Consider the following 55,347-nt stretch of genomic DNA (forward strand, 5'->3'; position numbering starts at 1 on the left):
CGCGAGTCCGACTGCGAGTCGAATGCGCGGAGGCAACCCCTCATCCGGCGCTTCGCGCCACCTTCTCCAACAAGGGGCGAGGGTGCAGCGTCAGTGCCGCGCCGCGTTCAAATCAACGTCGCCGACTTCTCCGCCAGCCTGAACCGCAGCGTGAACTGCGCGCCGCCGCGCGGAAGATTCTCCACCGCAACCGTCGCCGCGTGATCATCCGCCACCGCGCGCACGATCGAGAGCCCGAGGCCGGCGCCGTCGCTGCGCTGGCGGTCGGCGCGCCAGAAGCGCTGGAAGATCAATTCGCGCTCGGATTCCGCAATTCCCGGTCCGCGGTCGCGCACGTGAACCGCACCGTCCTCGCTCACCTCGACATCGACCGACGTGTCCTTTGCCGTGAACTTGATGGCGTTTTCTGCAAGGTTGAAGATCGCGCGCTGGAGCATCACGGAATTGCCGTGGATCAGCACCGGCGCCTCCGTACCCTTCAGCGCGATATCCTTGTGCTGCGCGATCGCGAGCGGCGCGATCGAACCGACCACCTCGGCGCAGACCGCGCGCAAATCCGCGGTCTCGCCGGGATCGAGCACCAGCGTGTCGAGTTCGGCGATCTCCAGCAATTGCGCGACGATGCGGCTCATGCCCTCGATATCGGCATGCAACGCCTGGCGTGCAGCGCCGTCGCCGAGCGTCTCGATCCGCGTGCGCAGGATCGCGAGCGGCGTGCGCAGTTGGTGCGCGGCGTCGGCGGTGAACTGCCGCTGCACCCGAAAGCCGTCCTCGAGGCGGTCGAGCGCCTGGTTGACGGCGGTGACGAGCGGCATGATCTCGCGCGGGATCTGCTCCGTCGGCAGGCGGATGTCGGTGCGCGCCGGGCCGATATTGCTCGCCTCCTCGGAGGCCTTCCACAGCGGCGCGACGGCGCGGCGAAAGATGATGATGTCGATGGCGAGCAGGACCAGCAGGATCGGAATCGTGATCCACCCGACCCGCCGGAAGAAGTTCGAGACAATGTCATCGATGATGACGTCGCGGTGCGCGAGGTCCTCCGCGACGCGAATGCGCATCACCTTGCCGTCGATGATGCGAGTGACGCCGGCGCCGGAAATCGTTTCGGAGAGCGGCGGAGGCGCGGCCGTGGCAGTGCCGGTCTTGCGCCGCGACGAGAACAGCAGATTCCCCTCGGCATCGCGAATGTCGTACTGGTAGCGGCCATAGGCTTCCGAATAAAGGCCCTTGAGACTGTCCGGCAGGTTGAACGTCAACAGCCCGTCGGGCTGGGCGACGATGCGCTCGGCCAACACCTCGGCCTGCGCGCGCATGGCATCGCGATGCAACTGGTCGATCTCGGAATTGAGCAGCCAGAACAGCACCAGCGGCAGGAAGATCGCGACCACCGCGACCGCCACGATGTGCAGGAACACGATGCGCCAGATTAGCGATTTGAACGTTGGCGACCTCGCATGGATTCCGGCGCGGAATCCGGCGTGAGATCCGATCCGGGCCACGCTATTTCTCCTCGGCCATAAGATAGCCGACGCCACGGATGGTGTGGATCACGACCTTGGCGCCGTGCTCGGCGAGCTGCTTGCGCAACCGCGAGACGTAGACCTCGACCGCATTGGAGGCGACTTCGCCGTCGAGACCGAAGATGTGGTCCTCGACGTTCTTCTTCGGCACCACCCTGCCCTGCCGGCGCAGCAGGATCTCAAGCACCGAGGTCTCGCGCGCGGAGATGATGCGCGGCTGGTCGTCGACGAAGATCTGACGGCTTTCGGTGTCATAGACGAGGTTGGCGAGGCGCAGCGAGCGGCCGAGCAACTGGCCCGGACGGCGCAGGATCGCCTCCAGCCGCGCCACCAGTTCCTCCATCGCGAACGGTTTGGCGAGATAGTCGTCGGCGCCGCTGCGCAGGCCGCTGACGCGGTCCTGCAAACCGCCGCGCGCGGTCAGCACCAGCACCGGCAAGGGCTCCATCTGCCGGCGCAGCTCGCGCAGCACCGACAGGCCATCGCCGTCGGGTAGTCCGAGGTCCAGGATCATCGCGGCATAGCTGACACTGCTCACGGCTTCGCGCGCCTCGGCGGCGCTGCCGACGATGTCGCTCTCATAGCCGGCCGCCGACAGCCCGCCGGCAACGAGCCGTGACAGCTCGGCATTGTCCTCGACGATCAGAAGGCGCATCGCATTTTCCCGCGGGATGTTCCGGTACACCGCACGGCTCGCGCCGCATGTTGGCTGTCTTCCACCATCCGGGACATCTCGGCCAGCGAAAAAGCACTTCCCGGCGGGGCGCCGCTCCCTTCCGTCAGGTTCCTGTAAGCCAATCAGGGCACCTGCGGATGAGGTCGCGGATGGCGCGGACGTTTGCCCCCTTGGGCCCCGTCGCCGGCGCCGCATCGATCCTGCCAAGGAACGAACACCCCGGCGAACCGTTTAACTCAGCTGCAACATTTCTCATTTGATGGGGCGTCGTGCAGACCACCTAGGTAATGCACATGCGCCTTGCACGACGAACACGTTCCAGCTCCCTTCTATCCGATTGCCTGGCCGCCATCACGCGACATCCGGGCGCCGCCGCGTTTGCTGCCGCAGGTACCTTCATCGCGGCTAGCGCAATCATAAACCGGCGGCTCGCGAACAAAGCGCAACGCGATAATCCTCCGCAGGGTCGGTTCATCGATATCGATGGCGTTCGCCTGCACTATTTGGAACGCGGCAGGGGCAAGCCGCTGGTTTTGTTTCACGGCAATGGCAGCCTGGTCCAGGATTTCGACGCGAGTGGATTGATCGATCTCGCAGCCGAAAACTACAGGGTCATCGTGTTCGATCGTCCCGGATTTGGGCATAGCTCGCGGCCGAGGCACGTCGTCTGGACCCCGGATGCCCAGGCGGACCTGTTCAAGAAGGCGCTCGATCAGCTCGGCGTCTCTCAAGCGATTGTCCTTGGCCATTCGTGGGGCGCGTCGGTTGCGGTTGCGCTGGCGACAAGACATCCTTCGGTCGTGCAGGCTCTCGTGCTGGCCTCGGGCTATTATTTCCCGACGCCCCGCTCGGACAGCGCCGCGTCAGTGCTGTCCGCCCTACCGGTGCTCGGGGACCTCATCAGCTCCACGATTTCGCCGCTAGCCGGTCGGATGATGTGGCCCGCGACGTTGCGCAAGTTGTTTGGGCCCCGGCCGGTCCCGAACAAGTTCACGGGCTTTCCGAAAGAAATGGCGCTCCGCCCATCACAGATGCGGGCCACAGCCGCTGAAGCGACGATGTTGATCCCCGCCGCATTCTCAGGTTCGAAGACTTATGCAGAACTCAAGATGCCCACGATCATTATCGCGGGCCAGGGCGATCGTATGATCGATATCAAGCAGTCGGTCAGGCTGCATGGCGAGATCAAGCAGAGCAAATTGCGCCGGATCGACGGCGCGGGACACATGATTCATCATTCCGCAACCGCGGACGTGATGGCGGCGATCGACGAAGCTGCTGCCGAGGCCGTGTTGATTCATGGAAGGGAAGACTCAGGCGTTTCGCGAAGCAACGCGTAATCGCTCACCAACAACGCCGCTGATGGCCGCCGGCGAACCTCATGGGTCGTTCGCGGAGGATCGCTTCTGAGCCAACTCGGGCGCGGGACCAGGCTTCAACCCGCCCTTTCGATAGAACCGAGACCTTTTCGCCCGGGTATGGTATCTGTCGATCACCGGTCGGCAGGGGGACCGATTTGGCCGGATATGCAGGAAAGCAAAGCGCAATGTGTGCTAGCCAGGTGACGATGCCGTTGTGGCACGAAAGGCACCTCCGGGCTGCCACTCGCGCGGCCGGTGTCGCTCTATGGTCGTGGAACGTTGATACCGACGCCATCACCATGGATGAACCCGCGTACGACCTTTGGGAGGTGCCCAAGGGCGAGCAGAAAATTACGTTCGAGATACTGTCCAAAAACATCCACCCCGCCGATCTCGAGAGGGTGAGATCGGCATTTGCCGCTACTCGCGCAGTCGTCGGCTCCTACGAAATAGATTTTCGTATTCTAACCGGAAGCGATATCCGTTGGATCTCCGCTCGGGGCCAAGGCGACGACGCCGACATCGCGGATCGAACCATGTTCGGTATTTTCCTGGATGTAACCCAACGCAAGCAAGCTGAGGAAGCCAACGAGCTGCTGGCGGGCGAGATGAGTCACCGGCTGAAAAACCTTCTCACCATCGCAACGGCGCTGACTCAAATGAGCTCACGCTCGGCAACATCAAAAGAAGATATGGCCCATGAGCTGACCAGCCGCCTGATCGCTCTTGGACGTGCTCAGGACCTTGTTCGCCCGGTACCAGGACGAAATCGAGAGGGGACGCTTCTTGGAGACCTCATCTCTGTTCTGCTTGCTCCGTACGATGAAAAGGGAGCCAGCGTTCGTATTCGCGTCTCGGTCCCCAAGATGAACGTGGGAGAGACTTCCAGCACAGCGCTCGCCTTGGTAATGCATGAACTGGCAACCAACTCTGCGAAATACGGTGCGCTGTCGCTTTCAAGTGGTACCCTGGACGTGTCGTGCAACGCCCACGAGGACGAGGTCGTGGTCAAGTGGACGGAACGGGGCGGTCCTCCCGTTGTCGCTCCAACAAAGCTCGAAGGCTTTGGAAGCAAGTTGGTGCACCGAAGTATGGCCGCCCAGCTTGGCGGGGCTATAACTTTTGACTGGTCGGATGAGGGTGTGGTGGTCATCCTGCGCATGAGCAAAGACCGTCTTGCGAATTGATGTTCAGCTGATTTCCCGCGCACAGTCCTGTCATCCGTCTGCGATTGGCCCCATGTCCCGTTGACGAGGCTACGACCCGGCAGCTAAATTGGGCGCGTCGGAAAAGGCAGACTTGGTCTGGTAAGCCCAAGTCCTTTCGGTGACGAAAGCTCTGGTCTTTGACCTCATGGCTGAGATCCCCACGACGAACACGGTCGCTGTTCAGGCGATCACACGTTCGTCCGTGAGGTCCTCAGCTCTGGGAAACGCTCCGGTCGAACATCGACAGTCGATCATCGACAACGGAGCATTTTATGCAGTCCCCCGACACCATCCCCTATGACGTCATCATCGCCGGCGCCGGTCCCGTCGGCCTCTTTCTCGCTTGCGAGCTGCGGCTTGCCGGCTGTTCGGTGCTGGTGCTGGAGAAGGCGCAAGACCAGCACTCGCCGCTGAAGAGCCTCCCGTTTGGCTTGCGCGGCCTGTCGGTGCCGACCATCGAGAGCTTCGATCGCCGTGGCTTGCTGGATAGCTTGAAAGCTCGCGCGACGAGCCGCGACACTCCGGCGGCTGCGCACTGGATGCAGCAGCAGCGTCGCCCCGGCGGTCATTTTGCCGGCATCCAATTCTTCCATGATCAGATCGACGCTGCGCAATGGCCGTACCGCCTGCCCGGCCCGATCACCAACATGGCCGCCGACATGGCAAGCATCGAAGCCATCCTTACGACCCGCGCCAGGACGCTGGGTGTCGAGATCCGGCGCGGCTGCGGTGTCGAGGCGTTCGTGCAGTCGATCGATGGCGTCGCCGTCGAGGTGAGCGGCGAAACGGTTCACGGCCGCTGGCTCGTCGGCTGCGACGGCGGGCGCAGCAGCGTGCGAAAAGCGGCCGGTATCGGCTTCACCGGGACCGATCCGGAGTTCACCGGCTATTCTGTTCAGGTCGAGCTGGCCGATCCAATCTTGCTCACGCCGGGTCGCCACTACACGCCTTCGGGCATGTACACATATGCGGCGCCGGGGACGGTCGCGATGGTCGATTTCGACGGCGGCGCCGCCCACCGCAGCGAGCCGGAACGCGACCATGTCGAGGCGGTGTTGCGCAGGGTCTCCGGCATCGACGTGACCGTGACGACCCTGCTCCTCGCCACCACCTGGACCGACCGCGCTTATCAGGCAACCGACTATCGCATGGGCCGAATATTGCTGGCGGGCGACGCCGCACATGTCCATTCGCCTCTGGGCGGCCAGGGCCTGAACCTCGGCCTTGGCGATGCCATGAACCTCGGATGGAAGCTCGCGGCGACCATTCGTGGCGATGCGCCGTCCGGCCTGCTCGACAGCTATTCGACCGAGCGACATCCGGTAGGAGCACAAATCCTCGACTGGTCGCGCGCACAGGTCGGGCTGATGCGCCCCAGCAAGAGTTCGCGCGCGCTCGAAGCCATCGTTCGCGATCTCATCGGCACGCGCGACGGCACCACCTACTTCGCCGAGCGCGTGTGGGGCGTTTCGCTCCGTTACGATCTCGGCGGTCGGCATCCTCTGGTGGGCCGAAGCGCGCCGGACTTCAAGTTCGCCGACGGGACAAGACTGAACGAGCACCTCCGAACGGGACAAGGGCTGCTGCTGGATTTTGGCGCACGGCCATCGCTCCAAGCGCTTGCGAGCCGCTGGCGCGGCCGGATCACCTATGTCGCAAACGACGCCGAGGATGGACTGGGCGTGGCTGCTTTGCTCGTGCGCCCCGACGGCGTGGTGAGCTGGGCCAGCGAAGAGGCTCCTGACAATGATGAAGTGTCTCAAGCTGCAGCGCGATGGTTTGGTGAGCCCGATACGGGCTAGACACGTTCGCGTTGTCGATGCCGGCGTTACTTCGTCTCAGGGCGTTTACTCAAGGCCCGATCAGCCTGCGCGGAGGAGAGTCATGTCCGTTCACCCTTTAAGACCGGACATGGCCAATTCGCCCCAGCTAGTCCGCTAGGGGCCAAGAGGCGACCTTTCTAGAACTGCCGGCGAGAGCTAAATCCTATTGTCTGTTTCCCTGCTCAACAAAATCGCCCCACTCCTCCCTGAGAACCGCACGATAGCTTCCGGGAGGAAGCACTTCCTCTATGACTTCCGCATTCCGGGAGGCGTTTGGATCTAAGAACAACCCGACCAAGGGCATGCACGCCTTCATGGCGTAGCGCGCGGCGTCGTCGGATGTCCGAACCCCCGCCGCTTGAGCATCAGGTGCGTGCGACCGAACACAAGCTCGGAAGCGAGAAACGGACGGCAGCTCTCCATGACGCGTCTGAGCGGATAGCTGAGGCGATAATGTCAGAAGCGAGATCAAAATAGCTGCTCTCAATGGACGCTCCAAGACATTGAAATGGACTAACGTTGAACTTCGCTGTTGGGACCGAAATAAGGGCGGCCAAGTCTGCAATGGGTCACAATGCGAAGAACTCAACGTGAGCAAATCTGGTCCGCCATGCCTCGGTGAGCGGACCTCGTGGAACGCCGCCGCCACTTCGCTGATGGGCCAATTCCGGACGTCACGTCATCGTTGGTTTTCCTGCTCGGCGATTTCCCGCCCCATCGAGGAAAATTCCTCCTCATGCGCAGCAATGGCCTCGTCAACAGTTGCGAACCATCGACTGCGTTCTACCGGCTCGACTTCGATAAAAAGCTCGACAAATTGGCGATCGAACTCGAGGCGGGCGTTGACCGTGACCGGCAACACATAAAAGTCAGCACTTTGGACGCAAAAAAGATGTGAGGAAACGTCCTCAAAGCATCTGAAGTGGACCGCTCTTTCGGCGCCACTTCGCTTCCAGATAGAGAGCTCTCGATACATCCGCATCCACCGACTAGCCAACAATGATCGCGCAATAGGTTTTCCCATCGTGCTGCCCAGCTCTGGCGTATAGCACAAGGCGTCAAGTCGGCTCTGGGTCAATCGTGCCGGTTTGGCGCTCGGTTGCAAACTTCCGGTTCGCTCCTGTGAACCGACGTTTGGCTACGCCGCGCCAACGGAAGCGATGGGCCAAAGGCTGCCCTCGGCACCTAATATGACCTTGGTCAGCTCACCTCTCGGAAGCGGACCTGCCTGCGCGCGGGGCAGAGGTCAGCCACGAGCCGACATCATTTCGTACGAAAAGGCCGTCACCTGAGGCGGCCTCAGTCCTTCCAGATGCGTTCGCCGCATTCGCATTCGAACAGGTGGATGAGGTTCCCGGTTTCCACGTTCAGGATCGCGCGAACTAGCACCAGCTGCTTGTCGCAGACACGACATCTCCGGTCCGAACTACTTTCGATTACTGCGATCTTCTCTGCGCGGAGCAGATCCATATTAAAGTCCCCCCTCAAAGCAGGCGCGATACTACTCGATGGGCTCCGCAATTTGATCATACAGAGGTATACTTGCCGGTGCTTCGCCACCACCAAGGGGGGCCGATGTTCTCGGTCAAAAGCTGCCTTGGGTAGCTCGAATTCCGCGCATCAGCTTGCCTCCCAAAAAGCAGACCTCCCGGCACGCAGAGCTAAGGTCAGCTACGGGTCACAAGCGGTCCTGCACTGGCTGCTCGCGGCAGGTCAGCTATGGGGCCAAGAGGCGACATGGCGGACGGATCATCAGGTGCGCGGTCCGACTGCCCCGAACGCTACTCGCTCGAAATCGATGCCAAACGTGCTCTATCCATATGAGAAGCCCTCCAGCTTATGAATGTGGCCATCCCGAAGCCAGAGCAGAAATCCCATCCCATGCTCAAGCCCGACAATAGTCGCTCCGACATCGCCCAGTGGCGAGGCAACATCTTTGATTGGCGAACGATGTCAGACGTCGAGCGTGGTATAGAACCCGGTTCCCGTGTTCTCGCGGGCAGTGACGCGCACTTTCCCCTGCTGGGCAGCGAGCGCATCAGCGACTTCAGGTACCTGAAGCGCAATAGCGTTGAGCACGGCCTGCTCTAGGCACGACAAAACTTCCATGGGTCGCAACTCGTGGAGGCGAGCACGCACTGTGGTGCCACTGCGATCAAAGTCGATTTCGGGGTGCTCGGCGAACGTTTCTTCCGCTCGGGAGATGGCTCCAGCCTCGTTCGCCGCGTGAAGGACCGCCACGAAGAGCTTTTCGCCGTCGCGCTCCCAGACGACTTCGTACATCTTCATGCCGGCCTGAAACTTGAAAATCATGAGGCCCTCACAGGCAGACTATATCAAGGCCAATAGTCAATCACACTAACGTCACGCAGTCTGCTCAGGGTCACAAGCGGCCTTTCGGCATTCCGGTTGTGAGGTCTGAGATGCGGCCAGAAGCGGTCGTAAGACTTCCGAAACCTGCAAGGCTCATTGCGCGAAAACGATCGAATCGACCAAGTAATGCGCGAGTACCACCGGCCATAGCGCACCTGACCGCCGCAGCATTAGCATGAGGAAAATGCCAATTGTTGTGGCGAGAAGAATATTGCCGAGCCCGGCCCACCAATGATACGCGCCGAACAGAACTGACGTGGTGAGCAGGACGAAGATGCCGTTACCAAGATAAGGCTGAATTGCTCGCCGGATGTATTGGCGAAATATGATTTCTTCGCTGGCGGCGACCAGCGCCAAGCCAAAAACAAGATCGAATGCGTTTAGCCATCCGGTCGGGTGTGGATATGTGCCGAGAACCGTTGCCGGGAATGCTGCATTGATGAGATGTCGCGGCCACTGGCCAAAACTGCCCAACAAGCAAATTCCAACAATCCATAAGACAATCTCAAAAAGGGAGATTTGCCGTTTGCTTATTCGAAAGGCCGCGACACGAGCAGAAGGTAACGCCGCCAAAGCGGCGAGAGCAGCAATCCGACCCGCATAGTCCCAGAGAAGCCAGCTTGCGGCTTGCTGCTGATGCAATCGCATTACCTGAGACGCAACTAGCGCCATAAGAGTTAGGAGAAACGACCAAATTAACGGACGAGCAATGGAGCGATTGTTCTCGCACTTTTTAGAAACGCCGGAGGAGTGTTCTTCCATGCTCGCCCGTAAACTACCTGTCGCTTGAACCTAGGACAGTTGGAACGGAGCGTCCATGTCGGTCTCGTTGCTGTCCGCCTCTGATGACCGCTTAGGATCGCAATCGGTCTTCGACCGGCTGCGCGCCGCAGGTCAGCTAAGGGCCAGAACCCGACTCTCTCCCGCTATAGTAGGGGTTACCGACGGAGAGAGCACGAGCGTGCGCGAAATCATTCGACGAGCGATCGAAATTGGTGAACGAGACAGCACGATTGGATTCGATGAATTAAATCAATTGTGTGCTGGTGCAATACTGGAACCCGAAGACATCGAAAGCATTCTCAGCGCTCTGAGCGAAGCAGGAATCTGGATTGAAGAAGATCGAACGTAGCGCGGGCCTAGCGATATAGGTCTGCAATATGAGTCTAGGATCGGGCCCATGGCCATAGACAAACTATCTTCTCGCCTCTGGCGCGGTCAGATCAGGGATGTTCTGAACCAGCAATGGGATCCGATTGGCGAGTGCCCGGCCGACGAATACGATGCCTATGTTGGTGCTGTGGCTGCCATGCTGCGCGACCACGCGACCGATGAGGCGCTTATGAAGTATTTCGAATGGGCCGAGGCTGTGCACATGGGTCTCGATCGGTTTGAGCACGAGCGCGCCAGCAGGGTCGTAGCATCGTTAAGAGCACTTGGTGTGCCGTAGCTGGTCCCGCCGAATTTCCGCTGTGGGTCAGAGGCTGCCCTCGGATGCCAGCGTAACCGCAGTCAGCTCACCTCCCGGGAAGGGACGTCGTGTCGCTCTGAACTAAGGTCAGCGAAGGGCCAGAAGGCGAGGTTGGATCGGACCTTGAGTTCAGAAGACGCACCTAATTTGAAAAGTCGCATCCCGGACCCCCGCCGGGGTATCTCTCGGGCGAGTCGTCGGGTGCAACCTTATCGCCCTTGATGAAGCCGACAACAATGATACCCAACAAGCCCATACCCGAGAGAACCGCAAACCCTTGGAACAGTGTCATGGGTCCCGTTAGAATTTGATCGGCGGCTGAACATCAGCAAGCGCCTCTTTCAGAGGAGGCCAGTTTAGAGCCATCGTGACGGTGCTCGCGATGCCACGTTGAGTAAAGCTGATCTCAAAAATTTCGCCCGTTTCAGCCTCAATCTCGAAAGTGATTTTGGCATCCGTCTCAGTGGGAGGCGTACCAATCATACGGCGACCTAAGACCATTAGCGGCAGTTTTATTTTACGTGGCATCAACGGTCCTATAGGTCAAGCGCCTTGGTTGCATAGATAAAACACATCAACCTTTAATTTTTTAGGGAGCGGGTGCTCTTAGGGAAGCGGGTTAACTTCTGCAATGGGTCACAAGCCGCCGATCACGCTCAAGGTGGCAGACTTCCGCTTTGCGTTGGCAAGCCGACGTTTATGAAGACACACCCTAGTCCGAGTGCGGACAGTGCACCCGGAAAGCGGCCCTGAGTTCCGCCAGCTGATCGTGTGCTGCACCCAGCTCTGCGTCGGACAGATCCGGCAGCACGTCCATGTAGGCGATCGGCCGATCGAACTGGCTCGCCGTGAAGTCGTACCTCTTGCCTCCAATCCGATTGTAGAAATGGTCGCCGGCCGGCAGCGGCGTCTTCAGCAGCTCGCCGCCGAACAGTTCGTGAATCAGTAGCGCGGTCACGTTGCATTGCCCGGCGGCTGGATTGTCTGCCGTCCATTGACTGGCCGTTGCCAACGACCAGGCCTTGCGCAGCGCGCTTTGAACCTCATCGGGATCGAAGCTCATCGTCAACCCAGGCCAGCCGCCGAGGCGCTAATTTCGGATTTTGCGATAATACCTTTATGCCACTGTTTTGCCCGACGAGTCAAACGGTCTCGCTGAAGCACTCGCTTGGTGCGCCTCCCGCTTTCGCTCCCAAAATGCGAAGTTCCCATCGACCGCGTGATGCTCGGGCCTTCCTGCCAATTAGCTCCATCGCATCAAGCGCTTGGCTGCACGCGCAGCGCCTTGTCCTCTCACCCCTCGTCTACTGTGCATGGGGTTGTTTTTCAGATTTTTTGTTGGACGCCCCACCCGTACCCCGGCGACAACGCCGCTCCGCAGCCTCGTCCCAAAGAAAAAGCCCGGCCTCGCGAACGAGACCGGGCCTGTCGTCTTGCGGCTTATTCGAAGATCAACCGCGAGTGCGCGAGCGGATCATGAAGCTGTCGTAGGTGTATTCGGCAACCTGCCACCACAGATACTCGTCGGAGCGGTAGGCCTGCATGGCGTCGATCGACTTCTTGAAGTCGGGGTTCTTGGCCGAGATCTCGCCCCACAATTCGTTGGTCGCCTTGAGACAGGCTTCCAGAACTTCGTTGGTGAACGGTCGAAGCTGCGTTCCGCCGGCGACGAGACGCTTCAGGGCGCCGGGGTTCACCATGTCGTAGCGCGCGGCCATCCAGGTGTTGGTGTTGACGGTCGCGTTGGTGAGGATCGCCTGATAGTTCTTCGGCAGTTCGTTCCACTTGTCGATGTTGGCGAAGGCGTGAACGGTCGGACCACCTTCCCAGAAACCCGGGTAGTAATAGTACTTGGCGACCTTGGCGAAGCCGAGCTTCTCGTCATCGTAGGGACCGACCCACTCGGCCGCGTCGATGGTGCCTTTCTCCAGCGACGGATAGATGTCGCCGCCGGCGAGCTGCTGCGGCACCACACCGACCTTCTGGAGCACCTGGCCGGCAATGCCGCCGATGCGCATCTTGAGGCCCGAGAGGTCGGCAACGGTCTTGATCTCCTTGCGGAACCAGCCGCCCATCTGGGTGCCGGTGTTGCCGCAGGGGAAGCCCATCACGTTCGACTTCTTGAAGAACTCGTTGGCGAGCTCGTTGCCGCCGCCCTGGTACAGCCAGGAATTCTGCTGGCGTGCGTTCAGACCGAAAGGCACCGACGCGAAGATCGCGAAGGTCGGGTCTTTGCCGACGTAATAATACGACACCGTGTGGCACATCTCGACGGTGCCCTTCTGCGTCGCATCGAGCGCCTGCAGGCCCGGAACGATTTCACCCGCCTGGAAGACCTGGATCTGAAACTTGTTGTCGGTCATCTCGGCGACGTACTTCGCCATCTGCTCGGCACCGCCATAGATGGTGTCGAGCGACTTCGGGAAGCTCGATGTCAGGCGCCACTTGATCTCGGGCGAGGACTGCGCGATCGCCGGCGAGGCCACCGCGGCGGTCGCCGCCGCGCCGGCTGCCGACACTTTCAGAAAATCACGACGCTTCATCTTCAGTCTCTCCTTGTTGGGGCGTTTCCCCTAACTTCCTCTTTGCTGCCGCTCATTCCGGCGACGCGTTCTTGGGCCGCGTCGAACCGAAGGGGCTTGACTGCCGTGGGCCTTTAACACGGAAGCCCCGCTTTCGAAACGCGACATTGGCATGACAGGGCTCTACGAAAGTCGCATGTCCCCAGAGTATTGGTTTGAAGGGGTTGGCTTGAAGGTATTGCCTTGGATCCGCTCAGGCCGCGGCGACGACGCCCTTGAGCTGGTCCCGCACCTGTCCCGCAATGGCGCGGTAGATCGCCGCATGGGGACCGTCCGGCTCGCTGTCCACAACGGGCGTGCCCGCATCCGAGGTGGCGCGAATCGCCATGTGCAGGGGGACCTCGCCCAGGAACGGTACCCCGAGCTTCTCAGCCTCGTGGCGCGCGCCGCCATGGCCGAAAATGTCGGATTTCGTGCCGCATTGCGGGCACTGGAAATAGCTCATGTTCTCGACGATGCCGAGCACGGGCACGTTGACCTTCTTGAACATCGCAAGCCCCCGCCTTGCGTCGATCAGCGACAGGTCCTGCGGGGTCGAGACGATCACGGCGCCTTTCAAAGGGACGTTCTGCGCCAGCGTGAGCTGGGCATCGCCGGTCCCTGGCGGCATGTCGACGACGAGGACGTCGAGCTGCCCCCATGCGACGTCGCGCAGCATCTGCGTCACCGCCGACATCACCATTGGCCCGCGCCAGATCATCGCCGTCTCTTCCTCCACCAGGAAGCCGATCGACATGATCGCCAGGCCGAAGCGCCTGAGCGGAATCATCTTGCGCTCGCCATCCAGCTCCGGCTTCTCATGCAGGCCCGTCAGCCGCGGCACCGAGGGGCCGTAGATGTCGGCATCGAGCAGCCCGACCTTGAGGCCCAGATCGCGCAGGCCCAGCGCAAGATTGAGAGCAGTGGTGGACTTGCCGACGCCGCCCTTGCCCGAGGCAACCGCGATCACGGCCGCGACGCCCGGAATCTCGGACTGCCGCGCCATCGGCGATTGGGCGCCGCCCTGCGGCGGCGGCTTGTGGGCATGGACCGGCTGCACGCCTGGCGTACCGCGGCTGGGAGTTGGCGGCGGTGGCGGCGCCGCGCCGGCCTTGCGCTCGGCGGTCAGCGCCACCATGACGGTGGTGACGCCGGGAATGGCCCGCACCGCGGCCTCGGCCTCGGCCCGGACGGATTCCCAGGCGCGCGCCTCGGCGGCATCGACATTGATCGAGAAGAACACCTTGCCGTCGGCCGCGCTGATCGCGCTCAGCACATTGGCATTGGTGAGCGCGACCCCGCGCGGCGACTTGATCCTGGCGAGGCTGTCGAGAACCTGTTGCTGCGTCACGCTCAAAGCGCATCTCCTAGAATTCAAGATGCCCCATTAGAGCGGAAACGCCCAAAAGGCTACTGCCTGCCGATATCGTCAGCCATCTCGGCGGGCGCGGCGCCCTGCTCCAGGGCCGCTTCGTAGTTCAGCTCGATCATGACCCCGTTCGGGTCGTGGACGAAGATCTGCCAGAGTTCGCCGCCGGGCACCTGGCGGGAGTCGAACTTCATCCCCTTTGAGGCCAGCCGCTGTTTCATGCCGTCAAAGCCGCGGCTGGCGAAGGCGACGTGGTGGACAACGCCGGAATCCGGCTTTTGTGGCTCGGCAGTCGGAGAAATATCGACCAGGTGCACCACCGGTTTACCCTCGCTGTACATCCAGGCGCCGGGGAAGGCGAAATTCGGCCGGGGGCCTTTTTCCAGGCCCAGCACGTCCTCGTAGAAGCGGGCGGTCTCGGCCAGATTCCGGGTCCGGATGTTGAAATGATCGAGCACGCCCACGCTTACGCCGCCCATGCCTTCGCTCCATTTTTTTGAAGTCCTTAAGTCCGCCATCCTAACACAGGCAGGGGCCAAACGAAGCCGTTGCCCTCCGGCCTCAAGGGTTTATGGTGCGGCCGATCTGCCGCAATGGCGGAACCGGACGGCCCTCGCCCGGCAAGAACCGTAAAACCCAAACTACGGACAAGGTACCACAGATGGCTAAAGTCGCTTTCCTCGGTCTCGGCGTGATGGGCTTCCCCATGGCCGGACACCTCGTGAAAAAAGGGGGCCATGAGGTCACCGTCTATAATCGCACCGCGGCCAAGGCGAAGGAGTGGGCGGACAAGTTCGGCGGCAAGACCGCGGCGACCCCGAAGGCCGCGGCCGAGGGCCAGGATTTCGTGATGTGCTGCGTCGGCAACGACAACGATCTGCGCGCGGTCACGATCGGTGCCGACGGCGCGTTTGCCGGCATGAAGAAGGGTGCGACCTTCGTCGACCACACCACCGCTTCCGCCGAGGTCGCGCGTGAGCTTGATGCTGCCGCGACCAAGGCCGGCTTCAAGTTCATCGACGCACCCGTGTCCGGCGGCCAGGCCGGCGCCGAGAACGGCGTGCTGACGGTGATGTGCGGCGGCACGCAGGACGCCTATGCGGGTGCCGAGCCGATCATCACGGGCGCCTATGCGCGGATGTGCAAATTGCTGGGGCCCGCCGGCTCCGGCCAGCTGACCAAAATGGTCAACCAGATCTGCATCGCCGGCCTCGTCCAGGGCCTCTCCGAGGGTATTCACTTCGCCAAGAAGAGTGGCCTCGACGTCGCCGCCGTGATCGAAACCATCTCAAAGGGCGCCGCGCAGTCCTGGCAGATGGAGAACCGCTACAAGACCATGAACGAGGACAAGTACGATTTCGGCTTCGCGGTCGAATGGATGCGCAAGGATCTCTCGATCTCACTGGCTGAAGCCCGCCGCAACGGCGCCAACCTGCCCGTGACCGCGCTGGTCGACCAGTTCTACGCCGAGGTCGAGAAGATGGGCGGCAAGCGCTGGGATACGTCGAGCCTGCTCGCGCGCCTTAATCGCTGACACCTGACGAAGTGATCCTGTCTTGCTGATCGCACTCGCCGCAATCTTCGTCCTCGCCTATGCGGCGATCGCGCTTGAGCATCCGATCGGGGTGAACAAGAGCGCGTCTGCTCTACTCGGCGCGGGCGTGCTCTGGACAATCTACGCGCTCGCGACCGGCGACCACACGCTGGTCGGCCGTCAGCTTGACGAGTCCGTCGCCGCCACCGCGCAGATCGTGTTCTTCCTGGTTGGCGCGATGACCATCGTCGAGGTCATCGACGCCCATGACGGTTTCGAGGTCATCACCTCCCGCATCAGCACGACCAGCCAGGTCCGTCTGATATGGCTGATTGGCTTCGTGACCTTCTTCCTCAGCGCAATCCTCGACAATCTGACCACCACCATCGTCATGGTCTCGCTGATCCAGCGGTTGATCGCCAAGCGCGACGACCGCTTGCTGTTCGCCTCACTCATCGTCATCGCCGCAAATGCCGGTGGTGCATGGACCGTGATCGGCGACGTCACCACGACCATGCTGTGGATCGGCGGACAGATTTCGCCCCTAAAAATCATGGGCGGGGTGTTCCTGCCCTCGCTGCTGAACCTGCTGGTGCCGCTCGCATTCATCAGCTTTTCGCTCAAGGGCAAGACCATCGCACCGCCGCCGAAAGAGGACGGATTGCAGGGCGTCGATCCGTTCGAGCGGAACGTGATGTTCTATCTCGGACTCGGCGTGCTGATTGCGGTGCCCGCCTTCAAGACGGTCACGCACCTGCCGCCGTTCATGGGCGTCCTGCTCGGGCTTGGCATCGTGTGGTTGGTCGGCGAGATCGTTCATCGCAATAAGGATGAGCATGTCCGCGGTCCGCTCACGCTTGCGAATGCGCTGACGCGGATCGACATGGGCTCGATCGTGTTCTTCCTCGGAATCTTGCTCGCGGTTGCCTGCCTCGAACATGCCGGCCTGCTCTCCATGCTGGCCAAATGGCTGGACACCGCGATCGGCCGACAGGACATCATCGTGATCGTGCTCGGGCTGCTCAGCGCCGTCATCGACAACGTGCCGCTGGTCGCCGCGACGATGGGTATGTACGACCTCGCGCATTATCCACCCGACAGCTTCATCTGGGAATTCATCGCCTATTGCGCCGGCACCGGCGGCTCGATTCTGATCATCGGCTCGGCCGCAGGCGTCGCCGCCATGGGGCTCGAGCGCATCGAGTTCCTCTGGTACGCCCGTCGCATCGCCCTCCCGGCGCTCGCCGGCTATCTGGCGGGAGCAGTGGTGTACATCGCACAGCACGCGGCGCTGCATTGAGCGGCTCACACCGGATCCAAAATTAACGCCGGGTTAACGTAATTCTTTAGCTCCTTAAGTCACCTCTTAAGGATTTCTTGCCAGAGATAGACAATGCAGAAGGCCCGTCCCGCGCGGGCAGGAATTGTTGTTGTGCGATGAGTAAACCCGCTGAAAAGCCCGAGGTTGTGCAGCTTCCGGCCGAGCCGGTGAGCGTGCCGTCGGCGAGCCATCGCCGGGCTGCGGCACAGCGGGTGCGCGAGGCGCGCGACAAGTTAACGTCTACCAGTGGAACCCGGCCGGCTTTCGACGCCGAGATGCTGCGCCATTACGCCCAGACCCGGCTGTCGGCCTCCTATGTCGTGATGCTGCTTGTGGTCGCGACGGGCGTGCTGTTTGGGCTGTGGATGCAGCCGATCCCGGCCGCGGCCTGGACCGCCGGCATGCTTTGCATCCATGCCGCGATGATCCGCAGCTGCCACCGCTTCCTGGCCGAGCCCGCCTCGCCCGCGGGAACGCGCGCATGGCAGACACGCTTCGTCGTCCTCGACCTGCTCTATGGCCTTTGCTGGATGGCGATCCTGATCCATCCCGTGCTCGACATGATCACGGAATCGCTGATGATGTTCCTGATGCTGCTGGTGATCGCAGTATCGAGCATGCTGGCCGCCAATCTGCCGATCGCCGCCCTCGCCGCCACCGCACCGGTCGCGGTCGCGATGGCGCTGAGCTTCGTGATGACCGGCTCGCTGGACAATTACATCCTGGCCGCGCTCGCCCTCGCCGCTGAAGGCTATTTCGTGCTGCTGGCCCACCGTCTGCACTCTTCGACCTTCGCCACGCTCGAGGCGCGCGCCGAGAAGGACGCGCTGATCGGCGAGCTCGAACAGGCCAAGGCGATCTCGGACGAGGCGCGCCACCGCGCCGAATCCGCCAATGTCGCCAAGTCGCGCTTTCTGGCGCAGATGAGCCATGAACTCCGGACGCCGCTCAATGCGATCCTCGGCTTCTCGGAGGTGATGAAGAGCGAGATTTTCGGCGCGCATGCCGTGCCGGTCTACAAGGAGTACTCGGCCGACATCCACAATTCCGGCGTCCACCTGCTCAACCTCATCAACGAGATCCTCGATCTGTCGCGGATCGAGGCTGGCCGCTACGAGCTCAACGAGGAAGCGGTCTCGCTGGTCGGCATCGTCGCCGACTGCCATCATCTGATGAAGCTGCGCGCCTCGAGCCGTGGCATTACCATCCACGAAGTGTTCGAGCAGGCAATGCCGCGGCTCTGGGCCGACGAGCGGGCGATCCGCCAGGTCGTGCTCAATCTGCTCTCCAACTCGATCAAGTTCACTCCGCAGGGCGGCGAGATCTGGCTCAAGGCCGGCTGGACGGCTTCAGGCGGACAATATCTCTCGGTGAAGGATACCGGCTCCGGAATCCCCGAGGACGAGATCCCGGTCGTGCTGGCATCGTTCGGCCAAGGCTCCAACTCGATCAAGTCGGCCGAACAGGGCGCCGGTCTCGGCCTGCCGATCGCCAAGAATCTGGTCGACCTGCACGGCGGTACGTTCACGCTGAAATCGAAGCTGCGCATCGGCACCGAAGTGATCGTCACCTTCCCGCCCGAGCGCGTGATGAGCGCGCTGGCGCCGATATCGGATGATTCTCCGCCGCTCCAACCCGAGAGTTCCGCGGTCGCGGACGAGAAGCGCCGGCCCCGCCGCAAGCCGATCATGAGCGCAGGTACGGGCTCGTAACGAGATGCTTGCAGTCATGCCCGACCATCCGCCACTATGTCCGAATGAGCAAAGAAACGCCGTGCGTGGCCGTCTGCATGATCGATCCCAAGACCAGGCTGTGCTTCGGCTGCGGACGCACATTGCCGGAGATCGCGCGCTGGCACGCCATGGAGAGCGCGGAACGGCTCGCGCTCATGGCGCTGTTGCCGGCGCGCATGAATCAGGCTGGACTTGCGCCCATCGCGGGATCGCCGAAACGCAGCTGACCGGCCTGAGCGCATCGGGAGATGCGCAATGATCCGGTTCCTGCTCGTTCTCATCATGCTCGCCTGCACGGCCGGTGCCGTCGTCGCCTATGGCGATTCCGACCAGATCGCGCGCGCGAGCAGCAAGGTCTCGCATATCTTTCGCACGCAGACCGCAGCGCCCGCCCCCGCCGTGCAGATTCAGCGCGGCCAGGGCGGCGAATTCGCGCTGCGCGCCAAGATCAACGGCGTGGCCGCACCGATGGTCATCGACACCGGCGCGACCTCGGTGGTGCTGACCTGGGAAACCGCGAAAGCGATCGGGCTGCCGCTCGAGATGCTCGAATACGACGTCGATCTCGAAACCGCGGGCGGTCACACCAAGGCGGCCCGCCTCACGATCGACCGTCTCTCCGTCGGCCACCTCGTCGAGAAATCGGTGCCGGCCCTCGTCGTGCAGCGCGGACAGATGAAGACCAACCTGCTCGGCATGAGCTTCCTCGATCGCCTGGAGAGCTGGGGCGTGCGCGCCGACAAGCTGATGCTCACCGGTTATCCGGAGCTCCAGACCAGTCACCGCCGCTCGCGCCTGGCAGTCGACTAGACTTTTGCAATCCGGCTCGTCATGCGACTACGGCTAGGCCGCCGCCTCTGCCGGCGCGCGGGCACCGACACGTGCAATCGCATCGCGCAGCACCTCGAGGCCGGCGCCCGGCTTCACCCCCTGCTCGGCAAGATGGCGGCGGAAGGCGCGCGCGCCGGGCACGGCATGGAATGCGCCGACGAAATGCCTCGTCATGGAGTGCAGCCGCGTGCCGCGCGCGAGCTGTTGTTCGATGTAGGGCATCATCGCTTCGAGCGCATCCTGCATCGAGGCATGCGGCGCCTCCTCGCCGAAAATGTCGGTATCGACGGAGAGCAGCCGCCATGGCTCCTGATAGGCGGCCCGTCCGAGCATCGCGCCGTCAACGTGATCGAGATGTGCTTTGGCCTCGTCGACACCGGGGATGCCGCCGTTGATGATGACAGGCACATTGGGCATCGCGCGCTTGAGGCGATAGACGCGATCATAGTCGAGCGGCGGGATGTCGCGATTCTCCTTCGGTGACAAACCGTTGAGCCATGCTTTCCGGGCATGCACGATAAGCGCATCGCAGCCGGAGGCGACGACCGCGCGCGCAAGCTTGTCGAGCGCGACCTCCGGATCTTGGTCGTCGATACCGATGCGGCACTTCACGGTCACGGGCACGGCCACCGCACCCTTCATCGCCTCGACACACCTCGCCACGAGATCAGGCTCTGCCATCAGGCAAGCGCCGAAACGGCCGTCCTTCACGCGGTCGGAGGGGCAGCCGACGTTGAGGTTGATCTCGTCATAACCGAACTCCTCGCCGATCCGCGCCGCCAGCGCCAGCTTGCGCGGATCCGACCCGCCAAGCTGAAGCGCGACCGGGTGCTCGACCATGTCGAACCCAAGCAGCCGCTCCCGGTCACCATGAATGATGGCACCAGTGGTCAGCATCTCCGTATAGAGCAGCGCCCGCCGCGTCAGGTGACGGTGGAACACCCGGCAATGCCGGTCGGTCCAATCCATCATGGGGGCCGTGGCGAATTTGCGATCTAAGTCATTCATTTTGCTAATATATTCCGACTCAGATCAATCCTCTACGTAATTGGAGCGGTCGAGAAATCTGGTTTGACGAGGCTTCCGCCGCTTGGCTCTTCTAGGGCCATATATGCACGAATTGGAAGCGGAAATCGCGTCTTCGGATTCTCAGTGCGCACGTCACGCACACGAGAGCGAGAGCGCGCACACAACCCGTCAGCAACGAGGACTAGGATGTCGTAGTCCGAACGGACGGCGAGGCTCCTGTGATTTTTGACCGATCTTGAGGCAATGCCCGGGTTGCCGCATCTGAAGGTGCGCTGAGATCCAGCGCTTCGGCGGGCCTCGGCCTGCGGCGTGCGCATTCCATAAGCAGCACTTGGACGCCTCACCCCGCGGCGCGGAGACATGCCATCGCATCGCGATAGTGCTCCGGGGCAATTTCCGTTATCCCCCCACCTCACCTCCCGCAACGAAAGACCGGGTGGTGAACGCAAGCTCTCGCAGCACCTGCGCAAGGACGCACGCGCCGGCGGCGACATCGGCCGGCTCAGTCCACTCGTGCTCCACATGGCTCGCACCGTCCCGGCACGGGATGAAGATCATCGCCGCCGGACAGATCTTTGCCAGATGGCGCGCGTCGTGACCGGCAGCCGACAGAATGTCCATGGCCGGAAACTCCTGGTCACCTGCCGCTTGCGCAATCAGCTCGCGCAAGCGCGGATCGAACGCGTTCGAGGGTGCGTCGACCAGCGTCGTCACCGTAACCAGGCACGGCGGAGCGTGCTGACCGCAGAGCGCCGTGATGCGCGCGCCCGCCGCGTCAAGCACGGAATTGTCCGGATGGCGCAGATCGATGCTGAAGCTGACGCGCGACGGCACCACCGAAGGCGCGTTGGGCTCGACGAAGAGGCGTCCAATCGTGAACTTGATGTCGCCATCGAGGGTGCCGATCTCGGCATGCAGCCCGGTCGCCATTCGGGCAAAGGCCGCGAGCGCATCCCGCCTCTCCGACTGCGCCAGTGTGCCGGCGTGTCCCTCAACGCCCTCGACAACCACCTGAAAGGTCTTCTTGCCTTGGATGCCGGTGACGACACCGATGGTGCACGCAGCTGCTTCCAGCAATGGCCCCTGCTCGATATGCAATTCGAGATAGGCTCCAGCGGAAGAGCCGAGCGGCCTGTGCGGCATGTCAGGGAAGGCCTGGTGGAGGCGATCGAGCGCTTCGCCGACGCTGATGCCGTCGGCATCGCGCGCGGCGCGGATCGCATCCATGTCACGCTCACCGGTGAACGCCTCCGAGCCCATCATGCCCGGGGCGAAGCGCGAGCCCTCCTCGTTCATCCAGGCAACGACGATGACGTCACGCGCGGGCTTCTCATCTTGCTCCGCGACTGAAACGACCGCTTCGAGTGCAGCCATGACACCGGCCGCACCATCGAATTTGCCACCGGTCGGCTGGCTATCGAGATGGCTCCCAAGCAGAAGCGGTGCCATGGCGCGATCGCGGCCGGCTAGCGTCAAGAAAAGATTTCCTGCGGCATCGGTCGACGGTGTCAATCCCGCCTCGCGCGCCCAGCCGATGACGCGGCGCCATGCGGCGATCTCGCCGTCGCTCAATGCCTGCCGGTTGACCCCGCCGGCGGGCGTCACGCCGATCTCGGCGAGCGACATCAGCCGCACCCAAAGCCGATCGGCGTTGATCAGGGGCTTGCTCGTCATCGACTACTTCGTACGCATGATCTGGCCCGGCAGCGCGCGCGGATCGCGTGGCAGCCAGTGTCCGGCCTCGACCTGAGCGATGAATTCGGCGAGCAGCGCGTTAAACGCCGCCGGCTCTTCGAGGTTGAGGGTGTGGCCGGTCTTGGGGAAGACCGAGAGCCCGCAGGCCGGAATGGTCTTCTTCAGGAAGATGCCTGGCTGGAGACAGTGATCATCTTCGTCACCGACAACCACCAGCGTCGGCACCATCATTGTCTTCAGGCCGTCTTCGAGGTCATAGAACGACGGTCGCCGCGCCTGGACGCCGCGCATGGTGTTGGCGGCGCCGCGATCGGAATGGACGGCGAGGCGATCGGCGAATTCCCGCCACCCGCGCGGATCCTTGTTCTGGAACTGTACCCGGCTCGCGCCGAGCGCGTAGACCCTGGAAAACTCCTTGGCACCCTGCTTCTCGAAATTATCCGCGACTTCGAGCGAGACGCCGCGAAAATATTCCTCGAACTCCTTCTCGCAGCCATAGCCGGCGCCGGCCACGGTGAGCGACAAAGCCCGTTCCGGCGTGCGCAGGCCGAAATGCACGGTGCAGAAGCCACCCATGGAGAGACCGACGATGTGCGCCTTGTCGATTCCCAGTGCGTCGAGTACGGCGACCGCATCATCCGCGGCGATCGCCTGCGAATAGGCTTCCATGCTGTCAGGCACATCCGAGGGCGGATAGCCACGCGCGGCGTAGCTGATGCAGCGATGGCGGCGGCTGAAATAGCGCAACTGCGGCTCCCAGCTTTCGTGATTGCCGCCGAATTCATGGATGAAGAGGATCGGCGTGCCCTCACCCGTTTCTTCCACGTAGAGTTTCACGCCGTCCTTCGCTGTGATCATCGTCATCAGAATCGTCCCTAGAATTGCGGCGGCAGGTCGTTGAGCGTGCGCGCCTGCGCGACCATCTCCGGCAGCAGCGTGCAAAACTTCTCGGCCCAGGCCTGCGGCACCGAGGTGCTGATCTTGACGAAACGGTCGCCGAAGCGCTGGGTGTGGTAGGTGCCCTGCCGGATCATGATGCCCTGCCGGCGATAGCACTCGACCAGCGCCTCAGGACGGATGCCTGCCGCGATGGTCTCCAGCACCAGAAAGTTTCCGTGCGAGGGCATGATCGGCAGCGCCAATCCCTCGATCGCGGCAGCCGCCTCCTGGATCATCGCCTTGTTTGCCCGGTCGGTGCTGCGGACCTTTTTCATCCATTCGGTCTTGACCGACAGCCCCGCCTGCGCCGCGCGCTGGGCGATGACGCTCGCGCCGAGCACGCTCGTGGAGGTCTGCGCGAACTCCTCGAACAGATCAGGTGCGGCAACGAGAGCGCCGATCCGCAGACCTGCGAGGCCAAGCCATTTCGAAAAGCTGGTCGAGACCACCGAGCCCTTGGGGGCCACGTGAAGCGCCGGCGTGTGACCATCGGCGAAATCGCGGTAGGTGCAGTCGTGCACCAGTAGCGCGCCGCAATCGCGCGCGATCGCGGCAAAGCTCTCGATCTCTTCGCGGGTGTAGCGAATGCCGAGCGGATTGTTGGGATCGACGAGATAGATGATCGCGGTGCGTTCGTCGACATTCGCCTTCAGCGCCTCAGGCGTCAGGCGATAATTGCAGGCCGGATCGTAGATCGGAATCTCGATCACCTCGGCGCCCTGCTGGCGCGCGAACAGGCACGGCCATTTCCAGGTCGGATCGGTCGTCACCAACGTTGTGCCCGGCTTGCAGCGCGCGCGGCAAATCATCGCCAGCGCGTTGACGCCGCCCTCGGTCACCAGCGCTTCTGCGCCGGGCACACCGAGATCGGCGACGATCGCTGCGCGCAGCGCCTCGAAGCCGAGCGGCGGGGCATAGGCGTTGAACTCGCCCGCCTCGATCGAGCGCAGCATCGCCTCGCGCACGGCGGGATGGCTCTCGATATGGTTGGTGTTCTGACCGAGCCAGAAGAGTCCCGGCGTCGCCGAGAGCTCGTCGAAATAGCGGTTGCGGACCAGCGCCGCGGATTGAGGCTTCGACATCAATGCCTCAGATCACCGAGCCGCGCGCGGCAATGCCGCCATCGATCGTCACCACCGTGCCGGTGATGTAGCCGGACCGCGGCGAAGACAGGAAGGCGACGAGATCGGCGACCTCCTCCGACGTCGCCGGCCGCTTGCCCGGGTATTTGTCGAACAGCTCCTCCCAGCGGCTTTCGTCGCCGAGCATGTCGATCGCCTTGCGCTTCATAATCTTGAGCATTCGATCGGTGGCAACCGGGCCCGGATTGACCGCGACTACGCGTACACCGTGATCGAGGCTGCGGCCGCCGAGCGCCTTGGTGAAGGACATCAGCGCCGCGTTGCCGGTCGAACCCGCGATGTAGCTAGCGTCCCAGTTCTCACCGGAATTGCCGATGATGTTGATGATGACGCCGTCCTTGCCCTTCATGCGAGGATAATAGAGACGCGACAGCGTGATGTAGCCGAACACCTTGAGATCGAAGCCGCGCCGCCAGGCGGCGTCGTCGAGGATTTCCAGCGAACCCGCCGGGATGTCGCCGGCATTGTTGATGAGGATGTCGATATCGCCGACTTCGGCAGCGAGCTTTTCCATCGCAGCCGTGCTCGACAGATCAAGCGCGTGGATCGTGATCTTCACGCCATGGCGCGCTTCGAGCTGCTTCTTGGCCTCGAGCATCGCCTCGCCATTGCGGGCGGCCAGATGCAGATGGCACCCCTCCCCGGCGAAGAGCTCGGCCACCGCAAGTCCAATTCCTTTCGACGCACCGGTGATCAGGGCGGTCTTGTTCGTCAGCTTCAGGTCCACTCCGGGTCTCCAGGATGCAAGCTAGCTATACAAGGTCTAGCAATTTGCATACCAAGCGGCATCGGGCGTCATTCGAAGGCGGCGAGGAAGTCCAGGAGGTTGTCACCGAGCAGGTTGACGTGGTCCCGCATGGTGCTGTGGGCCCGCTCCGGATCGTGGGCCAGGATCGCCTGCATGATCGCTTCATGCTCGCGGACAGTATCTGCGATCCGGTTCGGCATGCGCGTCACCCGGCGGCGATAGGCGGCCACCTGGTTGCGCAGCTTGCGGGTCTGGTCGGCGAGGAAAGTGTTGCGCGAGGCCTCGTAGATCGCTTCGTGGAATTCCTGGTTGATGTCGTAGAAAACGTCGATGTCACCGGTTTCGCCTGCTGCTACAAGCCGCTGGTGAATCTCGCCAATTTCAGTCCCCCAAGCCTGGGAGACACGTCTTGCGGCGAGCCTTGCACAAAGCCCCTCCAGCTCCGCCATGACCTGGAACATCTCGATCAGCGCCTGGGCCTTGATGCTGCGGACGGTCGCGCCCTGCCGGCCGCGCAGCTCGACCAGATTGTTGGCGGCCATCAGGCGGAACGCCTCCCGCACCGGTGTACGCGAGACGCCGAAGCGCTGGGCGATCTCCTGCTCATCGAGCCGGCTGCCCGGCTCGAGGTGCCCCGCCGCAATCGCCCCTTCGAGCTTCAGGCGCAGGCTTTCGGCGAGCGTCATGCCGGGGCTCGGGGCCAGGGACTCCTGCACGTTTTTCACGCGCTTGCCTCCAACATGTGCACCAATATCCGCCACTATGTTTCTCCGATCCAGCTATAAGTATACAAGACGGCATCCGGCTTCCAGAGAAACGACTGATTTTGTCTCGTAGGCGCGCACGACTCCGACCTATTCCCGTCGGTCTCGCAAATCTTATGCCTGATTTGCCCGTAAATCGCACTGGCACACGAGTTGCTAAGAGATTTCAACGCGGTCCGCTTTCGTATGCGAATGGCCGCCGCCATTATACAAGGACATCCCGGTGCAGGCTGCCCGCCTCCCCAATCCCGGACCGGCCACCGAAGCCCCGCAGGCCCACCCGAAGCCTGAGCCGCTGCTCGAACTGCGCGCGATCAACAAGACTTTTGGCGCGGTCGCTGCGCTGTCGGGACTTGAGGCGAGCGTCGCCCCCGGCGAGTTCGTCACCGTCGTCGGCCCGAGCGGCTGCGGCAAGAGTACCCTCTTCAATATCGTCGCCGGCCTCGAAGAGCCTGATGCCGGCGGCATCCTGCGCTTTGAAGGCAAGAGCTGCCATGCCGCCGACCTGCTCGGCCGCGTCTCCTTCATGCCGCAGCGCGATTTGCTGTTTCCCTGGCGCAATGTGGTGGACAACGCCATCCTCGCGCTCGAGGTCGAGGGCATGCCGCGCGAACAGGCGCGCGCCAAGGCGCTGAAGATGCTGCCCGAGTTCGGGCTCGCCGGCTTCGAGAAGCAATATCCCAATCAATTGTCGGGCGGTATGCGCCAGCGCGTCGCCCTGATGCGCACCTTCCTGTTCGAGCGCGACCTGATGCTGCTGGACGAGCCATTCGGCGCGCTCGACGCGCTGACGCGGGCGATGATGCAGCGCTGGCTGCTCGATGTCTGGCAGAAATACCGTCGCACCATCCTCTTCATCACCCATGACGTCGACGAGGCGATCTTCCTCGGCGACCGCGTGCTGGTGATGACCGCGCGACCCGGCTCCGTGAAGCTCGAGCAGGTCGTCGATCTCCCGCGCCCGCGCAAGCCCGAGATCGTCACCTCCTCCGAATTCGTGCGCCTCAAGCGCACGCTGCTCGACGCGATCGAGGAGGAGAGCATGAAGTCGTTCCAATCCTCCATCGCGCAGGAGAAGCCGCAATGAATGCGATGTCAGCGAGAGAGCCCGCGCCGCGCGGGATCAATCCGGCCGAGTGGGACGCCCGCATCAAGCTTGCAGCCTGCTATCGCATGGTCGCCAAGCTCGGCATGGACGATCTGATCTACAACCACATCTCCGCGCGCGTGCCCGGCCATGACGATCAGTTCCTGATCAATCCGTATGGCCTGCTGTTCGACGAGATCACGGCGTCGAGCCTGGTGAAGATCGACATCAAGGGCAACAAGCTCGACGACACGCCGCAGGCCGTCAACGTCGCCGCCTTCGTCATCCATGCCGCGATCCACACCTCGAACCATGATGCGGCCTGCGTGCTGCACACCCATTCCGACGCCAGCGTCGCAGTGTCCGGGCAGGAGAAGGGCCTGCTGCCGCTCAGCCAGTTCGCGATGCGCTTCTACGACCGTCAGGCCTTCCACGATTATGAAGGCGTCGCCATCGACCTCGACGAGCAGGTCCGCCTGGTGCGTGATCTCGGCCCGCACAAGGTGATGCTGATGCGCAACCACGGCATCCTCACCGTCGGCCGGACGCCGGGCGAGGCCTTCATGCTGCTCTATTATTTCGAGCGCGCCGCACGGATCCAGCTCCAGATGCAGGCGGCGGCCGCAGCCGGTGCCAAGCTGGTGATGCCGCCGCACGAGGTCTGCGAAAAGGCCGCCCGTCAGTTCTGGGAATTGCAGGGCGACATCCTCGTGCCCGGCGAACGCGAATGGCCGGCGCTGATGCGCCAGCTCGACCGCACCGATCCATCCTATCGCAACTGATTTTCACCGTCTGGAGTATGACCATGTTGAGCCGTCGCCATGCCTTCTCCGTCCTCTCCGCCATCGCACTGGCGACCGGCTCGCTCGTCACGGCCGCACCCGCAGCCGAGTTGCAGAAGGCTAGCCTGCGTCTGAAATGGCTGCCGCAAGCCCAGTTCGCCGGCTTCTACGTCGCTGCCGCCAAGGGCTACTACAAGGCCGAGGGCATCGACCTCACCATCAATCCCGGCGGGCCCAACCTGCTGACCGAAAACCTGGTCGCGACCGGCGCCGACACGTTCGGCTTGTCCGGCGGCACCGACAGCGTGTTCGCGGCGCGCGACAAGGGACTGCCTATCGTCTGCATTGGCGTGTCGCACCAGATCACCCCCTTCATCTTCGTCACCCGCAAGGACGGGCCGGTGAAGACGATCCAGGATTTCAAGGGCAAGACTGTCACCACCTGGTTCACCGGCGCCAACCATGTGCTGAACGGCATGCTGGCCAAGGAAGGCATCAAGCCGGATGAGTTGAAGATCCAGCCGCAGCAGGTTTCGGTGACACCCTTCGTCGACGGCAACGTCGACGTGATCACGGCGACCTATTACAACGAGTTCTACACCATCCAGTCGCGCATGCCGAAGGACAGTCTGAAGATCTTCGTCGCCGAGGATTACGGCATCACCTTCCCGCGCGACACGCTGATCGTGGCCGAAGCGACCGCCAAGGAGAAGCCGGAACTCGTCAAGGCGTTCCTGCGCGCGTCACTGAAGGGCTGGAAGGATGCGTTCTCCGATCCCAAGGGCGCCGTCGACACCGTGATGGCCGCAGCCCCGACACTCGACCGCGCCCAGCAGGAATTCATGCTCACCGAGGTCAAGCGTCTGATGACCGCCGGCGCGGCGGCGAAGAACGGCGTGTTCTGGATCGACGCCGACGCGGTGAAGACCGCCCACGACTTCTTCCTGAAGTACGGCGTGATCTCCAAGCCGGTCGATCTCGCTGCGGCCTATGACGCGAGCTTCATCCAGAGCATCCCGGCGGCGGACCGGCTGCCGTGAGCAGCCCTGCGACGACATCGCTTGGTGACGGCCGCGCGACCGCGCGGTCGATCACGATGCCGGATTCGCTGCGCAAGCTGATCCGGCTCCTGCTCGGCCTCGCTATCGCCGCGGTGGTCTGGGAAGGCGCGGTGCTGCTGTTCGGCATCCGGCCCTATTATCTGCCGCGCCTCAGCACGATCCTGCTGGCGATAGCGGCCACGCCGCGCGCCTATGTCGACGGCTTCCTGCGCACGCTTGCCGAGACGCTGATCGGCTTTGCGTCCGGCGGCGCGTTCGGCGTGCTCATGGGCGTCGTGTTCTTCCGCATCCGCGCGCTGCGCGAAATGATCTTTCCGATCTTCGTGGTGTCGCAGACCATTCCGGTCATCGCCTTCGGCGCGCTGGTGGTGCTGTGGTTCGGCAATACGCTGCTCGCCAAGGCGATCATCGCGTTTTATCTGACCTTCTTCCCGGTGACGGTGAACACACTGCTCGGCCTGGAAACCGTCGATCCCAGGCAGGTCGACCTGATGCGCAGCTTCGGCGCCTCCAACCGCCAGCTCCTGCTGCGCTTGCAGCTTCCGACCGCGCTACCGCAGATCTTCGTGGCGCTGAGACTTGCCGCATCGCTGAGCCTCGTCGGCGCCATCGTCGGCGAATGGTTCGGCGACACCACCGGTCTCGGGGTGCTGCTGCTCCAGGCCATGTTCACCGAGAACGTCGTTGCGATCTGGGCCGCCCTGCTGGCTGCGGCCCTGCTCGGCACCGGCTTCTATGCGGTGGTCGCTGCGGTCGAGCGGCAGCTCGTGTTCTGGAACGCCGAGCAATGAGCCGCGCGCTAGCCTCGCCCTCGCTCGCCGTCCAGCGCGGCATTCTGGGCGCAGTCCTCCTGATCGCATGCTGGGAAGGTGCGGCGCGCGGACTGCATCTGCCCGCTTATGTTCTTCCCGCGGTCAGTGACATCCTCGTCGGCCTATGGTCGAAACGTGCAACACTCATTGACGCCGCCGGCTACACCCTGCTTGAAGCACTGGTGGGCTACGGACTCGGCTGCCTGATCGGTATCGGGCTCGCCGTCGCCATCGCACTGGTGCCGGCGTTGCGTAGCGCGATCCTGCCGCTCGCCACCGCGATCAATTCGGTGCCCGTGGTCGGCTATTCGCCGCTGATCCTGCTCTGGTTCGGCATCGGTGTCAGCTCGAAGATCGTGATGGTGGCAATGGCGGTGAGCTTCACCGTCCTGCTCTCGATGCTGGCAGGACTCGACCGTGTCGATCGCCGCGCCGTCGATCTCATGAAGAGTTTTGGCGCCAGCCGCTTCGGCGTGCTGTGGCGCCTGCGGCTGCCGACCGCGCTGCCGCTACTGCTCGCCGGCATGCGCGTCTCCACGGTGCGCAGCGTGATCGTGGCGATCGTCACCGAAATGCTCGGCGCCCAGGGCGGTCTCGGCTGGGTGATCTACCAGGCCGTGCTTCAGATCGACTTCGTCCAGGTGTGGTCGGCGATCTTCGTCGCCTCCGCGGCGAGCCTCGCCTTCTTCGGCCTGATCGGTTTCCTCGAACGCAAGATCCTGTTCTGGACGTGACGCCAGGAAACACACCATGAAACGACAGATGCATCTCGGCCTGTTCATCCTGGGCACCGGCAGCCATGTCGCGGGCTGGCGCTATCCCGGCGCGGTCGACAGCTTTCAGGACTTTGCCGCGATCCAGGAGATCGGCCGCACCGCCGAGCGCGGCAAGTTCGACCTGATCTTCATGGGCGACAATCTCTATGCCGATGCCGCCGCCCATCCCTCCTACACGCTGCGGCTCGAACCGCTGACGATGCTCGCCGCGCTTGCGACCTCGACCAGCCATATCGGCCTCGGCGCCACCGTCTCCACCACCTACAGCGATCCGTTCTCGGTCGCGCGCGTGTTCGCCTCGCTCGATCACATTTCCAAGGGCCGCGCGGCGTGGAACGCGGTGACGACGGCCAATCCGGCCACAGCTGCGAATTTCGGCACCACCCACCCAGACCACGCCCGCCGCTACGAGATGGCCGGCGAGTTCCTCGACGTCGTCAAAGGCCTGTGGGATGGCTGGGCGGATGACGCCATTGTCGCCGACCGCGCCAGCGGTCTCTACATCGACCCGGCAAAACTCCGTCCGATCGACCATGACGGCGCGTTCTTCAAGGTGAAGGGACCGCTCAACATTGGCCGCAGCCCGCAAGGCCGCCCCGTCGTGCTCCAGGCCGGCGGCTCCGAGGCCGGGCAGGCGCTCGCCGCGCGCACCGCCGATATCGTGTTCTCGGTGGTGCAGGACATCGACGAGGCCAAGGCTGGCTACACCTCACTGAAGACGCGGCTGCCGTCGTTCGGCCGCAGGCCTGAGGACGTCACGGTGCTGCCGGGCGTGATGCCCGTCGTCGGTCGCACCGACAAGGAGGCGTACGAGAAGCTCAACATACTCCAGGGCTTTGTCAGCGGCAGCAACGCGCTCGCCATCCTGTCCGATCGTTTCGGCCGCGACATGTCGGCCTACGATCTCGACGGACCGATCCCGGACATCGCGCCATCGGACAGCTATCACAGCTTCGCCAGCGTCATGCTCGCCAAGGGCCGCCGCGAGAACATGACACTGCGCGATCTCTATAATCTGACCGCCGCCGCCCGCGGCCATTGGGTGCTGTGCGGCTCGGCCGAGCGCATCGCCGACACACTTCAGCTCTGGTTCGAGGAGCACGCCGCCGACGGCTTCAACGTTATGCCGCCGTATTTCCACGAAGGCTTTGAGGATTTCGTCGAGCTCGTCGTGCCTATCTTGCAGGAGCGCGGCCTGTTCCGCGCGGATTATGAGGGAACAACGTTGCGCGATCATCTCGGCCTCGCGCGACCGGCCAATCCGTTCTTCGCGGCCTAGAGCACGCCGGCGATCCGTAGCGCCTGTTCAAGCGCCTGCAACTCGCCTCGCGTCGCCGGCGGTTGCGGCGGTCGCGCCGCATCGCATGAGAGACGCCCGAGCAGCTTCAGGCAGGCCTTGAGCCGTACTGTCGCGCGCCCTCCCGGCGTATCGCGGTAGATCGCAACCGCAAGCGGATACAGCTTCTCGTGCGCGGCGCGCGCCCGCTCCCAATTGCCGGCCTCCGCCGCGTTCCAGAGGCTGACGACAAGCTCGGGCACGACACAGGCAAGGCTGACCTGGCTGCCGGCCGAGCCGACGATATAGCTCGTCAGCAGATGCTCGTCGCCGGAGCCGAGCACGACGAACTCCGGCCGCAGCTTGTGAATCAGCCTCAGATTCTGTTCGTAAGTCGCAACCTCCCAGCTGCCCTCCTTGATCGCAACGAACCGAGGGTCGGCCGCCAGCCGTGCCAGCAGCGGCGGCGCATAGGCCATGGCGCCCGCGCCGACGGGCGCCGCGTAGAGCATCAGCGGCACGGTGGTCGCATCTCGGATGTACCGATGATGCTCGATGACACAGTCGTCGGCGTGGCCGAGCGCCCAGCTATTGGGAGGAAATACCAGGAGCCCGTCCGCACCGGCCTGCTCCAGTGTGGCCGCCTCTCGCGCGGCCTCCAGGCTCGACTCGTGATTGACCCCGGAGACGATTAAGCAATCCTTCGGAGCGTGCTCGCGCGCCAGCTCCACCACGCGCCGCTTTTCGGCCAGCGACAGCACGAAGTTTTCGCCGGCATGGCCGTTGACCAATAGCCCGTTGATGCCGGGCGCGGACGTGACCGAAGCGAGATGCGCCGCGAGCTTCACCTCGTCGATCGCAAAGTCAGGCGTCATCGGCACGATCGTGGCGGCATTAATGCCGCGCAGGCGGTCGCTGAATGTCCGCATCCCGGCTGACATCAGCTAGTGAATGATCTGGTCGAGGAACGTCCTGGCCCGCTCCGACTTCGGATGCTTGAAGAACTCCTCCGGAGCAGCCTGCTCGACCACCTTCCCCTCGTTCATGAACACGATCCGGTCGGCGACCTCGCGGGCAAAGCCCATCTCATGGGTCACGCACAGCATGGTCATGCCCTCTTCCGCGAGCTTCTTCATGGTCTCCAGCACCTCCTTGACCATTTCGGGGTCGAGCGCCGAGGTCGGCTCGTCGAACAGCATGATCTTCGGCCGCATGCAAAGCGCGCGGGCGATGGCCACACGCTGCTGCTGGCCGCCCGAGAGCTGCCCGGGGAATTTTTCGGCCTGGTCCGGAATCCGGACCTTGGTGAGGAAATGCATGGCGAGGTCCTTCGCTTCCGCCTGCGACATGCTGCTCACGGTCATTGGCGCCAGGATACAGTTCTCCAGCACCGTCATGTGCGGAAACAAGTTGAAGCTCTGGAACACCATGCCGGTGTCGCGCCTGACCGCATCGATGTTCTTGCGCTGGTGGTCGAGCTCGATGCCGTTGACGTAGATCAGGCCTTCATCGTGCTTCTCGATATGGTTGATGCAGCGGATGAGCGTCGACTTTCCCGAGCCGGAGGGACCGCAGACCACGATCTTCTCGCCCTTGGCAACCTTGAGATCGACCTCGTTCAACGCGGTGAAGTCGCCATAGTGCTTATAGACGGCTTCCATGCGAACCGCAGGCACCTCGCGCAAATGTGGCTGCGCCATTGTGCCTTCGGCACCACTAGCCGTATTCATCGATATCTCGCTCATGCGCGAGCCTCCACGCTTGCTTGCGCAACCGGCGCCCTCGCCGCGACCCGCCTGGATTTCGCCGCGCTCGACCGACCAAAATGCTTCTCCAGCCGGCGCTGAACCGCATCCCAGACCGAGGTGAGGATCAGGTAATATGCCGTTGCGGCCGCATAGACTTCGAGAATCTGGAAGTGTTCCTGCATCAGCATGTCGCTGCGCCGCATCAGCTCCTCGACCGAGATCACCGACGCGAGCGAGGTTGCCTTCAGCAGTGAATTGATGGAGTTGCCGAGCGGCGGAATCATCAGCCGGAACGCCTGCGGCAAGGTCACACGGCGGAACGTGACCCAGGGCGACAGGCTGAGCGCCCAGGCGGCTTCGCGCTGTCCCGCCGATACGGCCATGAAGCCGCTGCGCACGATCTCGGCGAGATAGGCCGCCTCGTTGAGGATCAGGCCGACCAGCGCGCAGGTGATCACCGAGAACTTGATTCCCAACTGCGGCAAGCCGCTATAGATCACCACGAGCTGGATGAGCAGCGGCGTGCCACGGAAGAACCAGACGTAGAGCCGCGAGAAGCCCGACAGCACCGGGTTGGACGACATGCGCATCAACGCGATGCCCATGCCGAGAATTAATCCGCCTACGACGGCCGCCACTGTCAGTCCGATGGTGACGAGCACACCCTTCATCAGGAAGTAATTGAAGAAGTAGTTGACGGCGGCCGTCGGACTGAAATGGCTCATCGGCTCGTCTCCGTATCTCAGGTCGGACCGGGGCCGGCGATCGCAAGCGGCTGATCGGCCGGCATGCTGGTCAGGCCGAACTTGTCGAACAGCGCCTGGTAGCTGCCATCGGCACGCATCGCGTTCAGCGCCTTGACGATGGCATCCGCCACCGTCTTGTTGCGGAAGCCGAGCGTGGTACGCGCCGTGCCAAGACCGCTCAGCACTTCCTTGACGCGACCGCGGCCAACAAGATCGCGCGCCACGCTGTCAACGAGGAGCGCATTGTCGACTTGGCCTGCGAGCAGCGCGCTCACGACGTTGGTCGCTGTCGGGAACGTGCGCATCTCGATGGCAGGACCGCCCTTCGCTACGTTCGCATCGCTGAGCTTCTTGAGCCAATTCATCTGGTAGGTGCTGACCTCGACAGCGGACGTTTTTCCGATCAGGTCATTTTCGGTAGCAATTTTTATGCCGCTATCGGGCGCAACCACGACCGAAATGGCCTGAATGGCATACGGCAGCATGTACATCAGCTTCGAGCGTTCCTCCGTCCAGAACATGCCGGTGTCGATGCCATCGATGCGGCCCGCGTTCATGGCCGGGATCATCGCCGGAAAATCCATCCGGACGAGTTCGACCGGAAGACACAACCGTTTGCCGAGCTCGGCGGCGAGTTCCACGTTGAGGCCCTGCAACTGGCCGTCCTTGTCGACGAACTGCTGCGGCGGATTGGTCGGGTTGATGGAGAGCTGCAACTTGCCGGGCGCAATCAGATTGTCGTCGGTGATCGCGGGCGTGCAGGCGGCATGGGCCGCCGCGGATGCGAGAACGAGTGCCGCAGCGGCACCCAAGCGAAGCAGTGTCGAGAGCATGTGATACCTCCAGTAAGACGCCAATAACCAGTCCCTCGTCCGGGATTCCTCTCTATGTTCTTGGATACGGCCGGCCGGATCTCGCAACACGGCAGGCGGCATCGTCTTCGATCCCACTCAGGCCGGTCCCGACATCGGCTTGAGCTGGATGCGCATAAAATTCCTCACCAGCGATTCGAACGGACCGAATCCCTTCACCTCCAGAAACTCCGGCGTCTCGAACGCCCAGCGCCCTGCGACCTCGTACATGGCCGCGTATTTCGGCCCGTCGCCGATCGAGACGAACCGCTTTGCGGAGAGCCAGCCGGGACAGGCGAGCAGATCGGGAAAATGCCTCTGCTCGTACCAGGCGTTGAACGCGGCTTCATGCTCGGAATCGATGTCGACCCGCACGATGTGGATGAAGGCTTCGTCGGCCATCGATACGCCCCTCACGCCAGACGAATATCGCCGGTCGCGCGCGCCGCATCGACCGTCGTTGCAATGGCGTCGCATAGCGCAGGCAAGACTGGCAGCAGCGGCGGCCGCGGATCCGCGTTACGGATCAGGCCGAGAGCCTTGAGCCCGACCTTCATGCGCGTATGCATGTCCATGATCGGCGCGGGTCCATAGACCGCCCGGACGACCGGATAAAGCCGTTCGTTGACGGCGCGCATCGCCTTGAGATCGTCGGCGAGCGAGGCCTGCCACAGCGCGACGAATAGATCCGGCGCGAGACTGACGAGACCCGAGAGAATGCCGTCGCCGCCAACGGCCAGCTGCGGCAGGAACCAGTTGAAGTTCGACGGCAGGATCGCGACGGAGGGATCGGCCTGCTTCACTGCCCGACGGTTCTCGTCATAGGCCAGCATGGTGTCGCTACCTTCCTTGATCGCGATGACGCTATCGAGGGCCGCAATCTTCGCCAGAGTCTCCGGCGCATAGCCGACGCCGGACGCCAGCGGATATTGGAAGATCGACACGGGAATCCCGATGGCGGAACTGACCGCCTGCACGAAGGCCACCGGTGCGCGTGAGGTCGCCGATGCACCGCCGCCGAGCGGTGCGGGCGGAAACAACACGGCGCAATCGGCGCCGGCAGCTTCCGCAAGCTGCGCCTGGTGGATCGCTTCCGCCGTGGAATGCGCGATGATGCCTGAAAGCAGCGGCTTGCTGCCGATCTGCCCGCGCGTCCGCTCGATCACGGCCTGACGTTCATCATCCGAGAGCGACCCGCCCTCGCCGGCATGTCCGTTGACGAACACCGCCGCGATCCCGTCCGGACAGGCGCAATAGTCGAGCACGCGGGCATAACCGTCCCAGTCGATCGAGCTGTCATCCCTGAAGGGCAGCACGGTCGCGACCGTGACGCCGCGCAAGTCGGGTGTCTTCATCGGCTTGCTCATGACGGTTTGCGCCGGGGAAATTTGAGGCTCGCCCGCGCCTTCAGCACTTCGAGGCCCCCCTCGTTGCGGGCGCTTGCCTCCCAGATGATGGTGCGGGTCTCGTCGTGCTGTTCGGAGATCCAGACGTCGAAGGTCAGCGTGTCGCCATAGAACACCGGCCCGGTGAACCAGAACCGATCCTCCACCGACACGCCGATCGTGCCGACCAGCTCGCTGGTGAGGACGCTGGTGCAGAGGCCCGCGACCATGATGCCTGGCGCGAGCCTGCGGCCGAAGCGCGTCGCGCCCGCATAGACCTCGTCGACGTGGACGGGGCCGAAATCGCCGGTCGCGGCGATGTAGAGCGCGCCATCCGCCTCGGTGATGGTCTTGCTCAGGCTGACCCTATCATTCACCTTCAGATCATCGAAGGACTTTGGCTCGTACATGTCTCAGACCTTGGTGAAGGGAACCAGCGTCGCAGTGCCATCCACCACGGTCGCGCCTGAGGGCGACAGCGTGCAGGTGACCCGGCAGACCGCGTCATCGCCGGCAACCGAGACGATTTCGGCCCTGGCTTCGACGGAATCGCCGACGATGACAGGCGCGGCAAAATTCAGCGCGATGCTGCCGATCCGCCGCGTCGGCCCGCCGAGCTGGCTGAGGCAGGTGGTGGCAAGGCCGCCGACCGCGAGCTCGAAGGCGACCATGTTGGAGGCGCCCGCTTTCTTCGCACGAACGGCATCAACATAGAGACCGCCGAGATTGCCGCTGATGCCGGTGAACATGGCCTGCTCGGCGACCGTCATGGTCTTGCGGAAGGCGAAGGTCGCGCCGGGCTTGAGAGGTGCGTGAGACATGAAGCGTTCCTTAGAGCTGCAAGCCATTCTTGATGGTGCTGCGCGCAACCAGCATGCGGTGGATTTCGGAGGTGCCGTCATAGATGCGGGTGACGCGGGCGTCGCGATACATGCGCTCCAGCGGCAGGTCCTTGCTGAAACCCATGCCGCCGAACACCTGGATAGCGCGGTCGACAACGCGGCCCTGCATTTCGGAGGCCGCGACCTTGATCATCGAAACCTTGTCGCGCGCATCCCGCCCCTGATCGATGTCCCAGGCGGCGTTCACCACCATCATCTTGACGCCGAAGATCTCGGTGGCGGAATCGGCAATCAGCTTCTGCACCATCTGGAAGTCGCCAATCAGCTGGCCGAACTGGCGCCGCTCTCCGGCGTGCTTGCGCATCATCTCGAGCGCACGCTGCGCCATGCCGACGGCGCGCGCACCGATATGAGCGAGGCGAATCTGGAGCACGCTCTGCATGATCAGCTTGAAGCCACCGCCGACCTCGCCGAGCACGGCCGCTTTCGGAATGCGGCAGTCCTCGAAGCTCAGCTCGGCATGGCCGTAGCCGCGATGGCCCATCATCGGCTGGGTGCGCGCGACCTTGAAGCCGGGCGTGCCGCGATCGACCAGGAACAGCGTGATGCCGCCGCGCGCGCGCTTCTCCTTGTCGGTCAGCGCCATCAGGATCACGTAGTCGGCGATGTCGCCGTCGCTGATGAAATGCTTGGTGCCGTTGAGCACCCAATTGTCGCCATCGAGATGAGCCGTGGTGCTGATCGATGCAGCGTCGGAGCCGGCGCCCGGCTCGGTGATCGCCATGGCGCAGATCTTGTCGCCTTTCACCGTGGGCAGCAGATAGCGATCGACCTGCTCGCCCTTGCAGGCCATCAGCATCGGATAGACCTGGCCGAACACGCGCCGGATCAGCGCATCGGAGGTCTTGCCGAATTCTTCCTCGACGAGGCAATGCTCGATGCAGGACAGCCCGCCGCCGCCAACGTCGGCCGGCATGTTCATCGCGTAAAGGCCGAGCCTCTGTGCCTTGGCCTTGGTCACTGCCAGGGCATCGGCCGGCACCGTGGCCGTCCGCTCGACCTCGTCTTCCAGCGGTTGCACCTCCATTTCGACGAAGCGGCGGACGGTGTCGACCAGGAGGCGCGTCTCTTCAGGGATTGAGAAGTCGATCATTGCGCGACTCCCACAGCCTTGCCGGCAACCATGGCGTCAATGTCGGCAGCGCCGTAGCCGATCTCGCCGAGCAACTCGCGGGTCTGCGCACCCAACCGCTGCGGCACCAGCCGCACTTCCGGTGTCTGGCCGTCATAGCGGGCGGGATGCGCGACCATCCGGATTTGCGCGCCCCCGGCACTCTCGGCGCTCTTGAACACGTCGAGATGCTTCAACTGGGGATCGGCTTCTAGGTCGCGATAGTCCTGCACCGGCGCGTGCCAGATCCGCGCCGCTTCGAGCGAGGGCAACCATTCCGCCGTCGACTTTTGCTTCAGACGCGCTGTGACGATCCGCGTGATTTCCTCACGCTTCGAAAAACTGTCGGCCTCGCCAAATCGCCTCAGCTCTTCACAATCGAGCCCTGCCGCGAGCGCTTTGGGCGCTGCCATGGAGATCGCGAGATGACCATCGGCCGTGGCGTGAATGCCGTAGGGCCCGGGGCTGAACCAGGCGGCGATGCCGGCCGGACCGCGCGGCGTCGGCGACGGAGCGCCGTTCAGCCATGCCGTCAGCGGCTCAACCTGGAGATCGAGCGCGGCCTGATAGAGGTTGACCTCGACGAGCTGTCCCTTCCCGGTCTTCGTCCGCGCGAACAGAGCGGCGAGAATGCTCATGGCATAGAGCGAAGCCGCATGCTGATCGACGATCACTGCGCCGACAGCGGTCGGCTCTCCATCGGCGCGCCCGGTCCGCATCGCAAGGCCCGACAGAGCCTGGAGCAGGAGATCCTGTCCCGGACGATCCTTGTACGGCCCATCCGATCCAAAGCCGGTCGCGACCGCATAGATCAGACCTGGATTGATCGCCTTGAGCACGTCGTAGCCGAGGCCGAGCTTGGCCATGGTGCCCGGACGGAAATTCTCCATCACCACATCCGCGGTCGCGACCAGCTTCTTCACCGCCGCGATGCCGTCGGGATGCTTGAGATCGACCGCGAGGCTACGCTTGTTGCGCCCCGTCGCCAGATGATTGACGCTATCGCCGGCGACGAAATGATTGGCCACCGCCCAGTTGCGCTGAAACGCGCCCTCGATCGGCTCGACTGCGATGACGTCGGCGCCGAGATCGGCGAGCGTCTGCGCAGCCAGCGGGCCTGCAAGGTAGTGATTGAAGCTGAGGATCTTGACGCCGTCGAGCAGGTTCATCCGTTCTCACCCAGTTTAAGCAGCCGCAACTGGCGCGCCGCGCCACGCCAGATCGAACGTCTTGACCAGGGCGTACGCGGCCGCATCCTGCGCAGCCGGCAGCGGCAGCCGCGGCGGACGCGGACCGCCGACCGAAAACCCCATATGGCCGAGCAGCGCCTTGCTGCCAGCGACATAGGCCTGGCCGCCGACGAATTCGATCACCGGCAGATATTTGAGATAGAGCTCGCGCGCCTCCTTGATCGCCCCCTCATCGGCGACGAGGGTGAAGATGCGCGCCATCTCCGATGGCACGACGTTGGAGGCGACAGCGACCCAGCCCTGCGCCCCTTCGACGAAGGATTCGAAGCCGAGAATGCCGCCGAAAACGGTCATCCTGTCGCCGCAGAGCCGGATGATGTCGCGCACCCGCGTCACCTCCAGCGTCGACTCCTTGATATAGAGACAGTTGTCGATCTCGGCGATGCGCGCCACCAGAGGCGGCTTGAGATCGACATTGGCGGTCGCCGGATTGTTGTAGACCATGATCGGCAGCGAGATCGCGTCGGCCACCGACTTATAGTGGTGGACGAGCTCGTCGTCGGTCGGTGTCGAGTAGAACGGTGGAATGATCATGACGCCGTCCGCGCCCAGTTTTTCGGCACGGCGGCTGAGACGAACCACCTCGCGCGTGTCCTCCGCGCCGGTGCCGATCAGCACGGGCACCCGCCCGGCAGCCTGAGTGATGACGACCTCGGCCACCAGCGCTTTCTCGTCATCGTCCAGCGACAGGAACTCACCGGTTGAGCCGAGCGGGATCAGCCCGTGAATGCCTTCCGCGATCTGCCAGTCCACGAACGCGCGAAGCGCCGCGACATCGACCTCGCCGGACGGCGTGAACGGGGTGATCATGACGGTGTAGGTGCCGCGAAACGACTTCATCAGGGAACTGCCGGGCGATCGGGTGAATTCAGGGACTGGCGGCCGACTGCGGAATATCCGCAGTGTTTATGCAAACGATTGCGTAACTGGCTCTGCATTGGGCAACACCATCCATTTTTTGAGCTTGATCCGAGTGGAATTAGCTCATAGCTTTTTGCAATCGTTTGCAGTCTATCGGCAGGTTGGATGAGCGTCACGCTCAAAGATGTGGCACAGGCGGCCCGCGTTTCGATCAGCACCGCGTCTCGTGCGCTGACCGGAACGGGCCTGACCAGCGAGCGCACGCAGCAGCGCCTGACGCGCATCGCGCGTGAGCTCGGCTATCGGCCGAACCCGATCGCGCGCGGATTGAAGACTGGACAATCGCGGCTTGTCGCGCTTCTCGTGCACAACCTCACCAACGCCTCGTTCCAGGTGATGGCCGAAGTGGTGCAGGCGCGGCTGAAGGCGCTGGGTTACCAGATGCTTCTGTGCATCGGCGGCGACGACCCCAAGCAGGAGAGCGACACCCTCACCACGCTGGTTGATCATCGCATCGACGGATTGATCGTGGTGCCCACCGGCAAGAACGGCCCGCAGCTCAAGGCGCTGGCGAAGGACGTCCCGATCGTCTGCCTGGTGCGTCGCGATGACGCAACCGACCTCGAGACCGTGCTCGCTGACGATCCGCAAGGCGCCTATCTCGGCACGCGCCACTTGATCGAGCTCGGACACAGGCGCATCGGGCTGATCGTCGGCCGCCAGGACACCACGTCCGGCCGCGAGCGCCTGTCCGGTTATGTCCGCGCGTTGCGCGAGGCAGACATCGCCAAGGACGACACATTGATCCATGCCGGCCATTTCGAACCCGAGACCGGCGCGACCGGCGCGCGCAAGCTGCTCGACCTCTCCCGCCCGCCCAGCGCGATCTTCGTCGCCAACCACGAGGCAACGCTCGGCGTGCTGCGCGTCACCGCGGAGCGGAACATCGCTATTCCCGACGATCTCTCGCTGCTCTGCTACGAGGACATGCCCTGGTTCGAATGGCATCGTCCGGCCATCAGCATCGTGGACAATGGTGCACGCGATCTCGCCAATCTCGCCGTCGACCGGCTGCTGCAGCGCATGGACGCCAAGGGGAATGGCAATGACGGCGTTCGCGAATATCGCGTCGGCGCCCGGCTGATCAAGCGCGACTCCTGCCGCCAGATCGACTCTGCGAGCAAGCCCAAGCCGTCCATCCCCAAATCCAAATCGTCTGCGGCCAAATCGTCCGCCGCGAGGCCCGCGAAGGTCTGATCGATGCCCTATGTCGAAGTGCTCGCCCCACCAGTTCCGTCCCAGCGCAAGGCCGCGCTGGCGAGGTCCGTGACCGACGGCCTGATGTCGGCGTTCGGCGTGACGGCTGACACGGTCACGCTCTATTTCCTTCCCATTGCGCCCGACGACTACGCGCATGCCGGCACATTCGGCGCACAGCACACCGGCCAGCGCATCCTGCTCAAGGTGCACGCGTTCCGGCGCAGCGAGCCCGAGCGCCGCGCCGCCGCCATCGCCCTGACCCGCGGCGTGTGCGGCGCCTATGGCGTACCCGACGACGACGTCGCAGTCTATTTCTGCGATCGCGACCGCAGCGAGGTCTCCCACGATTCCAAGCTCGCCAGCGACTGACGGGGCACGCCATGGACCGCTTCTACAGCCAAGACCAGAAGGCTCTGCGCGACACCGCCCGCCGCTTCGCGGAAGCCGAGATCCTGCCGCGCGCCGCCACGATCGATCGCGAAGACCGGTTCGACGGCGCGCTCTACAAGGGCATGGCCGATCTCGGCCTGTTCGGCATCTGCCTGCGCGAAGGCGCTGGCGGCGCGGGGCTCGATGCAGTGGCCGCCTGCATCGCAATGGAGGAACTGGCGCGCTGCTCCGGCGCGGTTGCCAATGCCTTCGCGATTCCGGTCGAAGCCGTGCTGTTCTTCGACCATCATGGCACCGATGCGCACAAGGCACTGATCCCGAAAATCCTGAGCGGCGACATCATCCCGGCCACCGCCGTCTCCGAGCCCGACCACGGCTCCGATGTCGCGGGCATCCGCACCAACGCGGTGCGCGAGGGCAACGGCTGGCGGCTCAACGGCACCAAGGCCTGGGTCACGCTCGGCGGCGTCGCCGATCGGATCATGGTGTTCGCGCGCACCGGCGAGGATGCAGGCCACCGTTCCATCTCGTGCCTGCTGGTCGATGGCGCCCTGCCCGGCATCGCCCGCGGCAAGAACGAAGAGCTGCTCGGCATGCACGGCCTCGACGACTGCCAAATCACCTTCTCGGACGTGCAGCTGCCGGCCGACAGCGTGATGGGACCGGAGAACCAGGCCTTCAAGATGGCCATGAGCAATTTCAACTTCAGCCGGCTGATGATGGCCTCGATGGCGCTCGGCATGGCGCAGGCAGCCTTCGAGGACGCCACCGCCTATGCAAAGGACCGCAAGCAGTTCGGCCAGGCCATCATCGGATTCCAGGCGGTGCAGTTCATGCTGGCGGACATGTCCACCGACATCGCGGCTGCGCGCCTGTTGATCCACCACGCCGCACGCCTGCACGATGCCGGGGAACCGATCGCCAAGGAGGCGGCGCAGGCAAAACTGTTCACGACCGACATGGCGATGAAACACGTCTCCAACGCGCTTCAGATCCATGGCGGCAACGGCTATTCGCGCGAGTATCGCATCGAGCGGCTGTTCCGCGACGTGCGCCTCGCCCAGATCTACGAAGGCACCAACCAGATCCAGCGGCTCATCATTGCCCGCCAGGTCGAGAAGGAGGCCGCATGATGCGGGGCGCGCGCGCATGCTGAGCATCATCACCGCGGCAGAGGCCGCAGGCCTGATCCGCGACACTGATACGCTGATCGTCGGTGGCAATGGCGGCACCGGCGCTGCCGAGGCCATCCTCGTCGCGCTGGAGCAGCGCTTCATCGGTGGCCATGGCCCGCACAATCTGACGCTGATCAACATCACCGGCGTCGGTGCCGTGACCGAGAAGGGCCTCTGTCATCTCGCCCATGAAGGCCTGATCGCGCGCGTGATCGGCGGCAATTTCGGCCTTCAAGTGCCGTTCATGCGGCTCGTCCGCGACGAGCTGATTGACGCCTACAACTTCCCGCAGGGGGTGATGAGCCAGCTCTGCCGCGCCATGGCGGCGAAACATCCCGGCGTGCTCACCCATGTCGGCCTCAACACTTACATGGACCCGCGCCAGGACGGCGGCCGCATGAACAAGCGCACCACCGCGCCGCTGGTCGATTTGCTCGAGCTGCAGGGCCAGTCGTGGCTGCTCTACCGCGTCCCCGCCCCGCCCGATGTCGCCATCATCCGCGGCACCTCCGCCGATGAAGACGGCTACATCAGCATGGAGCACGAAGGCACCACGCGCGAAGATCTGTCGATCGCGCAAGCCGTGCACAATGCCGGCGGCACCGTGATCTGCCAGGTGAAGCGGATTGTGAAGCGCGGCTCGATCCATCCGCAGATGGTGAAGATCCCCGGCTTCTTGATCGACCACATCGTGCTCGAGCCCGATCAGATGCAGACCTACGGCACCGCCTACGATCCGGCGCGGTGCGGCGAAACGCGTGTGCCCGAGGCGATGATCACGCCAGATCCGCTGACCGAGCGGCGCGTGATCGCCCGCCGCGCCGCCTTCGAGCTGCGCCCGCGCGACGTCGTCAATCTCGGCGTCGGCATCTCCGCGATGATCCCCAATGTCGCGGCCGAGGAAGGCATCTCGGATTTGATTACGCTGACGGTCGAATCCGGCGTGGTCGGCGGCGTGCCGGGCCATGCGCGCGAATTCGGCACCGCGATCAACCCGCGCGTCATCCTCGACCAGGCCTACCAGTTCGACTTCTACGACGGCGGCGGGCTGTCCTGCGCCTTTCTCTCCTTCGCGGAGGTCGACCAGGCCGGCAACGTCAACGTCACCCGCTTCGGCGACCGCCGGGACGGCTCCGGCGGCTTCATCGACATCACGCAGAACGCCAAGCGGCTGATCTTCAGTGGCACCATGACGGGCGGCAAGTTCGACATCGGCGTCGAGAACGGCCGCCTCGCGATCCGGCGTGACGGCGCCTTTCGCAAGTTTGTACCCCAGGTTGGCCAGATCAGCTTCAGCGCCTCGCTCGCCGCACAACGCGGCCAGCATGTCAGCTACATCACCGAGCGCGCCGTGTTCGAGCTCGAGAACGGCAGCGTGACGCTGACCGAAATCGCGCCGGGTGTTCGGCTCGAGGAGGACATTCTCGCCCATATGGGCTTCAGGCCTAGCATCAGCCCGCAACTGAAGGACATGGATGCGCGCATCTTCCGGTCCGGCCCGATGGGGATCGCGCAGAGCTTCAAGGCGTTGCCGGCCCGGCCGCGCAAGGTCGCCTGAGGGATCCAGATGGACACAAGCGCTCCCATCAATCTCCGTTACGAGGACATCGCGCTCGGCGCGGAGTTCGAGACCGCCGTGCACACGGTGATGGAGGCCGATATCGCAACCTTTGCCGACGTCACGCGGGACCATCATCCGCTTCATCTCGATGGTGCCTACGCGCGCTCCCGCGGCTTTCCCGCCGTGATCGGCCACGGCCTGTTCGGCCTGTCGCTGATGGAAGGGCTGAAGTCGGAGCTGAAGTTGTATGAGGAGACTTCAGTGGCGTCACTCGGCTGGGACGAGGTGAAGTTCAAAGGCCCCATCGTCGCCGGCGACACCTTGCGCGTGCGCTTCCGCTTCGTCGAGAAGCGACCAACCAGGAATCCGGAGCGCGGCATCGTCGTCGAGACGCTCGACCTCCTCAACCAGCGCGACGAGGTGGTGACGGCCGCACGTCACATCTCGCTGATCCTGACCCGGCAAGCCGACGCGACGGCGGCCACGTGACAACGAAGAAGACGTCGGACCGGAGAACGGCTCCTCTGCCACCCACGATTTGATTGGAGTATTCAGATGCGCTTTCCCAAGACCTTCTCCGCCCTCGCTTTGCTGGTCGGCCTTGCGCAGGCGGCCAGCGCCCAGACCTGTACGCCAAAGGTGCCAGCATCGAGCCTGATCGAGGCGCAGAAATGGCAGATGTCGATCAACCCGACGCTGCCGCCGCAGCAATTCGTTGACGACAAGGGTGAGTTGCAAGGCCTCAATGTCGAGCTCGCCCGCGAGATCGCCAAGCGCATCTGCGTCGAGGCGGTGTTCCTGCGCATGGACTTCCCACCGATGATCCCGGCGCTGCGCTCCGGTCGCTTCGATGCCATCAACACCGGCCTGTTCTGGACCGAGGAGCGCTCGAAGATGCTCTACCTCGTGCCTTACGCGCAGCAGGCGATCAGCATCTACACCGACCCCTCCTCCAGCCTGAAGCTGGAGAAATTCGAGGATCTCGCCGGCCGCGTGGTGGGCGTGGAATCGGCGACCTACACCGAGCGCAAGGCGCGCGAGTTCAACACCGAGATGGTCGCCAAGGGTCTCAAGCCGATCGAGCTGCGCACCTTCACCACCGTCACCGCGACCTCGGCGGCGCTGCGCGCCGGCCAGCTCGAGGCCGCGCTCAACATCAACGAGACCGCCAACGCGCTGGAGCAGAAGGGCATCGCCAAGATTTGGGTCCGCGACATCGCCGGCACCGACATCACCTTCGCCTTCCGCGACAAGCTGCTCGCACAAGCCTTCGCCGACGCGCTGACCGCAGCCCGCGCCGACGGTACCTATGACAAGCTGTTCGACAAGTTCGGCATGACCAAGCTGAAGGCCACGACGTTCGCCATTCGCGGCGACGGGCCGACGAACTGAGGAACGGGCGCGCCTGCCACATTCACCGCCGTCATCCCCGCGCAACCGCGAAGCGGTTGTCGCTGGAGGTGCGAGCCTTGCGATGCAACAGCATCGCAAGGTGAAGCCTCGAAGGATGAGCTACGGGCGCTCGCAGCTCATCCTTCAAGGCGCGCAAGAGCGCGCACCTCAGGATGACGATTTAGCTTGTGGCATCACACACCAGGCTCGACTTGCCGCGGCTCAGTACCTCGCCCGCGCCCTTGTCGCCGACGATCTTGCCTTGCTCGTACACCACCCGGCCCCGCGCGATGGTGGTGACGGGCCAGCCGGTGACGTCAAAGCCCTCCCACGGCGTATAGTCGGCGCCGTGATGCAGGTCGGCCTGTTGAATTGGCTTCTTCAGCTTCGGGTCCCACAGCACGATATCAGCATCGAAGCCGACACCGATCGAGCCCTTACGCGGATAGAGGCCGTAGATGCGGGCATGGTTGGTCGCCGTCAGCTCGACGAATTTTTGCAAGCTGATCCGTCCCTTCGACACGCCCTCGGAGAACAGGATCGGCAGTCGCGTCTCGACACCGGGGATGCCGTTCGGCACCCAGCGGAACGAGGTGCGCGCATTCGGCGTCAGCTTGCCCTTGGGATCGTCGTAGCGGAACGGGCAATGGTCGGACGAGAAGGTCTGGAACACACCCGTGGTGATGCCCTCCCAGATCGCCTGCTGGCTCTCGGCATCGCGCGGCGGCGGCGAGCAGACGTACTTCGCGCCTGTGATGTCCATGTTCAGGCCCTTCATGTCGTCGGCCGTCAGCGTGATGTATTGCGGGCAGGTCTCCGCATGGACAGGCAATCCGCGCTGCTGGGCCCAGCGCACCTGCTCCATCGCCTCGCGTCCGGAGACATGCACGATCATGATGGGAACGCCGATCACCTCGGCATGGCTGATGGCGCGATGCGTCGCCTCGCGCTCGACCGCCTGCGGCCGCGAGGTGCCGTGATAATAGGGCGCGATGTGGCCTTCGCGCTCCAGCCTGGCGGTGAGGAAGCGGATGGCGTCGTAGCCTTCGCAGTGGACCATCACCAGCGCCTCCTCGCGGCGCGCGACCTCGAAGACCTCGAGCAGCTGCTTGTCGCTGAGCACGAGGTCGTCATAGGTCATGAACACCTTGAACGAGGTGTAGCCGTCCTTGACCAGCGCCGGCAGCTCCTGCCCGAGCACGACCGCGGTCGGATCGGAGATGATGAGGTGGAACGCGGTGTCGATATAGCACTCGCCCTCGGCGAGCTTGCGGTAGTTCTCGACGCAGGTGCGCAGCGACGTTCCCTTCTCCTGAAGCGCAAACGGCAGCACCATGGTGTTGCCGCCGGCAGCCGCCGAGCGCGTCGCCGACGCAAAATCGTCGGCCATCACCACGTCGGGGCCTGAGGCTTGCGAGATGTGGACGTGACTGTCGATGCCGCCCGGCAGCGCCAACAGGCCTGTCGCATCTATCTCGCGGGCCGCGCCTTCGAGATGATCGGCAATGCTGACGATGCGGCCGTCGCGAATGCCGATATCGGCGCGAAACTCGTCGCTGGCCGTCACAATAGTGCCGCCGCGAATGGCGAGATCGAGCTGGGTCACAGGCGTCTCCGTTACTTGATGACCGCTGATGTCTGGAAGATCCGGCCCCAATCGGCAAGAGCCCCAATGTCACCGCCGGCGCGCCCGAGGGTCCGCCACAGCGTGACCGCGACGGAATCCAACACGACGATATCCAATTCCCGTTCGAGCGGGGCGGCAAGCGCGGCGCCGTCGAGATTGGTGCAGAGGATGACGACGGCGTCGGCCCCTTCGGCTGCGACCGCACGGATCATGCCGGCAATCGTTTCAGTCGCGACCTCGCCGAACGAAAAATTATCGCGCAGGCCGAGATGCCGCTCGGCGTGCGGCGCGATTCCCTCCTCGGCCCAGACATCGGCGATCCGCCGCTGCACGTCGTCGGTATAGGGTGAGACCAGGCCGATACGATTGGCGCCGAGCGCGCGGGCAGCATCGATGCAGGCGAGCGTCGACGTCGTCGCCGGCACGCTCGTGCGCGCCGTGATCGCCTCGCACAAGCTCCGGTCGCGGCCGATACCGAGCCAGCTCGCCGAGGTGCCGTTCCAGGCGATGGCATCGACCTTGGCATCCGCCAGCAGATCCGCCGCCGGCAGCATGACCGAGGCGTCGAACTGGTTCAGCGCCGCGGCGTCCAGCGCGATCTCGGTGACGCGGAAGCGCGAGAAATGCGCGGTGACGTCGTCGACGCCATCCAGCATGGCGCTGGTGACGGGCTCGAGCACCGAGTTGGAGGACGGCGTGATCATGCCGAGACGCTTGCGCATGGCTCTACCTTACGACGCCTGCGCAAGCCGCGTCGACTCCTCCCGGATCAAAGCCAGGATGTGGCGCTTGGCGTCATTGAATTCGGGGCTGGTGATGTCGCGCGGCCGCGGCAGGTCAAAATTGACGGCTTCGCGGATCCGGCCCGGCCGCTTGGTCATCACCACGATCTTGTTGCCGAGCACCAGTGCCTCGTCGACGCTGTGGGTGACGAAGACGATGGTGCAGCGGCGCTTCTGCCAGATCGCGACCAGTTCCTCCTGCATTTCGAGCTTGGTCTGGGCATCCAGCGCAGCGAACGGCTCGTCCATCAGGATGACGCTCGGATTCATCAGCAGCGCGCGGGCGATGCCGACCCGCTGGTTCATGCCGCCGGACATCTCGGAGGGATGATGGTGCTCGAAGGCGCGCAGGCCGACGAGATCGATGAACTCCATGGCGCGATGGTGCCGCTCGGCCTTGCCGACACCCTTGAGCTTGAGATGGAACGCGATGTTGTCGATCGCCGTCAGCCACGGCATCAGGGTCGGCTGCTGGAACACCACGCCGCGGTCCGAGCCGGGTCGCTCCACCTGCTTGCCGTCGACCAACGTCCGCCCGGAGGTCGCTTGCTCGAAACCGGCGATGATGTTGAGCAGGGTGGACTTGCCGCAGCCGGACGGGCCGAGCAGGCAGACGAAATCATTGGCCTCGATGTCAAGATTGATGTTGTCCAGCGTCAACAGGTCGCGGCCGCGCCGCTTGTCGGAAAACACCTTGACGATGTTGCGAAGCTCGATGGCCGCCATCAGCCTACCCTGCCCTGCACGGTAGTTGTCTGCTGCCAGCGCAGCGTGTGCGCCATGATCGCCTTGAGGCCGAGATCGGAGAGATAGCCGAGCAGGCCGATCGAGATCATCGCAGCTAACACGATGTCGTAGCGCAGGAAATAGTAGGAATCCCACAGCACATAGCCGAGGCCGCTTTTCACCGCGACCATCTCAGCCGTGACAGTCAGCATCCAGGCCGATCCGACCGCGATGCGCAGGCCGGCGAAGATCGAGGGCAGCGCCGCCGGCAGCACGATGTCGGTCAGCATCTGCCGCTGGCTCGCCCCCATCATCGCGCCGGCGCGCACCAGATTGTGATCCACGGTTTTGACGCCATGGATGCTGTTCATCAGCACGGGAAAGAAGGCGCCGAGAAAGACCAGGAAGATCGCGGGCTTGTCGGCGATGCCGAACCAGATGATCGCGAGCGGAATCCAGGACACCGGCGGGATCGGACGCAGCATCTGCAGCGTCGGCTCCAACGTCTTCTCGAACAGGCGCGACCAGCCGATGGCGACACCGGCGAGGATGCCGAGCAGACTCGCCAGCGCAAAGCCGCCGAACACGCGAAGAGCGCTGGCGAGCACGTCACGCAGCCAGTGCCCGGAATAGGTCTGCGTGGTCTCGTCGAAACCGAACACCCAGTCGCCGAGCGCATGCAATACCGCGCTCGGTGCCGGCAGCAGCGCCGGCGGAAGCACGCCGCTGCGGGCGAAGGCTTCCCAGCCTGCAATCAGCAGTGCCGGCACGACGACTCGCTCGAGCCCCTGGAAAACCCGCATCAGTCGAAACGCGCGCCTTGCCGGCGAGACGTTAATAACCGAGGTCATTCTTGGGTTTTCCGGTGGCCTGCTCCAGGAACGAATAGTCCATGTTCTTCTCCGCTTCCGCGGAGACGTCCTTCGCAATGTATTTGAGATCGCGCATCATCGCGGCGATCGCGAGCGTCTGCGCGCGATGGATCGCGGGATCCGGCGAGGCATTTTTCAGCGCCTCGGTCGCCACATTCTTGTCGAGGCCGGTGAGCTTGTTGATGACGTCGATCCACAGCGCCTTATCGGCGATCAGCTTGTTGTCGAGCTCGACCACGGCGCTGACGACGCCCTGGACGCCGGCGCGCTGGCTGGCGATCACGTCCGAACGCGTGACAATCAAGTTGGTCAGATTGCCCGCGGCCTGGTCGTAAGGAAGCACAAAATGCTTGCCCGCCCCGGCGAGCCGGATCTGCGAGGCGAACGGCTCGACCGAACAGATCATGTCGACCTCTCCGCGCTGGAGTGCTGCAAGATGGTCGGACGGATTGGGAATGTTGATGAACTGGATGTCCTTGTTGGGATCGACGCCCTGCTTGAGGAACGCGCCGCGCATGTGGATGTCCTGTGCGTTGCCGCGGGACGCCGCGACCTTGAGCGGCTGGCCGTCGCTCTTCCCCTTGGCGACGATCGCCTTGAACGCAGTCCAGTCATCAGGCGGAAGGTTCAGCTTCGTGGAGGAGAGACATTCCGAGCCGCCGTTGATCTGACCGGACACGGCGACGACGTCAAAACCTTTGTCGAGCGCCGTGATGTAGTGGAGGTAGGTGACCTGCGCGACGTCGATGCTCTTCGACACCAGCGCGGTCAGCACGTCGTTACCCGAGTTGAAGCCAGTCGCCTCGACCTCGACGCCCTTGGCCATGCCTGAAATCAGCGACATCGGCAGGCAGTGCGCACATTTGGCGTAACCGAGCTTGATCTTCGCGGTCTGCGCGATGGCCAGATCGCCTCCGCCGAACATCACCGCCATCACCACGAGGCCCAGTCGCAAACTCGTCCGCATCGCTTACTCCGTTTCGAAAGGGCGCGAAATCCTTCGCGTCGAGCAGGATCATCCGTCGCTCTTCGCCGCAGCGCAATCCGGTTTTTGCATGCTGCATACAATTTGCGCGCTATGCCATTGTTTTCAGCGAGATACGTCGGTATTTTGAGCAAGCAAAAGGGCCGGAAACGGCTAAGATCAACGTGAGAAGCGAGGCACGCGTGCAGCCAAAATCGGAAGCGCCGAAGGGACGAAAGTCACCCAAACTCAAGAGGATGGGCCTGCATGAACGCGCCGCCGCGCGGATGCGGACGATGATCATTCGTGGCGAACTGCCGCCGGGCTCGCAGACCCAGGAGACAAGACTGTCGAAGGAGTTGGGCGTGTCGCGCACGCCCTTGCGTGAGGCGATGAAGGTGCTCGCCGCCGAAGGATTGATCGAGCTGCGCCCCAACCGCAGCCCGCGCATCGCGGGCCTCGCGGTCGACGGCATCTCGGAATTGTTCGAGGCGCTGGCCGGCATCGAACGGCTGGCCGCAGAGCTTGCCGCGGTGCGCGCCACCGAGCGCGATCTCGCCCGCCTGCGCACGCTTCAGACCCGGATGGAGGGTCATCATCGCAACGGCAAGCTCGACGATTACTTCGCCATTAACGGCGATATCCACAACGCCATCGTCCGCATGGCGCGTAACGCGCCGCTGCGCGAGGCGCACGAAACGCTGATCTCCCGCGCCGAACGCGCGCGCTACCTCGCGCTCGGCGCCGACCGGCGCTGGAGCAATTCGGTCGACGAGCATGCGGACATTCTGGCAGCGCTCGAGGCGCGCGACAGCGAAGCGGCCGGCCGCCTGCTTGGCGCGCACGTCGCGCGTACCGGCACCGCCCTGCTCGAAGTGATCGCCACCTCTCAAGCCAAGCAGACAGCGGCGTGACAATGAAGCTGCTCCTGCTCAACCCCAACACCAGCGCCGAGGTCACGCACCTGATGATGGGGGTCGGGCAGCGCGCGGCGTCGCCCGGGACCGAGCTGATCCCCTGCACCGCGACCCGCGGCGTGCCCTATATCGCGACGCGGACCGAGGCACAGATCGGCGGCGCCATTGCGCTGGAGATGCTGGCCGAGCAGCACACGAAGGTCGACGCAGCGATCATCGCCGCCTTCGGCGATCCCGGCCTGTTCGCGGCGCGCGAAACCTTCGACATTCCCGTAGTTGGCATGGCGGAAGCGGCGATGCTGACCGCCTGCATGGCCGGCCGCCGCTTCGCCATCGTCACCTTCGCGCAGGCATTGGGCCCCTGGTACGAAGAGTGCGTCCGCGCCCACGGGCTATGGGAGCGCTGCGCCGCCATCCGCATGCTCGATGCCCCGTTCCGGGCGATCTCCGAGGTCGGCAACGAGAAGGAGGATGTGCTGGTCGATCTCGCGCAGCGCGCGATCGTCGAGGATGAGGCCGACGTGCTGATCTTCGCCGGCGCGCCATTGTCGGGCCTTGCCGAACGGGTCGCCGACCGGATCTCCGTTCCTGTGGTCGATCAGGTCATTGCCGCCGTGAAGCAGGCCGAGGCGCTCGTGGCGCTGCGCCTGCGCAAGGCAACAGCGGGCACCTTCCGCCGGCCTGCCGCCAAGCCGACCATTGGTCTTGCCGAGGCGCTCGCCGCCCGGCTCGAGCATCGCGACAGCTGATCAGAGAGGCGGCCAGCGATGCGAAAAACCCAGTTCGTTCTCGATGACACGGCCGAAGGCAAACAAGCGGGATTCGCATCCCGGCGGCGCGATGATCTGGATGCCGAACGGCCGCTCATTCGCTCCCAGGGGTGCCGGCAGGGTCAGGACCGGGAAACCGACCAGCGACACGATGAAGGTGACGGCAAGATAGTCGATCGGCGTCTCCAGCCGAGCGCCATCGATTGCGGTGACGTCGCTGATCTCGTTCGGCCAGGGCAAGACCGATGCCGCCGGCGCAACCAGGAAATCCGCGCGCGTAAACAGCCCGCAAAAGCTGCGATAGATCGCCGTGCGGCGGCGCTCGGCGTTGAGATAATCTTCGGCGGAGAGTTTTGCGCCCGCCTCGATGTTCCAGATCACGGTGGGAGTCAGTTCGGCGCGGTGCACCTTCAAGAGATCGCCGTAGCTATTGGCGATATGTGCGGCGCGCAGCGTGCGGAAGGCTTCGATCGCGCCGCCGCAATCGGGCGACGAGGGCACGAGATCGGCGACGCGCGCGAGTGCCTCGCAGGCGTTGGCAAAGCGGGCTCGAACGTCGCACGCAACCGGTGCAACGCCGAAATCGGGCGTGACGGCGATCCGGTGACGCCCTGCGATCGCTCGATCGTCGCCGACAACGCCGACCGAGAGCGGATCGTGCGCGTCGCTTCCCCCGCATACCGACAACGCCAGTTCGAGATCATCGACGCTGCGGGCGAGGAAGCCATGAGTGGCCAGCATGTCCCAGCCGAGCGGACGGCGCGGCGACGGAATGCGGCCCGGCGTTGGCCGGATCGAGGCGACACCGCAGAAGCTTGCGGGCGTGCGTACGGAGCCGCCGAAATCGGTGCCGTGCGCCAGCGGCACCATACCGGCCGCGACCGCAACGGCAGAGCCACCGGACGATCCGCCGGAGGTCAGCGCGGGATCGAAGGGATTGCGCGTCGGCCCGCGCAACCGGTTGCTACAAACCGCACCGAAGCCGAATTCCGGCGTGTTGGTCTTTCCCAGAATGATCGCACCGGCGCGCCGCAGCCGCGCAACCACAAGATCGTCCTCGGCCGGGACGTGATCGCCGAACAGAGCCGATCCGTAGGTGGTGGTCAGCCCGCCGGTGTCGGTGAGGTCCTTGATCCCTATCGGTACGCCATGCAGCGGGCCGGTCGGCGCAGGCGCGGCATCGCAGATTTGCGCGGCGCGGCGGGCGCCCTCCGCATCGACCGTGACGAACGCCGCCAACAGGGTATCGAGATTCGCAATCCGCGCGAGGTGCGCCTCGACGGAGTCACGCGAGGACAGTTCGCCCCCGGCGATGGCGCGCGCAAGCTCAGTGGCAGTGAGGTCGCAAACCGATGTCATTGGGCTACCATGCCAAAGCGCGCATCGAAAGGCGAGCGCTTCGGGCACGAGACTTGCTTTCTCCTCTGGAGCAACGGGAGGCAATATCATGGCTGAAGCCCAAGGCGGCCGCTCGCTCGTCGTCGACGCCATCACTCACCGCTATCCGAGCGGCGCGCTCGCGATCGAGAACATCAATCTCGACATCAAGGGCGGCGAGATCATCGCCCTGCTCGGCCCCTCCGGCTGCGGAAAGACCACCCTGCTGCGGATCATCGCCGGCTTCATCGCGCAGAGCCAGGGACGGATCATCATCGGCGACGACATCGTCGATGCGCTACCTCCAAACAAGCGCGCTGTCGGCATCGTGTTCCAGAACTATGCATTGTTTCCGCATCTCACCGTCAGCGACAACGTCGGCTATGGACTGGCCGCTCGCGGGATCGACAAGGCGACCCGCCAGCGCGAGGCCCAACGCCTGCTCGAGCTGGTGCAGTTGCCGACGATGTCGGAACGGCTGCCGCGGCAGCTCTCCGGCGGCCAGCAGCAGCGCGTGGCGCTGGCCCGCGCGCTGGCGATCAAGCCGTCGATCCTGCTGCTCGACGAGCCCTTTGCCGCACTCGACAAGAATCTGCGGCTCGACATGCAGATCGAGATCAAGCGGCTGCAACGCGTCTCCGGGATCACGACGCTGATCGTCACGCATGACCAGGAAGAAGCGCTCTCGATGGCCGACCGCGTTGCCGTGCTGAGCCACGGCAAGCTCGAACAGTTCGGATCGCCATCGGATGTCTACGACCGGCCGCAGACCTTGTTCGTGAACACCT

General features: G+C 63.7%; 58 protein-coding genes (1 of these 58 only partly in view). 26 read left to right on the forward strand and 32 right to left on the reverse strand.

Going from position 1 to position 55,347, the window contains the following annotated elements; translation table 11 throughout:
• Window positions 1–107 precede the first annotated feature (107 nt).
• Window positions 108–1,499: a sensor histidine kinase gene (locus AC0L3A_RS07450; protein WP_473253924.1), complete on the reverse strand. Its 1,392-nt coding sequence runs from the start codon at window positions 1,497–1,499 to the stop codon at window positions 108–110.
• Between the two features lies 1 nt (window position 1,500).
• On the reverse strand, window positions 1,501–2,175 hold the full coding sequence (locus tag AC0L3A_RS07455; RefSeq protein ID WP_007592584.1) for a response regulator transcription factor: 675 nt from the start codon (window positions 2,173–2,175) through the stop codon (window positions 1,501–1,503).
• A 314-nt stretch (window positions 2,176–2,489) separates the two neighbouring features.
• Between AC0L3A_RS07455 and AC0L3A_RS07460 the strand changes: the two genes are divergently transcribed.
• From AC0L3A_RS07460 to AC0L3A_RS07475, 4 genes are all read left to right on the forward strand, one after another.
• Window positions 2,490–3,536 (forward strand): alpha/beta fold hydrolase, encoded by a 1,047-nt coding sequence (locus AC0L3A_RS07460; RefSeq protein ID WP_473253925.1) that lies wholly within the window; start codon window positions 2,490–2,492, stop codon window positions 3,534–3,536.
• A gap of 227 nt (window positions 3,537–3,763) precedes the next feature.
• Window positions 3,764–4,744, forward strand: coding sequence for a sensor histidine kinase (locus tag AC0L3A_RS07465; RefSeq protein ID WP_473254062.1), 981 nt, complete (start codon window positions 3,764–3,766; stop codon window positions 4,742–4,744).
• A 293-nt stretch (window positions 4,745–5,037) separates the two neighbouring features.
• The gene (locus AC0L3A_RS07470; protein ID WP_473253926.1) at window positions 5,038–6,567 is read left to right on the forward strand and encodes an FAD-dependent monooxygenase; all 1,530 of its coding nucleotides are present in this window, start codon (window positions 5,038–5,040) and stop codon (window positions 6,565–6,567) included.
• 652 nt (window positions 6,568–7,219) lie between these two features.
• Entirely contained in the window at window positions 7,220–7,486 is a 267-nt protein-coding gene (locus tag AC0L3A_RS07475) for a hypothetical protein (protein ID WP_473253927.1), read from the forward strand.
• Between the two features lie 1,055 nt (window positions 7,487–8,541).
• Here the strand turns inward: AC0L3A_RS07475 and AC0L3A_RS07480 are convergent.
• Both AC0L3A_RS07480 and AC0L3A_RS07485 read right to left on the reverse strand, forming a co-directional pair.
• The gene (locus tag AC0L3A_RS07480; RefSeq protein WP_473253928.1) at window positions 8,542–8,901 is read right to left on the reverse strand and encodes a hypothetical protein; all 360 of its coding nucleotides are present in this window, start codon (window positions 8,899–8,901) and stop codon (window positions 8,542–8,544) included.
• A 153-nt stretch (window positions 8,902–9,054) separates the two neighbouring features.
• Window positions 9,055–9,723, reverse strand: a complete 669-nt coding sequence (locus tag AC0L3A_RS07485; protein ID WP_473253929.1) for a CPBP family intramembrane glutamic endopeptidase — start codon at window positions 9,721–9,723, stop codon at window positions 9,055–9,057.
• Between the two features lie 55 nt (window positions 9,724–9,778).
• Between AC0L3A_RS07485 and AC0L3A_RS07490 the strand changes: the two genes are divergently transcribed.
• Both AC0L3A_RS07490 and AC0L3A_RS07495 read left to right on the forward strand, forming a co-directional pair.
• Entirely contained in the window at window positions 9,779–10,093 is a 315-nt protein-coding gene (locus AC0L3A_RS07490) for an RNA polymerase sigma factor region1.1 domain-containing protein (RefSeq protein WP_473253930.1), read from the forward strand.
• 48 nt (window positions 10,094–10,141) lie between these two features.
• Window positions 10,142–10,411 carry a hypothetical protein gene (locus tag AC0L3A_RS07495; protein ID WP_473253931.1) on the forward strand — a complete coding sequence of 90 codons (270 nt, stop codon included), beginning with the start codon at window positions 10,142–10,144 and terminating at the stop codon, window positions 10,409–10,411.
• Window positions 10,412–10,732: 321 nt separating this feature from the next.
• On the opposite strand, the gene AC0L3A_RS07500 is transcribed toward AC0L3A_RS07495, so the two are convergent.
• The 5 genes from AC0L3A_RS07500 to AC0L3A_RS07520 form a co-directional block, all read right to left on the reverse strand.
• The gene (locus AC0L3A_RS07500) at window positions 10,733–10,960 is read right to left on the reverse strand and encodes a hypothetical protein (RefSeq protein WP_473253932.1); all 228 of its coding nucleotides are present in this window, start codon (window positions 10,958–10,960) and stop codon (window positions 10,733–10,735) included.
• Between the two features lie 184 nt (window positions 10,961–11,144).
• Window positions 11,145–11,495, reverse strand: a complete 351-nt coding sequence (locus tag AC0L3A_RS07505) for a YunG family protein (RefSeq protein WP_473253933.1) — start codon at window positions 11,493–11,495, stop codon at window positions 11,145–11,147.
• A gap of 388 nt (window positions 11,496–11,883) precedes the next feature.
• Complete coding sequence (locus AC0L3A_RS07510; protein ID WP_007592593.1) at window positions 11,884–12,975, reverse strand: TRAP transporter substrate-binding protein; 1,092 nt, start codon at window positions 12,973–12,975, stop codon at window positions 11,884–11,886.
• A gap of 232 nt (window positions 12,976–13,207) precedes the next feature.
• On the reverse strand, window positions 13,208–14,350 hold the full coding sequence (locus AC0L3A_RS07515; RefSeq protein WP_007592595.1) for an Mrp/NBP35 family ATP-binding protein: 1,143 nt from the start codon (window positions 14,348–14,350) through the stop codon (window positions 13,208–13,210).
• Between the two features lie 53 nt (window positions 14,351–14,403).
• Window positions 14,404–14,841 (reverse strand): VOC family protein, encoded by a 438-nt coding sequence (locus tag AC0L3A_RS07520; RefSeq protein ID WP_007592597.1) that lies wholly within the window; start codon window positions 14,839–14,841, stop codon window positions 14,404–14,406.
• 182 nt (window positions 14,842–15,023) lie between these two features.
• Between AC0L3A_RS07520 and AC0L3A_RS07525 the strand changes: the two genes are divergently transcribed.
• The 5 genes from AC0L3A_RS07525 to AC0L3A_RS07545 all read left to right on the forward strand — a co-directional run bounded on the left by AC0L3A_RS07525 (window position 15,024) and on the right by AC0L3A_RS07545 (window position 19,760).
• Window positions 15,024–15,896: an NAD(P)-dependent oxidoreductase gene (locus tag AC0L3A_RS07525; protein ID WP_354127830.1), complete on the forward strand. Its 873-nt coding sequence runs from the start codon at window positions 15,024–15,026 to the stop codon at window positions 15,894–15,896.
• A gap of 22 nt (window positions 15,897–15,918) precedes the next feature.
• Window positions 15,919–17,196, forward strand: a complete 1,278-nt coding sequence (gene nhaD / locus AC0L3A_RS07530; RefSeq protein ID WP_007592600.1) for a sodium:proton antiporter NhaD — start codon at window positions 15,919–15,921, stop codon at window positions 17,194–17,196.
• Window positions 17,197–17,333: 137 nt separating this feature from the next.
• Window positions 17,334–18,929, forward strand: a complete 1,596-nt coding sequence (locus tag AC0L3A_RS07535; protein ID WP_007592601.1) for a sensor histidine kinase — start codon at window positions 17,334–17,336, stop codon at window positions 18,927–18,929.
• Window positions 18,930–18,973: 44 nt separating this feature from the next.
• Window positions 18,974–19,177, forward strand: coding sequence for a DUF1289 domain-containing protein (locus AC0L3A_RS07540; RefSeq protein WP_007592603.1), 204 nt, complete (start codon window positions 18,974–18,976; stop codon window positions 19,175–19,177).
• A 28-nt stretch (window positions 19,178–19,205) separates the two neighbouring features.
• Window positions 19,206–19,760: a TIGR02281 family clan AA aspartic protease gene (locus AC0L3A_RS07545; protein WP_007592605.1), complete on the forward strand. Its 555-nt coding sequence runs from the start codon at window positions 19,206–19,208 to the stop codon at window positions 19,758–19,760.
• Window positions 19,761–19,793: 33 nt separating this feature from the next.
• On the opposite strand, the gene dusA is transcribed toward AC0L3A_RS07545, so the two are convergent.
• The 6 genes from dusA to AC0L3A_RS07575 all read right to left on the reverse strand — a co-directional run bounded on the left by dusA (window position 19,794) and on the right by AC0L3A_RS07575 (window position 26,095).
• Window positions 19,794–20,789 (reverse strand): tRNA dihydrouridine(20/20a) synthase DusA, encoded by a 996-nt coding sequence (dusA, locus tag AC0L3A_RS07550; RefSeq protein ID WP_473253934.1) that lies wholly within the window; start codon window positions 20,787–20,789, stop codon window positions 19,794–19,796.
• 420 nt (window positions 20,790–21,209) lie between these two features.
• Window positions 21,210–22,484 carry a Zn-dependent hydrolase gene (locus AC0L3A_RS07555; RefSeq protein WP_473253935.1) on the reverse strand — a complete coding sequence of 425 codons (1,275 nt, stop codon included), beginning with the start codon at window positions 22,482–22,484 and terminating at the stop codon, window positions 21,210–21,212.
• A gap of 3 nt (window positions 22,485–22,487) precedes the next feature.
• On the reverse strand, window positions 22,488–23,369 hold the full coding sequence (locus AC0L3A_RS07560; protein WP_473253936.1) for an alpha/beta fold hydrolase: 882 nt from the start codon (window positions 23,367–23,369) through the stop codon (window positions 22,488–22,490).
• An 11-nt stretch (window positions 23,370–23,380) separates the two neighbouring features.
• Window positions 23,381–24,526 (reverse strand): pyridoxal phosphate-dependent aminotransferase, encoded by a 1,146-nt coding sequence (locus AC0L3A_RS07565; RefSeq protein WP_473253937.1) that lies wholly within the window; start codon window positions 24,524–24,526, stop codon window positions 23,381–23,383.
• 7 nt (window positions 24,527–24,533) lie between these two features.
• Entirely contained in the window at window positions 24,534–25,313 is a 780-nt protein-coding gene (locus tag AC0L3A_RS07570; RefSeq protein ID WP_473253938.1) for an SDR family oxidoreductase, read from the reverse strand.
• A gap of 68 nt (window positions 25,314–25,381) precedes the next feature.
• Window positions 25,382–26,095 carry a GntR family transcriptional regulator gene (locus tag AC0L3A_RS07575; protein WP_473253939.1) on the reverse strand — a complete coding sequence of 238 codons (714 nt, stop codon included), beginning with the start codon at window positions 26,093–26,095 and terminating at the stop codon, window positions 25,382–25,384.
• Window positions 26,096–26,321: 226 nt separating this feature from the next.
• Between AC0L3A_RS07575 and AC0L3A_RS07580 the strand changes: the two genes are divergently transcribed.
• Genes AC0L3A_RS07580 through AC0L3A_RS07605 form a run of 6 tightly spaced genes read left to right on the forward strand, consistent with a single transcriptional unit; the run spans window position 26,322 to window position 31,895 of the window.
• A complete protein-coding gene (locus AC0L3A_RS07580) occupies window positions 26,322–27,185 on the forward strand; it encodes an ABC transporter ATP-binding protein (RefSeq protein ID WP_473253940.1) in 864 nt (287 codons plus the stop codon).
• Entirely contained in the window at window positions 27,182–27,967 is a 786-nt protein-coding gene (locus AC0L3A_RS07585; RefSeq protein ID WP_473253941.1) for a class II aldolase/adducin family protein, read from the forward strand. The genes AC0L3A_RS07580 and AC0L3A_RS07585 overlap by 4 nt, the downstream gene beginning before the upstream one ends.
• Before the next feature lie 23 nt (window positions 27,968–27,990).
• Window positions 27,991–29,007, forward strand: a complete 1,017-nt coding sequence (locus tag AC0L3A_RS07590) for an ABC transporter substrate-binding protein (RefSeq protein ID WP_473253942.1) — start codon at window positions 27,991–27,993, stop codon at window positions 29,005–29,007.
• A complete protein-coding gene (locus tag AC0L3A_RS07595; protein ID WP_473253943.1) occupies window positions 29,004–29,819 on the forward strand; it encodes an ABC transporter permease in 816 nt (271 codons plus the stop codon). Before AC0L3A_RS07590 ends, AC0L3A_RS07595 begins: the two co-directional genes overlap by 4 nt.
• Window positions 29,816–30,574: an ABC transporter permease gene (locus AC0L3A_RS07600; RefSeq protein WP_473253944.1), complete on the forward strand. Its 759-nt coding sequence runs from the start codon at window positions 29,816–29,818 to the stop codon at window positions 30,572–30,574. The genes AC0L3A_RS07595 and AC0L3A_RS07600 overlap by 4 nt, the downstream gene beginning before the upstream one ends.
• Window positions 30,575–30,590: 16 nt before the next feature.
• The gene (locus AC0L3A_RS07605) at window positions 30,591–31,895 is read left to right on the forward strand and encodes an LLM class flavin-dependent oxidoreductase (protein ID WP_473253945.1); all 1,305 of its coding nucleotides are present in this window, start codon (window positions 30,591–30,593) and stop codon (window positions 31,893–31,895) included.
• Here the strand turns inward: AC0L3A_RS07605 and AC0L3A_RS07610 are convergent.
• The 11 genes from AC0L3A_RS07610 to dapA all read right to left on the reverse strand — a co-directional run bounded on the left by AC0L3A_RS07610 (window position 31,892) and on the right by dapA (window position 40,728).
• On the reverse strand, window positions 31,892–32,821 hold the full coding sequence (locus AC0L3A_RS07610) for a dihydrodipicolinate synthase family protein (protein WP_473253946.1): 930 nt from the start codon (window positions 32,819–32,821) through the stop codon (window positions 31,892–31,894). The two genes, AC0L3A_RS07605 and AC0L3A_RS07610, sit on opposite strands and share 4 nt — an antisense overlap.
• 15 nt (window positions 32,822–32,836) lie before the next feature.
• On the reverse strand, window positions 32,837–33,637 hold the full coding sequence (locus tag AC0L3A_RS07615) for an amino acid ABC transporter ATP-binding protein (protein WP_473253947.1): 801 nt from the start codon (window positions 33,635–33,637) through the stop codon (window positions 32,837–32,839).
• The gene (locus tag AC0L3A_RS07620) at window positions 33,634–34,365 is read right to left on the reverse strand and encodes an amino acid ABC transporter permease (protein ID WP_473253948.1); all 732 of its coding nucleotides are present in this window, start codon (window positions 34,363–34,365) and stop codon (window positions 33,634–33,636) included. The genes AC0L3A_RS07615 and AC0L3A_RS07620 overlap by 4 nt, the downstream gene beginning before the upstream one ends.
• 17 nt (window positions 34,366–34,382) lie before the next feature.
• Window positions 34,383–35,219 carry an ABC transporter substrate-binding protein gene (locus AC0L3A_RS07625; protein WP_473253949.1) on the reverse strand — a complete coding sequence of 279 codons (837 nt, stop codon included), beginning with the start codon at window positions 35,217–35,219 and terminating at the stop codon, window positions 34,383–34,385.
• Window positions 35,220–35,336: 117 nt separating this feature from the next.
• The gene (locus AC0L3A_RS07630) at window positions 35,337–35,639 is read right to left on the reverse strand and encodes a hypothetical protein (protein ID WP_473253950.1); all 303 of its coding nucleotides are present in this window, start codon (window positions 35,637–35,639) and stop codon (window positions 35,337–35,339) included.
• An 11-nt stretch (window positions 35,640–35,650) separates the two neighbouring features.
• Window positions 35,651–36,592, reverse strand: coding sequence for a dihydrodipicolinate synthase family protein (locus tag AC0L3A_RS07635; protein ID WP_473253951.1), 942 nt, complete (start codon window positions 36,590–36,592; stop codon window positions 35,651–35,653).
• Between the two features lie 8 nt (window positions 36,593–36,600).
• Window positions 36,601–37,032 carry a MaoC/PaaZ C-terminal domain-containing protein gene (locus AC0L3A_RS07640; RefSeq protein ID WP_473253952.1) on the reverse strand — a complete coding sequence of 144 codons (432 nt, stop codon included), beginning with the start codon at window positions 37,030–37,032 and terminating at the stop codon, window positions 36,601–36,603.
• Between the two features lie 3 nt (window positions 37,033–37,035).
• Window positions 37,036–37,443: a MaoC/PaaZ C-terminal domain-containing protein gene (locus AC0L3A_RS07645; protein ID WP_473253954.1), complete on the reverse strand. Its 408-nt coding sequence runs from the start codon at window positions 37,441–37,443 to the stop codon at window positions 37,036–37,038.
• A gap of 10 nt (window positions 37,444–37,453) precedes the next feature.
• The gene (locus tag AC0L3A_RS07650) at window positions 37,454–38,617 is read right to left on the reverse strand and encodes an acyl-CoA dehydrogenase family protein (RefSeq protein WP_473253955.1); all 1,164 of its coding nucleotides are present in this window, start codon (window positions 38,615–38,617) and stop codon (window positions 37,454–37,456) included.
• A complete protein-coding gene (locus tag AC0L3A_RS07655) occupies window positions 38,614–39,804 on the reverse strand; it encodes a CaiB/BaiF CoA transferase family protein (RefSeq protein WP_473253956.1) in 1,191 nt (396 codons plus the stop codon). The genes AC0L3A_RS07650 and AC0L3A_RS07655 overlap by 4 nt, the downstream gene beginning before the upstream one ends.
• Window positions 39,805–39,819: 15 nt before the next feature.
• Window positions 39,820–40,728 carry a 4-hydroxy-tetrahydrodipicolinate synthase gene (gene dapA, locus AC0L3A_RS07660; RefSeq protein ID WP_473254063.1) on the reverse strand — a complete coding sequence of 303 codons (909 nt, stop codon included), beginning with the start codon at window positions 40,726–40,728 and terminating at the stop codon, window positions 39,820–39,822.
• A gap of 183 nt (window positions 40,729–40,911) precedes the next feature.
• Between dapA and AC0L3A_RS07665 the strand changes: the two genes are divergently transcribed.
• The 6 genes from AC0L3A_RS07665 (at window position 40,912) to AC0L3A_RS07690 (ending at window position 46,524) form a co-directional block, all read left to right on the forward strand.
• A complete protein-coding gene (locus AC0L3A_RS07665) occupies window positions 40,912–42,003 on the forward strand; it encodes a LacI family DNA-binding transcriptional regulator (RefSeq protein WP_473253957.1) in 1,092 nt (363 codons plus the stop codon).
• A gap of 3 nt (window positions 42,004–42,006) precedes the next feature.
• Window positions 42,007–42,375 (forward strand): tautomerase family protein, encoded by a 369-nt coding sequence (locus AC0L3A_RS07670; protein WP_473253958.1) that lies wholly within the window; start codon window positions 42,007–42,009, stop codon window positions 42,373–42,375.
• 11 nt (window positions 42,376–42,386) lie between these two features.
• Window positions 42,387–43,529 (forward strand): acyl-CoA dehydrogenase family protein, encoded by a 1,143-nt coding sequence (locus tag AC0L3A_RS07675; RefSeq protein WP_473253959.1) that lies wholly within the window; start codon window positions 42,387–42,389, stop codon window positions 43,527–43,529.
• Window positions 43,530–43,545: 16 nt separating this feature from the next.
• Complete coding sequence (locus tag AC0L3A_RS07680) at window positions 43,546–45,129, forward strand: acyl CoA:acetate/3-ketoacid CoA transferase (protein ID WP_473253960.1); 1,584 nt, start codon at window positions 43,546–43,548, stop codon at window positions 45,127–45,129.
• A gap of 9 nt (window positions 45,130–45,138) precedes the next feature.
• On the forward strand, window positions 45,139–45,621 hold the full coding sequence (locus AC0L3A_RS07685; RefSeq protein WP_473253961.1) for a MaoC family dehydratase: 483 nt from the start codon (window positions 45,139–45,141) through the stop codon (window positions 45,619–45,621).
• A gap of 66 nt (window positions 45,622–45,687) precedes the next feature.
• Window positions 45,688–46,524, forward strand: a complete 837-nt coding sequence (locus AC0L3A_RS07690; RefSeq protein ID WP_473253963.1) for an ABC transporter substrate-binding protein — start codon at window positions 45,688–45,690, stop codon at window positions 46,522–46,524.
• 181 nt (window positions 46,525–46,705) lie between these two features.
• Here the strand turns inward: AC0L3A_RS07690 and hydA are convergent, their stop codons facing one another.
• From hydA to AC0L3A_RS07715, 5 genes are read right to left on the reverse strand one after another with little or no spacing between them, the layout of a single operon-like run.
• Window positions 46,706–48,130 carry a dihydropyrimidinase gene (gene hydA, locus AC0L3A_RS07695; RefSeq protein ID WP_473253965.1) on the reverse strand — a complete coding sequence of 475 codons (1,425 nt, stop codon included), beginning with the start codon at window positions 48,128–48,130 and terminating at the stop codon, window positions 46,706–46,708.
• 11 nt (window positions 48,131–48,141) lie between these two features.
• A complete protein-coding gene (locus AC0L3A_RS07700; RefSeq protein ID WP_473253966.1) occupies window positions 48,142–48,873 on the reverse strand; it encodes a maleate cis-trans isomerase family protein in 732 nt (243 codons plus the stop codon).
• A 9-nt stretch (window positions 48,874–48,882) separates the two neighbouring features.
• On the reverse strand, window positions 48,883–49,659 hold the full coding sequence (locus AC0L3A_RS07705; protein WP_473253968.1) for an ABC transporter ATP-binding protein: 777 nt from the start codon (window positions 49,657–49,659) through the stop codon (window positions 48,883–48,885).
• The gene (locus tag AC0L3A_RS07710; protein WP_473253969.1) at window positions 49,659–50,510 is read right to left on the reverse strand and encodes an ABC transporter permease; all 852 of its coding nucleotides are present in this window, start codon (window positions 50,508–50,510) and stop codon (window positions 49,659–49,661) included. The genes AC0L3A_RS07705 and AC0L3A_RS07710 overlap by 1 nt, the downstream gene beginning before the upstream one ends.
• Window positions 50,494–51,498 (reverse strand): ABC transporter substrate-binding protein, encoded by a 1,005-nt coding sequence (locus AC0L3A_RS07715; protein WP_473253970.1) that lies wholly within the window; start codon window positions 51,496–51,498, stop codon window positions 50,494–50,496. Before AC0L3A_RS07715 ends, AC0L3A_RS07710 begins: the two co-directional genes overlap by 17 nt.
• Before the next feature lie 200 nt (window positions 51,499–51,698).
• Between AC0L3A_RS07715 and AC0L3A_RS07720 the strand changes: the two genes are divergently transcribed.
• Window positions 51,699–52,409 carry a GntR family transcriptional regulator gene (locus tag AC0L3A_RS07720; RefSeq protein ID WP_473253971.1) on the forward strand — a complete coding sequence of 237 codons (711 nt, stop codon included), beginning with the start codon at window positions 51,699–51,701 and terminating at the stop codon, window positions 52,407–52,409.
• 2 nt (window positions 52,410–52,411) lie between these two features.
• Complete coding sequence (locus tag AC0L3A_RS07725) at window positions 52,412–53,161, forward strand: aspartate/glutamate racemase family protein (protein ID WP_473254064.1); 750 nt, start codon at window positions 52,412–52,414, stop codon at window positions 53,159–53,161.
• On the opposite strand, the gene AC0L3A_RS07730 is transcribed toward AC0L3A_RS07725, so the two are convergent.
• Complete coding sequence (locus tag AC0L3A_RS07730) at window positions 53,162–54,541, reverse strand: amidase (protein WP_473253972.1); 1,380 nt, start codon at window positions 54,539–54,541, stop codon at window positions 53,162–53,164. It abuts the gene before it with no gap.
• 88 nt (window positions 54,542–54,629) lie between these two features.
• Between AC0L3A_RS07730 and AC0L3A_RS07735 the strand changes: the two genes are divergently transcribed.
• Window positions 54,630–55,347, forward strand: partial view of an ABC transporter ATP-binding protein gene (locus AC0L3A_RS07735; RefSeq protein ID WP_473253975.1) — the 5' portion only. 377 nt of this gene lie beyond the right edge of the window; 718 of the gene's 1,095 nt are visible here — the first part of the coding sequence; it begins with the start codon at window positions 54,630–54,632; its stop codon lies off the right edge, out of view.

Source organism: Bradyrhizobium sp. MI1.3, assembly GCF_055811695.1.

What these genes read in the sequence shown, in the direction of transcription:
- AC0L3A_RS07455 (WP_007592584.1), bottom strand. Translation starts at nt 2,175, where the DNA reads ATGCGCCTTCTGATCGTCGAGGACAATGCCGAGCTGTCACGGCTCGTT.
- AC0L3A_RS07460 (WP_473253925.1), top strand. Translation starts at nt 2,490, where the DNA reads ATGCGCCTTGCACGACGAACACGTTCCAGCTCCCTTCTATCCGATTGC.
- AC0L3A_RS07465 (WP_473254062.1), top strand. Translation starts at nt 3,764, where the DNA reads ATGCCGTTGTGGCACGAAAGGCACCTCCGGGCTGCCACTCGCGCGGCC.
- AC0L3A_RS07470 (WP_473253926.1), top strand. Translation starts at nt 5,038, where the DNA reads ATGCAGTCCCCCGACACCATCCCCTATGACGTCATCATCGCCGGCGCC.
- AC0L3A_RS07480 (WP_473253928.1), bottom strand. Translation starts at nt 8,901, where the DNA reads ATGATTTTCAAGTTTCAGGCCGGCATGAAGATGTACGAAGTCGTCTGG.
- AC0L3A_RS07485 (WP_473253929.1), bottom strand. Translation starts at nt 9,723, where the DNA reads ATGGAAGAACACTCCTCCGGCGTTTCTAAAAAGTGCGAGAACAATCGC.
- AC0L3A_RS07490 (WP_473253930.1), top strand. Translation starts at nt 9,779, where the DNA reads ATGTCGGTCTCGTTGCTGTCCGCCTCTGATGACCGCTTAGGATCGCAA.
- AC0L3A_RS07495 (WP_473253931.1), top strand. Translation starts at nt 10,142, where the DNA reads ATGGCCATAGACAAACTATCTTCTCGCCTCTGGCGCGGTCAGATCAGG.
- AC0L3A_RS07500 (WP_473253932.1), bottom strand. Translation starts at nt 10,960, where the DNA reads ATGCCACGTAAAATAAAACTGCCGCTAATGGTCTTAGGTCGCCGTATG.
- AC0L3A_RS07505 (WP_473253933.1), bottom strand. Translation starts at nt 11,495, where the DNA reads ATGAGCTTCGATCCCGATGAGGTTCAAAGCGCGCTGCGCAAGGCCTGG.
- AC0L3A_RS07510 (WP_007592593.1), bottom strand. Translation starts at nt 12,975, where the DNA reads ATGAAGCGTCGTGATTTTCTGAAAGTGTCGGCAGCCGGCGCGGCGGCG.
- AC0L3A_RS07520 (WP_007592597.1), bottom strand. Translation starts at nt 14,841, where the DNA reads ATGGGCGGCGTAAGCGTGGGCGTGCTCGATCATTTCAACATCCGGACC.
- AC0L3A_RS07525 (WP_354127830.1), top strand. Translation starts at nt 15,024, where the DNA reads ATGGCTAAAGTCGCTTTCCTCGGTCTCGGCGTGATGGGCTTCCCCATG.
- AC0L3A_RS07535 (WP_007592601.1), top strand. Translation starts at nt 17,334, where the DNA reads ATGAGTAAACCCGCTGAAAAGCCCGAGGTTGTGCAGCTTCCGGCCGAG.
- AC0L3A_RS07540 (WP_007592603.1), top strand. Translation starts at nt 18,974, where the DNA reads ATGAGCAAAGAAACGCCGTGCGTGGCCGTCTGCATGATCGATCCCAAG.
- AC0L3A_RS07545 (WP_007592605.1), top strand. Translation starts at nt 19,206, where the DNA reads ATGATCCGGTTCCTGCTCGTTCTCATCATGCTCGCCTGCACGGCCGGT.
- dusA (WP_473253934.1), bottom strand. Translation starts at nt 20,789, where the DNA reads ATGAATGACTTAGATCGCAAATTCGCCACGGCCCCCATGATGGATTGG.
- AC0L3A_RS07555 (WP_473253935.1), bottom strand. Translation starts at nt 22,484, where the DNA reads ATGACGAGCAAGCCCCTGATCAACGCCGATCGGCTTTGGGTGCGGCTG.
- AC0L3A_RS07560 (WP_473253936.1), bottom strand. Translation starts at nt 23,369, where the DNA reads ATGACGATGATCACAGCGAAGGACGGCGTGAAACTCTACGTGGAAGAA.
- AC0L3A_RS07565 (WP_473253937.1), bottom strand. Translation starts at nt 24,526, where the DNA reads ATGTCGAAGCCTCAATCCGCGGCGCTGGTCCGCAACCGCTATTTCGAC.
- AC0L3A_RS07585 (WP_473253941.1), top strand. Translation starts at nt 27,182, where the DNA reads ATGAATGCGATGTCAGCGAGAGAGCCCGCGCCGCGCGGGATCAATCCG.
- AC0L3A_RS07590 (WP_473253942.1), top strand. Translation starts at nt 27,991, where the DNA reads ATGTTGAGCCGTCGCCATGCCTTCTCCGTCCTCTCCGCCATCGCACTG.
- AC0L3A_RS07600 (WP_473253944.1), top strand. Translation starts at nt 29,816, where the DNA reads ATGAGCCGCGCGCTAGCCTCGCCCTCGCTCGCCGTCCAGCGCGGCATT.
- AC0L3A_RS07605 (WP_473253945.1), top strand. Translation starts at nt 30,591, where the DNA reads ATGAAACGACAGATGCATCTCGGCCTGTTCATCCTGGGCACCGGCAGC.
- AC0L3A_RS07610 (WP_473253946.1), bottom strand. Translation starts at nt 32,821, where the DNA reads ATGCGGACATTCAGCGACCGCCTGCGCGGCATTAATGCCGCCACGATC.
- AC0L3A_RS07615 (WP_473253947.1), bottom strand. Translation starts at nt 33,637, where the DNA reads ATGAGCGAGATATCGATGAATACGGCTAGTGGTGCCGAAGGCACAATG.
- AC0L3A_RS07620 (WP_473253948.1), bottom strand. Translation starts at nt 34,365, where the DNA reads ATGAGCCATTTCAGTCCGACGGCCGCCGTCAACTACTTCTTCAATTAC.
- AC0L3A_RS07625 (WP_473253949.1), bottom strand. Translation starts at nt 35,219, where the DNA reads ATGCTCTCGACACTGCTTCGCTTGGGTGCCGCTGCGGCACTCGTTCTC.
- AC0L3A_RS07630 (WP_473253950.1), bottom strand. Translation starts at nt 35,639, where the DNA reads ATGGCCGACGAAGCCTTCATCCACATCGTGCGGGTCGACATCGATTCC.
- AC0L3A_RS07635 (WP_473253951.1), bottom strand. Translation starts at nt 36,592, where the DNA reads ATGAAGACACCCGACTTGCGCGGCGTCACGGTCGCGACCGTGCTGCCC.
- AC0L3A_RS07640 (WP_473253952.1), bottom strand. Translation starts at nt 37,032, where the DNA reads ATGTACGAGCCAAAGTCCTTCGATGATCTGAAGGTGAATGATAGGGTC.
- AC0L3A_RS07645 (WP_473253954.1), bottom strand. Translation starts at nt 37,443, where the DNA reads ATGTCTCACGCACCTCTCAAGCCCGGCGCGACCTTCGCCTTCCGCAAG.
- AC0L3A_RS07650 (WP_473253955.1), bottom strand. Translation starts at nt 38,617, where the DNA reads ATGATCGACTTCTCAATCCCTGAAGAGACGCGCCTCCTGGTCGACACC.
- AC0L3A_RS07655 (WP_473253956.1), bottom strand. Translation starts at nt 39,804, where the DNA reads ATGAACCTGCTCGACGGCGTCAAGATCCTCAGCTTCAATCACTACCTT.
- AC0L3A_RS07665 (WP_473253957.1), top strand. Translation starts at nt 40,912, where the DNA reads ATGAGCGTCACGCTCAAAGATGTGGCACAGGCGGCCCGCGTTTCGATC.
- AC0L3A_RS07670 (WP_473253958.1), top strand. Translation starts at nt 42,007, where the DNA reads ATGCCCTATGTCGAAGTGCTCGCCCCACCAGTTCCGTCCCAGCGCAAG.
- AC0L3A_RS07675 (WP_473253959.1), top strand. Translation starts at nt 42,387, where the DNA reads ATGGACCGCTTCTACAGCCAAGACCAGAAGGCTCTGCGCGACACCGCC.
- AC0L3A_RS07680 (WP_473253960.1), top strand. Translation starts at nt 43,546, where the DNA reads ATGCTGAGCATCATCACCGCGGCAGAGGCCGCAGGCCTGATCCGCGAC.
- AC0L3A_RS07685 (WP_473253961.1), top strand. Translation starts at nt 45,139, where the DNA reads ATGGACACAAGCGCTCCCATCAATCTCCGTTACGAGGACATCGCGCTC.
- AC0L3A_RS07690 (WP_473253963.1), top strand. Translation starts at nt 45,688, where the DNA reads ATGCGCTTTCCCAAGACCTTCTCCGCCCTCGCTTTGCTGGTCGGCCTT.
- AC0L3A_RS07700 (WP_473253966.1), bottom strand. Translation starts at nt 48,873, where the DNA reads ATGCGCAAGCGTCTCGGCATGATCACGCCGTCCTCCAACTCGGTGCTC.
- AC0L3A_RS07705 (WP_473253968.1), bottom strand. Translation starts at nt 49,659, where the DNA reads ATGGCGGCCATCGAGCTTCGCAACATCGTCAAGGTGTTTTCCGACAAG.
- AC0L3A_RS07710 (WP_473253969.1), bottom strand. Translation starts at nt 50,510, where the DNA reads ATGACCTCGGTTATTAACGTCTCGCCGGCAAGGCGCGCGTTTCGACTG.
- AC0L3A_RS07715 (WP_473253970.1), bottom strand. Translation starts at nt 51,498, where the DNA reads ATGCGGACGAGTTTGCGACTGGGCCTCGTGGTGATGGCGGTGATGTTC.
- AC0L3A_RS07725 (WP_473254064.1), top strand. Translation starts at nt 52,412, where the DNA reads ATGAAGCTGCTCCTGCTCAACCCCAACACCAGCGCCGAGGTCACGCAC.
- AC0L3A_RS07730 (WP_473253972.1), bottom strand. Translation starts at nt 54,541, where the DNA reads ATGACATCGGTTTGCGACCTCACTGCCACTGAGCTTGCGCGCGCCATC.